This window comes from Cellulophaga sp. RHA_52, from assembly GCF_007827205.1.
GTDB lineage: Bacteria > Bacteroidota > Bacteroidia > Flavobacteriales > Flavobacteriaceae > Cellulophaga > Cellulophaga lytica.
On record NZ_VIRZ01000001.1, the window covers coordinates 1,800,515 to 1,858,185 of the forward strand.

Annotated in this window: 60 protein-coding genes and 1 tRNA gene (2 of these 61 running past the window's edge); 36 read left to right on the top strand and 25 right to left on the bottom strand. The window is 31.2% G+C overall.

Annotation, left to right across the window (positions count from 1 at the left end; translation table 11 throughout):
- From JM80_RS07900 to JM80_RS07925, 6 genes are all read left to right on the top strand, one after another.
- On the top strand, positions 1–1,094 hold the 3' portion of the coding sequence (locus JM80_RS07900) for a gliding motility-associated C-terminal domain-containing protein (RefSeq protein ID WP_144709639.1). It extends 925 nt beyond the left edge of the window; only the last 1,094 of its 2,019 coding nucleotides appear in the window; its start codon lies off the left edge, out of view; its stop codon occupies positions 1,092–1,094.
- 10 nt (positions 1,095–1,104) lie between these two features.
- On the top strand, positions 1,105–2,058 hold the full coding sequence (locus JM80_RS07905) for a type IX secretion system membrane protein PorP/SprF (RefSeq protein WP_013620097.1): 954 nt from the start codon (positions 1,105–1,107) through the stop codon (positions 2,056–2,058).
- A gap of 109 nt (positions 2,059–2,167) precedes the next feature.
- The gene (gene idi / locus JM80_RS07910) at positions 2,168–2,695 is read left to right on the top strand and encodes an isopentenyl-diphosphate Delta-isomerase (RefSeq protein WP_013620096.1); all 528 of its coding nucleotides are present in this window, start codon (positions 2,168–2,170) and stop codon (positions 2,693–2,695) included.
- Position 2,696: 1 nt separating this feature from the next.
- Positions 2,697–3,104: a 6-carboxytetrahydropterin synthase gene (locus JM80_RS07915; protein ID WP_013620095.1), complete on the top strand. Its 408-nt coding sequence runs from the start codon at positions 2,697–2,699 to the stop codon at positions 3,102–3,104.
- A 30-nt stretch (positions 3,105–3,134) separates the two neighbouring features.
- Positions 3,135–4,097 (top strand): type I phosphomannose isomerase catalytic subunit, encoded by a 963-nt coding sequence (locus JM80_RS07920; protein ID WP_144709640.1) that lies wholly within the window; start codon positions 3,135–3,137, stop codon positions 4,095–4,097.
- An 86-nt stretch (positions 4,098–4,183) separates the two neighbouring features.
- Positions 4,184–4,453: a hypothetical protein gene (locus JM80_RS07925; protein ID WP_013620093.1), complete on the top strand. Its 270-nt coding sequence runs from the start codon at positions 4,184–4,186 to the stop codon at positions 4,451–4,453.
- A 57-nt stretch (positions 4,454–4,510) separates the two neighbouring features.
- Here the strand turns inward: JM80_RS07925 and JM80_RS07930 are convergent, their stop codons facing one another.
- The 6 genes from JM80_RS07930 to JM80_RS07955 all read right to left on the bottom strand — a co-directional run bounded on the left by JM80_RS07930 (position 4,511) and on the right by JM80_RS07955 (position 10,887).
- Positions 4,511–5,221 carry a DUF4369 domain-containing protein gene (locus tag JM80_RS07930; protein ID WP_013620092.1) on the bottom strand — a complete coding sequence of 237 codons (711 nt, stop codon included), beginning with the start codon at positions 5,219–5,221 and terminating at the stop codon, positions 4,511–4,513.
- Between the two features lie 84 nt (positions 5,222–5,305).
- Positions 5,306–6,619 (bottom strand): DUF819 domain-containing protein, encoded by a 1,314-nt coding sequence (locus tag JM80_RS07935; RefSeq protein ID WP_144709641.1) that lies wholly within the window; start codon positions 6,617–6,619, stop codon positions 5,306–5,308.
- A gap of 40 nt (positions 6,620–6,659) precedes the next feature.
- A complete protein-coding gene (locus tag JM80_RS07940; protein ID WP_144709642.1) occupies positions 6,660–7,460 on the bottom strand; it encodes a Cof-type HAD-IIB family hydrolase in 801 nt (266 codons plus the stop codon).
- Between the two features lie 23 nt (positions 7,461–7,483).
- The gene (locus tag JM80_RS07945; RefSeq protein WP_089119562.1) at positions 7,484–8,422 is read right to left on the bottom strand and encodes an alpha/beta hydrolase; all 939 of its coding nucleotides are present in this window, start codon (positions 8,420–8,422) and stop codon (positions 7,484–7,486) included.
- 2 nt (positions 8,423–8,424) lie between these two features.
- A complete protein-coding gene (locus JM80_RS07950) occupies positions 8,425–8,595 on the bottom strand; it encodes a DUF4177 domain-containing protein (RefSeq protein ID WP_083653473.1) in 171 nt (56 codons plus the stop codon).
- A 45-nt stretch (positions 8,596–8,640) separates the two neighbouring features.
- Positions 8,641–10,887, bottom strand: a complete 2,247-nt coding sequence (locus JM80_RS07955; protein ID WP_144709643.1) for a transglycosylase domain-containing protein — start codon at positions 10,885–10,887, stop codon at positions 8,641–8,643.
- A gap of 105 nt (positions 10,888–10,992) precedes the next feature.
- Here JM80_RS07955 and JM80_RS07960 point away from each other — a divergent pair, with 105 nt between their 5' ends.
- Positions 10,993–11,766: a S1/P1 nuclease gene (locus JM80_RS07960; RefSeq protein WP_013620086.1), complete on the top strand. Its 774-nt coding sequence runs from the start codon at positions 10,993–10,995 to the stop codon at positions 11,764–11,766.
- 231 nt (positions 11,767–11,997) lie between these two features.
- Here JM80_RS07960 and JM80_RS07965 read toward each other — a convergent pair whose 3' ends face one another.
- Positions 11,998–12,870 carry an AraC family transcriptional regulator gene (locus JM80_RS07965; RefSeq protein WP_013620085.1) on the bottom strand — a complete coding sequence of 291 codons (873 nt, stop codon included), beginning with the start codon at positions 12,868–12,870 and terminating at the stop codon, positions 11,998–12,000.
- A gap of 240 nt (positions 12,871–13,110) precedes the next feature.
- On the opposite strand from JM80_RS07965, the gene JM80_RS07970 reads away from it, so the two are divergent.
- Positions 13,111–13,701 carry a hypothetical protein gene (locus tag JM80_RS07970; RefSeq protein WP_013620084.1) on the top strand — a complete coding sequence of 197 codons (591 nt, stop codon included), beginning with the start codon at positions 13,111–13,113 and terminating at the stop codon, positions 13,699–13,701.
- 58 nt (positions 13,702–13,759) lie between these two features.
- Here the strand turns inward: JM80_RS07970 and JM80_RS07975 are convergent, their stop codons facing one another.
- The 3 genes from JM80_RS07975 to JM80_RS07985 form a co-directional block, all read right to left on the bottom strand.
- A complete protein-coding gene (locus tag JM80_RS07975) occupies positions 13,760–14,119 on the bottom strand; it encodes a hypothetical protein (RefSeq protein ID WP_013620083.1) in 360 nt (119 codons plus the stop codon).
- 4 nt (positions 14,120–14,123) lie between these two features.
- The gene (locus JM80_RS07980; protein ID WP_186439762.1) at positions 14,124–14,756 is read right to left on the bottom strand and encodes an MOSC domain-containing protein; all 633 of its coding nucleotides are present in this window, start codon (positions 14,754–14,756) and stop codon (positions 14,124–14,126) included.
- 75 nt (positions 14,757–14,831) lie between these two features.
- Positions 14,832–15,176 carry a DUF6249 domain-containing protein gene (locus JM80_RS07985; protein ID WP_144709645.1) on the bottom strand — a complete coding sequence of 115 codons (345 nt, stop codon included), beginning with the start codon at positions 15,174–15,176 and terminating at the stop codon, positions 14,832–14,834.
- A gap of 64 nt (positions 15,177–15,240) precedes the next feature.
- Here JM80_RS07985 and JM80_RS07990 point away from each other — a divergent pair, with 64 nt between their 5' ends.
- The 5 genes from JM80_RS07990 to JM80_RS08010 all read left to right on the top strand — a co-directional run bounded on the left by JM80_RS07990 (position 15,241) and on the right by JM80_RS08010 (position 18,530).
- Positions 15,241–15,897: an RNA polymerase sigma factor gene (locus JM80_RS07990; RefSeq protein WP_255436718.1), complete on the top strand. Its 657-nt coding sequence runs from the start codon at positions 15,241–15,243 to the stop codon at positions 15,895–15,897.
- Positions 15,890–16,285, top strand: coding sequence for a hypothetical protein (locus tag JM80_RS07995; protein ID WP_144709646.1), 396 nt, complete (start codon positions 15,890–15,892; stop codon positions 16,283–16,285). The genes JM80_RS07990 and JM80_RS07995 overlap by 8 nt, the downstream gene beginning before the upstream one ends.
- 118 nt (positions 16,286–16,403) lie before the next feature.
- Entirely contained in the window at positions 16,404–16,970 is a 567-nt protein-coding gene (locus JM80_RS08000) for an RNA polymerase sigma factor (protein ID WP_255436719.1), read from the top strand.
- A 5-nt stretch (positions 16,971–16,975) separates the two neighbouring features.
- On the top strand, positions 16,976–17,503 hold the full coding sequence (locus JM80_RS08005; protein ID WP_144709647.1) for a hypothetical protein: 528 nt from the start codon (positions 16,976–16,978) through the stop codon (positions 17,501–17,503).
- Complete coding sequence (locus JM80_RS08010; protein WP_144709648.1) at positions 17,487–18,530, top strand: hypothetical protein; 1,044 nt, start codon at positions 17,487–17,489, stop codon at positions 18,528–18,530. The genes JM80_RS08005 and JM80_RS08010 overlap by 17 nt, the downstream gene beginning before the upstream one ends.
- A 78-nt stretch (positions 18,531–18,608) precedes the next feature.
- Here JM80_RS08010 and htpG read toward each other — a convergent pair whose 3' ends face one another.
- Positions 18,609–20,498 carry a molecular chaperone HtpG gene (gene htpG / locus JM80_RS08015; RefSeq protein ID WP_075694351.1) on the bottom strand — a complete coding sequence of 630 codons (1,890 nt, stop codon included), beginning with the start codon at positions 20,496–20,498 and terminating at the stop codon, positions 18,609–18,611.
- Positions 20,499–20,739: 241 nt separating this feature from the next.
- On the opposite strand from htpG, the gene JM80_RS08020 reads away from it, so the two are divergent.
- Positions 20,740–21,750 carry a 3-oxoacyl-ACP synthase III family protein gene (locus JM80_RS08020; protein WP_013620074.1) on the top strand — a complete coding sequence of 337 codons (1,011 nt, stop codon included), beginning with the start codon at positions 20,740–20,742 and terminating at the stop codon, positions 21,748–21,750.
- Between the two features lie 224 nt (positions 21,751–21,974).
- A complete protein-coding gene (locus tag JM80_RS08025; RefSeq protein ID WP_034645061.1) occupies positions 21,975–22,334 on the top strand; it encodes a CoA-binding protein in 360 nt (119 codons plus the stop codon).
- Positions 22,335–22,417: 83 nt separating this feature from the next.
- On the opposite strand, the gene JM80_RS08030 is transcribed toward JM80_RS08025, so the two are convergent.
- Entirely contained in the window at positions 22,418–23,881 is a 1,464-nt protein-coding gene (locus tag JM80_RS08030; protein ID WP_144709649.1) for a sodium:solute symporter, read from the bottom strand.
- Positions 23,882–23,990: 109 nt separating this feature from the next.
- On the opposite strand from JM80_RS08030, the gene recR reads away from it, so the two are divergent.
- The 12 genes from recR to JM80_RS08090 all read left to right on the top strand — a co-directional run bounded on the left by recR (position 23,991) and on the right by JM80_RS08090 (position 33,603).
- The gene (recR, locus tag JM80_RS08035) at positions 23,991–24,611 is read left to right on the top strand and encodes a recombination mediator RecR (protein ID WP_144709650.1); all 621 of its coding nucleotides are present in this window, start codon (positions 23,991–23,993) and stop codon (positions 24,609–24,611) included.
- 95 nt (positions 24,612–24,706) lie between these two features.
- Entirely contained in the window at positions 24,707–26,050 is a 1,344-nt protein-coding gene (locus JM80_RS08040; protein WP_075694349.1) for a dihydrolipoamide acetyltransferase family protein, read from the top strand.
- 118 nt (positions 26,051–26,168) lie between these two features.
- A complete protein-coding gene (locus JM80_RS08045; protein ID WP_144709651.1) occupies positions 26,169–26,945 on the top strand; it encodes a 3'-5' exonuclease in 777 nt (258 codons plus the stop codon).
- A gap of 3 nt (positions 26,946–26,948) precedes the next feature.
- The gene (locus JM80_RS08050; protein WP_013620068.1) at positions 26,949–27,863 is read left to right on the top strand and encodes a carboxypeptidase-like regulatory domain-containing protein; all 915 of its coding nucleotides are present in this window, start codon (positions 26,949–26,951) and stop codon (positions 27,861–27,863) included.
- 16 nt (positions 27,864–27,879) lie between these two features.
- Positions 27,880–28,491, top strand: a complete 612-nt coding sequence (locus JM80_RS08055) for a fumarylacetoacetate hydrolase family protein (protein ID WP_144709652.1) — start codon at positions 27,880–27,882, stop codon at positions 28,489–28,491.
- Entirely contained in the window at positions 28,492–28,830 is a 339-nt protein-coding gene (locus JM80_RS08060; RefSeq protein ID WP_013620066.1) for an Hpt domain-containing protein, read from the top strand.
- Positions 28,830–30,077 (top strand): competence/damage-inducible protein A, encoded by a 1,248-nt coding sequence (locus tag JM80_RS08065; protein ID WP_144709653.1) that lies wholly within the window; start codon positions 28,830–28,832, stop codon positions 30,075–30,077. The genes JM80_RS08060 and JM80_RS08065 overlap by 1 nt, the downstream gene beginning before the upstream one ends.
- Before the next feature lie 118 nt (positions 30,078–30,195).
- Complete coding sequence (rpmB, locus tag JM80_RS08070; RefSeq protein ID WP_013620064.1) at positions 30,196–30,432, top strand: 50S ribosomal protein L28; 237 nt, start codon at positions 30,196–30,198, stop codon at positions 30,430–30,432.
- Between the two features lie 21 nt (positions 30,433–30,453).
- Entirely contained in the window at positions 30,454–30,636 is a 183-nt protein-coding gene (gene rpmG, locus JM80_RS08075) for a 50S ribosomal protein L33 (protein WP_013620063.1), read from the top strand.
- Between the two features lie 42 nt (positions 30,637–30,678).
- On the top strand, positions 30,679–30,831 hold the full coding sequence (locus tag JM80_RS08080) for a DUF4295 domain-containing protein (protein WP_013620062.1): 153 nt from the start codon (positions 30,679–30,681) through the stop codon (positions 30,829–30,831).
- Positions 30,832–30,921: 90 nt separating this feature from the next.
- Positions 30,922–31,884: a signal recognition particle-docking protein FtsY gene (gene ftsY / locus JM80_RS08085; RefSeq protein ID WP_013620061.1), complete on the top strand. Its 963-nt coding sequence runs from the start codon at positions 30,922–30,924 to the stop codon at positions 31,882–31,884.
- Between the two features lie 48 nt (positions 31,885–31,932).
- Complete coding sequence (locus JM80_RS08090; RefSeq protein WP_144709654.1) at positions 31,933–33,603, top strand: amidase family protein; 1,671 nt, start codon at positions 31,933–31,935, stop codon at positions 33,601–33,603.
- On the opposite strand, the gene JM80_RS08095 is transcribed toward JM80_RS08090, so the two are convergent.
- Positions 33,600–34,688 carry a serine hydrolase gene (locus tag JM80_RS08095; RefSeq protein WP_144709655.1) on the bottom strand — a complete coding sequence of 363 codons (1,089 nt, stop codon included), beginning with the start codon at positions 34,686–34,688 and terminating at the stop codon, positions 33,600–33,602. The two genes, JM80_RS08090 and JM80_RS08095, sit on opposite strands and share 4 nt — an antisense overlap.
- Positions 34,689–34,813: 125 nt before the next feature.
- Here JM80_RS08095 and rimO point away from each other — a divergent pair, with 125 nt between their 5' ends.
- Positions 34,814–36,115 (top strand): 30S ribosomal protein S12 methylthiotransferase RimO, encoded by a 1,302-nt coding sequence (gene rimO / locus JM80_RS08100; RefSeq protein WP_013620058.1) that lies wholly within the window; start codon positions 34,814–34,816, stop codon positions 36,113–36,115.
- Positions 36,116–36,173: 58 nt separating this feature from the next.
- On the opposite strand, the gene aqpZ is transcribed toward rimO, so the two are convergent.
- From aqpZ to JM80_RS08125, 5 genes are all read right to left on the bottom strand, one after another.
- Positions 36,174–36,869: an aquaporin Z gene (gene aqpZ, locus JM80_RS08105; protein WP_144709656.1), complete on the bottom strand. Its 696-nt coding sequence runs from the start codon at positions 36,867–36,869 to the stop codon at positions 36,174–36,176.
- Between the two features lie 117 nt (positions 36,870–36,986).
- A complete protein-coding gene (locus JM80_RS08110) occupies positions 36,987–38,225 on the bottom strand; it encodes a DUF3999 family protein (RefSeq protein ID WP_144709657.1) in 1,239 nt (412 codons plus the stop codon).
- A complete protein-coding gene (locus JM80_RS08115) occupies positions 38,206–40,563 on the bottom strand; it encodes a DUF2339 domain-containing protein (RefSeq protein ID WP_144709658.1) in 2,358 nt (785 codons plus the stop codon). The genes JM80_RS08110 and JM80_RS08115 overlap by 20 nt, the downstream gene beginning before the upstream one ends.
- 159 nt (positions 40,564–40,722) lie before the next feature.
- The gene (locus JM80_RS08120; RefSeq protein ID WP_144709659.1) at positions 40,723–41,868 is read right to left on the bottom strand and encodes a serine hydrolase; all 1,146 of its coding nucleotides are present in this window, start codon (positions 41,866–41,868) and stop codon (positions 40,723–40,725) included.
- Entirely contained in the window at positions 41,865–42,107 is a 243-nt protein-coding gene (locus JM80_RS08125) for a hypothetical protein (RefSeq protein ID WP_013620053.1), read from the bottom strand. Before JM80_RS08125 ends, JM80_RS08120 begins: the two co-directional genes overlap by 4 nt.
- A gap of 220 nt (positions 42,108–42,327) precedes the next feature.
- Here JM80_RS08125 and JM80_RS08130 point away from each other — a divergent pair, with 220 nt between their 5' ends.
- The 6 genes from JM80_RS08130 (at position 42,328) to JM80_RS08155 (ending at position 49,270) form a co-directional block, all read left to right on the top strand.
- Entirely contained in the window at positions 42,328–43,209 is an 882-nt protein-coding gene (locus JM80_RS08130; protein ID WP_255436720.1) for a peptidyl-prolyl cis-trans isomerase, read from the top strand.
- Positions 43,193–44,620: a peptidylprolyl isomerase gene (locus JM80_RS08135; RefSeq protein ID WP_144709660.1), complete on the top strand. Its 1,428-nt coding sequence runs from the start codon at positions 43,193–43,195 to the stop codon at positions 44,618–44,620. Before JM80_RS08130 ends, JM80_RS08135 begins: the two co-directional genes overlap by 17 nt.
- A 9-nt stretch (positions 44,621–44,629) precedes the next feature.
- The gene (locus JM80_RS08140; protein WP_144709661.1) at positions 44,630–45,583 is read left to right on the top strand and encodes a MoxR family ATPase; all 954 of its coding nucleotides are present in this window, start codon (positions 44,630–44,632) and stop codon (positions 45,581–45,583) included.
- A gap of 199 nt (positions 45,584–45,782) precedes the next feature.
- The gene (locus JM80_RS08145) at positions 45,783–48,050 is read left to right on the top strand and encodes an aconitate hydratase (protein ID WP_013620049.1); all 2,268 of its coding nucleotides are present in this window, start codon (positions 45,783–45,785) and stop codon (positions 48,048–48,050) included.
- 102 nt (positions 48,051–48,152) lie between these two features.
- Positions 48,153–48,707: a TlpA disulfide reductase family protein gene (locus tag JM80_RS08150; protein WP_255436722.1), complete on the top strand. Its 555-nt coding sequence runs from the start codon at positions 48,153–48,155 to the stop codon at positions 48,705–48,707.
- A 2-nt stretch (positions 48,708–48,709) separates the two neighbouring features.
- Entirely contained in the window at positions 48,710–49,270 is a 561-nt protein-coding gene (locus JM80_RS08155) for a TlpA disulfide reductase family protein (protein ID WP_034645090.1), read from the top strand.
- A 47-nt stretch (positions 49,271–49,317) separates the two neighbouring features.
- On the opposite strand, the gene JM80_RS08160 is transcribed toward JM80_RS08155, so the two are convergent.
- A tRNA-Leu gene (locus tag JM80_RS08160) sits at positions 49,318–49,401 on the bottom strand.
- Between the two features lie 161 nt (positions 49,402–49,562).
- Between JM80_RS08160 and JM80_RS08165 the strand changes: the two genes are divergently transcribed.
- On the top strand, positions 49,563–50,852 hold the full coding sequence (locus JM80_RS08165; RefSeq protein ID WP_144709662.1) for a deoxyribodipyrimidine photo-lyase: 1,290 nt from the start codon (positions 49,563–49,565) through the stop codon (positions 50,850–50,852).
- On the opposite strand, the gene JM80_RS08170 is transcribed toward JM80_RS08165, so the two are convergent.
- From JM80_RS08170 to JM80_RS08195, 6 genes are all read right to left on the bottom strand, one after another.
- Positions 50,853–51,536: a lycopene cyclase domain-containing protein gene (locus tag JM80_RS08170; RefSeq protein WP_144709663.1), complete on the bottom strand. Its 684-nt coding sequence runs from the start codon at positions 51,534–51,536 to the stop codon at positions 50,853–50,855.
- Positions 51,536–51,994, bottom strand: coding sequence for a sterol desaturase family protein (locus tag JM80_RS08175; protein ID WP_013620044.1), 459 nt, complete (start codon positions 51,992–51,994; stop codon positions 51,536–51,538). The genes JM80_RS08170 and JM80_RS08175 overlap by 1 nt, the downstream gene beginning before the upstream one ends.
- A complete protein-coding gene (locus JM80_RS08180) occupies positions 51,994–52,452 on the bottom strand; it encodes a hypothetical protein (protein ID WP_144709664.1) in 459 nt (152 codons plus the stop codon). The genes JM80_RS08175 and JM80_RS08180 overlap by 1 nt, the downstream gene beginning before the upstream one ends.
- Before the next feature lie 53 nt (positions 52,453–52,505).
- Positions 52,506–53,342, bottom strand: a complete 837-nt coding sequence (locus JM80_RS08185) for a squalene/phytoene synthase family protein (protein WP_034645097.1) — start codon at positions 53,340–53,342, stop codon at positions 52,506–52,508.
- A complete protein-coding gene (locus JM80_RS08190) occupies positions 53,342–54,802 on the bottom strand; it encodes an NAD(P)/FAD-dependent oxidoreductase (protein ID WP_013620041.1) in 1,461 nt (486 codons plus the stop codon). Before JM80_RS08190 ends, JM80_RS08185 begins: the two co-directional genes overlap by 1 nt.
- 126 nt (positions 54,803–54,928) lie before the next feature.
- On the bottom strand, positions 54,929–56,890 hold the full coding sequence (locus JM80_RS08195; RefSeq protein ID WP_144709665.1) for a fasciclin domain-containing protein: 1,962 nt from the start codon (positions 56,888–56,890) through the stop codon (positions 54,929–54,931).
- Positions 56,891–57,032: 142 nt separating this feature from the next.
- Here JM80_RS08195 and JM80_RS08200 point away from each other — a divergent pair, with 142 nt between their 5' ends.
- Positions 57,033–57,671, top strand: the 5' portion of a protein-coding gene (locus tag JM80_RS08200) for a MerR family transcriptional regulator (protein ID WP_013620039.1). 234 nt of this gene lie beyond the right edge of the window; 639 of the gene's 873 nt are visible here — the first part of the coding sequence; its start codon is at positions 57,033–57,035; the stop codon falls past the right edge of the window.

Genomic DNA, 57,671 nt, shown 5'->3' on the forward strand with positions numbered 1-57,671 from the left:
CTGATGATGTTATAACATACACGCCAAACCCAGGATATATTGGTAGAGATACTTTTACTTATACCATTTGTGATACTCTAGGTAATTGTAGTACATCTACTATTACTGTTATTGTGAATGAGGCAGAAATGACAGATTTAGATGCAGATAATGATGGTATATTAGATAGTTTTGAAGATCTGAACTTAGACGGAGATAATAACCCGGCTACAGATCCTACAGATACGGATGGTGATGGTATTCCAGATTATTTAGATATAGATGCAGATGATGATGGTATTCCAGATAACGTTGAAGCGCAAACTACAGCAGATTATGTACCTCCTAGTGGTTTAGATGAAAACGGTAATGGTTTAGATGACGCTTATGAAACTGATGGTAATTTAGGAATATTTCCGGTAGATACAGATGGAGATAGTTTGCCAGATTACTTAGATGAAGACAGTGATAACGATGGTGTGCCAGATGTAATAGAAGCTAATGATACAGACAGTAATGGTATTCCAGATGATACATTTGTAGGGTCTGATAAGGATAACGATGGTCTAGATGATGGTTTTGAAGGAGAAACATCTATTGATGATGATAAAAATGATGAAATAGATGACCCTTTAAATGATTTACCTAACTCAGATGGTGATAACGAATCTGATTATAGAGATGCAGATGATGATGGAGATGGCATACCAACTATTGATGAAGACATTAATAAAGATGGAGATTATGCAAATGATGATGCAGACGGAGACGGAATTCCAGATTATTTAGACTTTCCAGAGACTGAAGAAGATGGTATAGAAATATTTAATGTAGTTACACCTAACGGAGATGGTATACATGATGTACTTAAAATAACAGGACTAGAGAGGTTCCCTAACAATACTATTAGAATATACAATAGATGGGGAGTACAAGTGTTTGTTACAAAGTCTTATGACACTCAAAACAATAATTTTGACGGTACATCTCACGGTAGAGTTACAGTTAATAAAGATAAAAAATTACCAGTTGGAACATATTTTTATGTGTTAGATTATACAACACCAGCAGGTAAAACTAAACAGCTTAGCGGCTACATATATTTAAACAAATAGCATTAAGTTTATGAGCGCAATAATAAAATACTATAAACTATTAATAGCAATTACATTGCTGTTAACCTTAGGTACTGTATCTGGTTGGGCACAGCAAGATGCGCAATACACACAGTATATGTACAATACCATTAGTATAAATCCGGCTTATGCAGGTTCTCGTGGTCATATGAGTGTTGGTTTACTGCACAGGTCTCAATGGGTAGGTCTAGAGGGGGCGCCAAAAACGCAAACCTTTAATTTTCATACACCAGTTGGGTATAGAGGTGTGGGAGTTGGTTTTTCTGTGGTTAACGATGTAATTGGTCCAACTTCAGAAACCTATTTTGATGGCGATTTTTCCTATACAATATATACATCTTTAGAGGGTAGATTGTCATTTGGTTTAAAGGCTAGTGCACACTTATTAGATGTTCGTTTTTCAGAACTAAACCAAGATAATAGCAATGGTGTAGATCCAACTTTACAGCAAGATATTGATAATAGATTTTCACCAAATGTTGGTGCTGGAGTTTATTATCATACAGAAAAATTTTATGCAGGTTTATCTGTTCCAAGAATATTAGAAACAAAACATTTTGCAGAGGGTTCTAACCCAACAGTAGCAAATGAGCAAATGCATATTTATTTAATGACAGGATATGTTTTTGATTTAAATGAATCTGTAAAGTTTAAACCAACAATTTTAACCAAAGGTGTAAAAGGTGCTCCATTACAAGTAGATTTGTCTGCTAATTTTATGTTTAACGATAAATTTATTTTAGGGGGAGCATACCGTTGGAGTGCGGCATTTAGTGGAATGTTTGGTTTTCAAGTGTCAGAAGATTTTATGATAGGTTTAGCTTACGATAAAGAAACAACAGAACTAGGTAGTACTTCATTTAATGATGGCTCTTTTGAGGTAATGTTGCGTTATGACTTTATAAAAACTAAGAAAAATTTAAAATCGCCTAGATTCTTTTAATTTAATAATTTAGCGATAAAAATAGATGAAAAACACTTTTACTTGTAAAGGTGTTTTTTCTTTTTTATGTTGCTCATAAATAACATAAAGGTCTTATTTTTGTAATATTATGATTGAAGAACAAGTAATATTAGTTAACGAACAAGACCAGCAAATAGGAACAATGGGTAAAATGGAGGCTCATGAAAAAGCACTCCTCCATAGAGCATTTTCTGTATTTGTAATGAATGATAAAGGAGAAACAATGTTGCAGCAACGTGCATCAGAGAAATACCACTCTCCTTTGTTATGGACCAACACCTGTTGCAGTCACCAAAGAGTAGGTGAGACTAACTTAGAAGCAGGTAAAAGAAGGTTACAAGAAGAAATGGGATTTGTAACAGAACTAAAAGAACTTTTTTCATTTATATACAAAGCTCCTTTTGATAATGGTTTAACAGAGCATGAATTAGACCATGTAATGATTGGGAAGTTTAATGATGAGCCCAATATAAACAAAGCAGAAGTAGAAGATTGGAAATGGATGGCTTTAGATGATATAAAAATAGATATCAATAAAAATCCTCAAAACTATACAGAATGGTTTAAAATAATTTTTGACCGTTTTCACAAGTACACACTTCAAAACCAATATTAATATGAAGGTTAAAGTAAGTAGAAAAGCACATTTTAATTCGGCTCACAGACTGCATAATAAAGATTGGGATGCAGAAAAAAATAAAGCAGTTTTTGGTTTGTGTAGCAATCCTAATTATCATGGTCACAATTATGAACTTATTGTTAGCGTTGCAGGAGAAATAGACCCTACAACAGGCTTTGTAATGGATATGAAAGTTTTAAAAGATCTTATTAAAGAAAAAATAGAGAAAGCTTTAGATCATAAAAATTTAAATATAGAGGTTCCAGAGTTTAAAGAATTAAACCCAACAGCAGAAAACATAGCTGTGGTTATTTGGAACAAGCTTAGACCAGAGATAGATGCTACAAAAGACTTGGAGGTTGTATTGTATGAGACCCCACGAAACTATGTAACCTATTCTGGATAAAAAAATGTCAAATTTATAAACAACACATATATGTATCCGTTAAAATTTAACCCTATTTTAAAAGAAAGACTTTGGGGAGGCACCAAGTTAAGAGATGTTTTAAATAAGCCCATAGAAAATGATATAACAGGAGAAAGCTGGGAGTTGTCTACCGTTAAAGGAGATGTTTCTGTGGTTTCTAACGGAGATTTAACAGGTATATCATTGCAAGAGTTAATTAATACACAAACAAATGATCTTTTAGGCGTAAGTGTAGCAGAACGTTTTGGCAAAGAGTTTCCTATATTGATAAAATTTATAGATGCCAAGCAAGATTTATCTATACAGTTACACCCAAATGATGAGTTGGCTAAAAAAAGACATAACTCTTTTGGTAAAACAGAAATGTGGTATGTAATGGATGCAGACCAAGATGCTGAGCTTATTGTAGGCTTTAATAAAGATGTAGCTAAAGATGAGTATGCCAACAGTATTAAAAATGATACGTTACTAGATTTACTAAACTATGAAAAGGTAAAAGAAGGTGATACTTTTTTTATTAATACAGGAAAAATACACGCAATTGGTGCAGGTGTTTTATTAGCAGAAATTCAGCAAACTTCTGACGTTACTTATCGAGTTTTTGATTTTAACCGTAAGGATAAAAACGGAAACCTAAGAGAGTTGCATACAGAGCAAGCTTTAGATGCTATAGATTACACTAAAAAGGACGATTTTAAAGTTGCATATAGTACAGAGAAGAATGAGGTAAACACAATGGTAGATTGCCCTTACTTTAAAACTAATTTTATAGAATTAACGGAAAATATTAAACAAGATGTAACTAGTAGAGACTCTTTTACTATTTATATGTGTGTAGGTGGTTCTGCAACTGTGAAAAACGAATTTGGTGAAGCTAATTTGGTAAAAGGAGAAACTATTTTAGTGCCAGCACTTTCTAAATCTATAGAAATAATTTCTAGCGGAGCTAAATTATTAGAAGTAACAATTTAACCTATTTAAGACTTAAGCTAATATATTAAGGGTTAGAAACTCTTTGTATAAGTTAAATATGTATTTTTGCATAAAAATAAATACAAATGGCAAGCATAAGAGATTTAAAAAAAGACATCAATTTTGTTTTAGGAGATATTATTGAAGCAGTTTACTTTTGGGAAGCAACTTCAAACTCTAAAGATTCTAAAGAAGGTTCTAAAATTATAGATTCTGCAATTGCTACTTTTGATGAGTTAATCGCTAAAGTAAACAATAAAGATGTAGATAATAGAAGTAAGCATTTAAGTGCTGTACGTACAGAGCTAGAAACTAAAGCTACAGAATTAATAGCAGAGGTTAACAAATTAGGTTAATTTTTACTGTTTATACAAAATAAAAACATCCGCCATTGGCGGATGTTTTTTTTATGCTTATTTGTTAGCAGCTTTTACTTTGCTAATATGTTCTTTTAACTTTTTACCATATTTAGAAACCGATATACTATCTGGCAATGAGTTGTAGATAGAGTCTAGGTATTTAACATTAACATCTGGTACTTCTGTTAAAGCTAAATAAGGAGCCACGTAAGACTCTTTGTGGTTTAATGAGTAGTTTAAAGCATACAAATATCCACGTAAGTTATTTTTAGATAACATTTTATTTAAAGAATCTATAGCTTGGTCATTACCTTGTATGCCTGGCAACTGTGCCGTTTGTGCAAGGCGTAATGCTTCTGCATTAAACTTAGAAGCATTTTTTCTAAACTCTTCTAGTTTTTTTTGAGAATCAGATCCTTCAATTTTTGCATTTAAAGCAAATGTGTTCCAAGCTGTATTAATAGTAATGTTACCAGGTTCTCCAAAAAAAGTAATTCTATCATTAAATTCAGAGTTATCAGACTTGTCTAAATACAAATAAAATATTTCAGGACTTTCTAATTCAGTAGATAATGTATAATTACCATCTCCTTTAATTTGTAAAGAATCAACTGTAATTAAAACAGTATCATTCACTTTTTGTAAATACAATGTTCCTTTTTTTAGGCCTTTTACATTACCAGAAACAGTCATAGTGTTTTTAGTTGTAGAATTACAAGCAATAATGCTAATACCTAGAAGAAACAGAAGAAAAAATCTATTCATTTTATAATTTTTTAAGTGCAGCAAATATCAATAATTTTTCTTAAAAAATCGTTAATGCTTTTTGTTTTGTGTATAACTTTTTAATTAAAGAGCAGAGGCAACTTCCATAAGGTATGCACAAAGTAGTGCACCGCCTGTACCTACTACATAGCCAAAAACAGCAAGTAGCACTCCTACAGATGTTAATGATGGGTGAAACTCTGCAGCTACTATAGGCGCAGAAGCTGCACCACCAACATTGGCTTGGCTACCAACAGCTAAAAAGAAATAAGGAGCCTTAATAAGTTTAGCAACTAATATTAGTAAACCAGCGTGTATGGTAATCCAAATTAAGCCAATGGCAATTAATCCTGGGTTTTCTAATACCTTACCTAAATCCATTTTCATACCAATAGTAGCAACTAAAATGTATATAAACACACCGCCTATTTTACTAGCACCAACACCTTCTAAGTTTTTAGCTTTTGTAAAAGATAATGCTATACCAGCAATAGTAGCTAAAACAACCATCCAGAAAAAGCTAGAACCTAAAAAAGATAAAAAACTTTTTTTATCTGCTACAGCAGCAACATTATCTCCTAAATAAGAGCTAACGTTTTCACCTAAAAAATGTGCTAAGCCAACTGCCGTAAACGCAAAGAAAAGCAACATCATATAATCTTGTGTAGTTGGTATTCTTGTAATTTTTTCTGTAAAAGCAGTTACTTTCACCTTTAATTTTTCTATGGCAGATGCATCTGCTTTTAACCACTTGTCAATTTTAGTAGTTTTACCAACACCTAATAAAATAATGGCCATCCAAATATTAGCTACAACAACATCTATAAGTACCATACCACCATATTTTTCTGGATTATACTGAAAAATTTCTAACATAGCAGCTTGGTTTGCTCCACCACCAATCCAACTACCAGCAATGGTAGAAAGTCCTCTCCATATAGCATCAAAATCATTACCACCAACAGTATCAGGAGAAAAAATAGAAACAATTAATATAGCTAATGGCCCACCAATAATTATACCTACAGAACCTGTTAAAAACATAATTAGAGCTTTAGAGCCTAAATTGGTTATTGCTTTTAAGTCTATACTTAAGGTCATTAAAACCAAAGCGGCAGGTAATAAATACCTACTTGCCATATGGTATAAGTCAGACTCGTGTTCTGTTATTATACCTGCATCATCTACTGTTTTCCAAGTTTCTGCAATAATTCCTGTAGAGGTTAAAATTGCAGGTAATAAGTAACAAAGTAAAATACCAGGAACAATGGTGTAAAATTTACCCCAAAAACCAGTTTTTTTTGCTGAGGTGTAAAAAACAAAGCCTAAGCAAAGTGTTAGTAATCCAAAAACAACTTTATCATCTGTAATAAGTGGTTCAATAAAATTTTCGGTCATACGTATAGTTGTTCTAAAAAGTGAGTTTTCTCAAATATACTTAAATTATGATGTTTTGCTTAATAAAATGCGCAACTCCGTTTTCTGTATTTTTAAGAGTTATGTGGTTTGCAATTGCCTTAACTTCTGTTCTTCCGTTCTCTACAGCTACACCACAACCAACATGGGTTAGCATTTCCATATCATTATAGTTGTCTCCAAATGCAATAACTTCATCTAAAGTTTCATTTTGCAGTAGTAATTCTATAGCAGATAATTTAGATATGGTTTTAGGGGCAACTTCTATTAAAGTATCATTAGATCTGTAAAAATGAAGAAGTTCACTTAATGCTGATGTTAAGGCTGTAAAAATAGCATCTGTAGTTTCTTTAGTTCCCATTAGCATAATTTTATGGGCACCAACACCTCTCTTTTCCCAATTTACTAATGTTACTTTAGTGTCTTCAAAAATTGGCTCTGCTTTTGTATGGTGAATTTCTTTTTGAACGCGCTCAGAGTCTTGTGGTACATACCATTCATCATTAAAATACAGTCCCATTTTTACGTTGTATTTTTCTGCAATAGTGTATATGGTTTGCAATTCTTTAATGCCTATGAAAGTAGAAAATAGCTCTTTGTTATTATCTAAGACTAAAGCACCATTATAGCAAATAATAGGTAAATTTTGTATGCCTAGTCTTTCTTGCAAGTAGCGCATAGACTTTGGCATTCTGGCAGAAACTAAAATTATTTTAAGGTGGTTTTTTATTCTGTTTATTTCTGATATGGTTACTTCAGAAACATCATTTTTTGTGGTGAGTAAGGTTCCGTCTAAATCAGAACACAAAATTTTATAAGTCATTATTATAGGTTCACAAGTTTTTTTTAGTTAGATACAAATTTATCTATAGTATTAATAAGCTCTTTAGATATTTTATAGTCTTTTGATGTATAAGCTTCTTGGTTTTCAACTATAGAATTCACAACTTTTAAAACATGATTCATTTTTGGAATTATTTTTAAAGTAGCTTTTGGCTGGGCGTTTTTTAATAATTTAGCATCGTCTGTACTAACTTGAAGATCTGCATCACCATTTAAAATTAAAACAGGAATCTTCATTTTTTTAATTTCAGAAGCAGGATTTTCTGTAGCCCATTCTTTCATAAATTTTTGATAAACTGGTTGAAAAACACTCATTAAAAGCGGATTAACCTCTTTAATAGTATCTGTCTGTACTAATTCTTCAAATTGTTCTTTTGCGGCTTGGCCTAAACTTGGGTTTTGCGCTGTTAATTGTTCTACAATTGTTTTGTCAAAAGTTTTTCCTGGTCCGGCTAAAGAAATATAAGAAGTAACAGCTTTATCATTACGAGCATTAATGGCCAACATACCAACCAAAGAACCTTGGCTATGCCCAATTATAGTAATGCCACTAAAGCGTTTGTCGTTTTTAAAATAATCTATAGCTACGTTGGCATCTGCAACAAAACCTTTAAAGCTAATATCTTTTACACTTTTTAAATTGTTAAGATTTGCAGATCTTTTATCATAGCTATAAAATGAAATTCCTTTAGCATTTAAACTATCTCTAAGGGTTTTTATATAACCAATTTGCATTAGTGTACCGGCTTGGTTACCATTACGGTCACCATTACCAGAACCTTGAATAAAAATTACAAGTGGTGTTTTATTTTTAGATTGGGCCACTGTTAAGGTACCAGGTAAACTAATGTCTCCGTTTTTTAAATCTAGTTCTTCTTTTTTTACTTCTTGAGCAAAAATTAGAATTGGGAATACGAGACATAGTATTAGTAGTTTTTTCATAATTACCTGTTTTTATCGCGCTCTAAAATTACCTTAAATAAACTTGAGCTATTCATAACAATAGAAGATTTTACTATCCAACCTTGTTTAGCTAATGCATTTAATTCATTTTCAAATTCGCTATCTGTATTACGGAATTTAGTTCTTTGTCTAACAATCTTATATTCTTTCATATTAGTTTTAATCCTTATAGTTTTTATAAATATATTAATAAGAGACTAACTACGCTTAAACTCTTTACGTTTTTTCTTATTAGGATTTTTAAATAAACGTTTTAAAAAGCCATCTTTTTTTATGGGTTCACAGTCTAAATCTTGCAAAATTGCATCTGTAGGTTTTTTAAATTTGGCTTTTGTAATGTAATTAAAATCGGCTTCTTTATTCATTTTCTGAAGAAACAAAGCAAAAGCAGGTAATGCTGCATTTGCACCCTGACCTAAACTTGTGCTTTTAAATCCAATTTCATGATTGTCTAAACCAACCCAAGTAACGCTTACTAATTTAGGAGTTACGCCTACAAACCAAGCATCTTTATTGTTTTGGGTAGTACCTGTTTTGCCTGCAATGTCATTAGTTAATTTGTAGCTGTTACGTATTCTTGAGGCTGTGCCAGTATTAATAGTAGCTTTCATTAACTCTAACATAATCATATTAGTTTCATTAGAAAAAGCGGCTTCTTTACTAATTTGTGGTTCAAAAGTTTCAATTATAGAGTCTTTACTGGTTGCAATTTGCTTAATTAAAAACGGAGTGCTGTGCTTGCCATTATTAGCAAAAGTTGTGTATGCTTTTGCTAGTTCGTTAATTTTTACCTCTGCAGTACCTAAAGCCAAAGAAGGCTCATTAGGTAAGTCTGTAGAAATTCCCATTTTTTTAGCTTGTTCAATAGTATTTTTTATTCCTGCTTTCTCTAATACTTTAACAGCAACAGTGTTTACAGATTTACTAAGTGCTTCTTGCATTGTGTAATTAAGGTAAGCTTCATCTTTAGAGCCAGAGTTAGACGGGCTCCATTTTTTTAAATTTTTATATTCTACCTCTTGTGCAGAGAAATATGTACACGGACCAATGCCTTGCTCTAAGGCAGTGGTGTATACAATTGGTTTAAAAGTAGAGCCAACTTGCCTTTTACTTTGCGATATATGGTCGTACTTAAAGTGTTTAAAATTAACACCACCAATCCAAACTTTTACTTCTCCGCTCTTTGGATCTACAGCCAAAGAGCCAATATTTAAAAACTTACTGTAATGCTTAATACTATCTATTGTACTGGCTTGTATTGTAATGTCTTTATCCCAAGTAGCTAAAGTCATTCTCTTTTTTTTGTTTAAAGAATCTAGTATTTGCTTTTCTGGTAGGTTTAGTGCTTTTAGCTTTTTATAGGGTAATGATTGTTTTACCGCTTTGTTAATAATACTTTTATTGGTTAGCCACGGTGCATTTTTACCATAACTTTTTTCAAAATCTGATTGTAATTTTTTCATATGCTCTTGCATAGCTTCTTCTGCTAACAATTGCATTTTGTAATTTAAAGTGGTGTATATTTTTAATCCGGAGGTATAAATATTTAAATCTTCACCTTTTGCATTTTTTTCTTTAGTCCATTTTAAAAGTTGCTTTCTAACCTCTTCTCTAAAATAGGGAGCAATACCATCATTATAATTAAAGTCTCTATAGTTTAATTGTAAAGGAGTTTGAGGTAGAGTGTCTTTTTGTTTTTCATTTATATACCCGTTTTTGTACATCGCTTGCATTACTAAATTTCTGCGATTGGTACTTTTTTTAGGAAAAACTCTAGGGTTATAGCCGTATGTAGCTTTTAGCATACCTACTAATGTGGCAGCTTCGGGGATAGTTAATTGTTTAGCGTGTTTATTAAAAAACTTTAAAGAAGCACTTTCTATGCCGTGTGTATTATCACCAAAAGATACCTGATTTAAATAATGATATAGTATTTCTTCTTTACTATAAATACTTTCTAGCCTACTGGCAACAAACATTTCTTTAAGTTTAGCAATAGCTAAATTAAACTTTCCACGTTTTGTTCTTGGATATAAGTTTTTTGCTAATTGTTGGCTAATAGTGCTACCACCACCAGAAGATTTGTCTTGCAATAAAATACTTTTAAATGCAACCCTAAGCATACTTTTATAATCTACGCCACTATGACTGTAAAAACGCTCATCTTCAATAGCCACTAATGCATCTATTAAATGTTTAGGGAAATTTGCATAAGGTATGGGTTGCCTATCTTGTAAATAATATTTACCAATTAAAACACTATCTGCAGAATAAACCTCTGATGCTTGTTGGTACTTTAATGTTGTTAGTTCTTTTTTGCTAGGTATTTTTCCCCATACACCTACATAAACACTTAAAATAAATAATGAGATTATAAGTGTAAAAGCAAGTAATAGTATAGTGGTGTACCTTAAATATGGATTCTTTATTTTCTTTAAAATCAAAATAGAATGTTTTTGTGTATAAGGATAAGTTAAAAAATTAAAACCAACTAAAAAATAACATTACTTTAAGCTACATTATCTATTTTAGCCAAAAATATTATTAGAATGAAAAAGATAAGTATTTTACTTTTTTTAGCAGTACAAGTTTCCTTTGCTAACAACATTTTTTGGGGTAAAACAGGGCACAGAACTGTTGGGGAGGTAGCACAGAAAGAACTTAGTAGAAAAGCAAAAAAGGCAATAAAGAAAATATTAGAAGGGCAAGATTTAGCATTTGTATCTAATTATGCAGATGAAATAAAATCTGATCGTGATTTTAGAGCTTATTTTCCTTGGCATTATGTAAATTTTCCTGCTGATAAAAAGTACACAGAAATTACGCCTCCAAAAGAAGGAGATTTAATGATAGGTATAGAAAAATGTGTATCTGTATTAAAAGATGAAAAAAGCTCTAAAAAAGATAAATCTTTTCATTTAAAAATGTTAGTACATTTAGTAGGAGATATGCACCAACCTTTACACGCAGGACACGCAGAAGACAAAGGAGGTAATGATATACAAGTACGCTGGTTTAATGGAGGGTCTAACTTACACCGTGTTTGGGATTCTGACATGATAGAGTCTTACGGGATGAGTTATACAGAACTAGCCAACGCTTTACCTAAATTAGACAAAAAAGAAAAAGCTAAAATAAAAGAAGGTACTATTTATGATTGGATAGAGGAATCTCAAGATTTAGCAGAAGAAGTGTATAAGTCTGCAGAAATAGGAGAAAAACTAGGTTACAGATACAGTTACCTACATATGGGTACATTACGCAAGCAATTATTAAAAGGAGGTTTACGCTTAGCTAAGGTGTTAAACCAAATTTATAAATAGTTTTAACGATTATTTAGTAAATACAACTGTGTTTTTTTAAATTTTGGCATAACTGTTGCATTTTGTATAATGTAGTTGTTTATGAGGACATTAGTAAGGCCATCCAAACTTAGTAAAGACAGTATGTAACTTGCATTAATAAGGATAACAAATAAAAAAAATCGGTTTTAAATATATTTAAAACCGATTTTTTTTGTGCCCTATATAATAAGGTACAAACAACTAACTAATTTAAGCAACAATAGTTTTTAGTTCGTTTCTGTATTCTGATGGGTTTTGTCCGGTAAATTTTTTAAACGATTTATTAAAGTGGGAAAAATTATTAAAACCACATTCAAAACAAACCTCTGTAATACTCATTTTTTGTTCTGCTAGTAATTTAGAAGCGTGTACTAATCTATACTCATTGGTAAACTGTATAAATGTTTTATTGGTAATTTTTTTAAAATACCTACAAAATGATGGTACCGTCATATTAACCAAAGACGCTATACTGTCTAATGTAATTTCTTCTCTAAAGTTTGCTTTAACGTAATTAAAAATAACATTAATACGGTCGTTATCTTTAACTTCTGTTTTCATAGCAAAACCTTCTGCGTTTAATAAAGTATACTCTTTAGATTTACCCAACTCATTTAATATGTTTAGTATAGATATTAATCTTTGAAAATCTGTTTGGTATTCTAATACTTCAATTTTATCTCCAATTTTAAGTTTAGTATTGCCATGAAAAGCAATACCACCTTTACAAGTATCTAATAAAGATTTAATGTTTCTAAGCTCGGGTAAGTTAAAAAAGTTATCGCCTAAAAAGTTGGGTAACATTTGTACTACGGTTTCACTTTTGTTTTTTGTGAGCACATCTGTAAGTCCACAATGTGGTAAATTACCATCAATTAAAATTAAATCTCCATCTGTGTAATAAGATATGTGACTTCCAATTTGTCTTTTGCCAGAACCACCATTTACATAAACCAATTCTATTTCAGGATGATAATGCCAAGTATTGTTTTTATTATTAGTGGCTTCATCAAACTTTTGGTAGGTAAATGAATGTCCAAAATCTGGAGCTATAGATTCAAAAATAGGTTTTTGATTTGTCATCTTTAAATAGTTAGAATACAAAAATATAATATCTATACATTATAAAACACCTTTTTTTAAATATTTAGGCCTTTTTGTATGTTAAATTAACGTCAATAGAGTGTTTGTTTACTATTACGGTTAATATAGCATAGATATTGGAAAAAATAGAGGTAAAATAAACAGAATATGCCACATATATTTGCAGTGTAATTAATTACCAATTCATAACAAAAAGAATAACCCTAAAAAAGTAAACCTATGAAAACAATTTTTAAAATTTCCGCGTTAGTTCTGTTTCTATTTGTATCAACTGCTGGTTTTGCAATGGAAGAATCATCATTAGAATTGGTGACAAAAAAGAATTCAAAAGATTTAATCTTCAAGTTTGAAGCTAGAAATCTACAAACAGTTGTAAAATTTGTAGATCAGAATTCTTCAGTATTTTATTCTGAAGAAATTCAAAATAGATCGGTTTACACTAAAAAGTTTAATGTAGAGAGTTTAGAAGACGGAAACTACTACTTAAACGTAGAAAATATGTTAAAAAAAGTTTCTTACGCTATACACATTAACAATGGAGAAGTTATAGTAGATGAGAAAAAAGAAGTTACTAAGCCAATTTTTCAGAAAAGAGGTGATTTAGTAGTAATGAGCTTTTTAAATAAAAAGAAAGGTAAAGTTGTAGTTTCTGTATATGATTTAGAAGGAAACGAAGTTTACACAGAGAATTTTGATAATAAATTAAGAGTTGAAAAAGCTTTTAGATTTACTAATTTTGCTGAAGAAGAATTTAGATTTGTAGTAGAAGTAAACAAAGATAGATACAGCAAATTAGTTAGCTTAAACTAATTATATTAAGTATTGTTGTGAGAGTTTTAGGAGGCTATTTAGCCTCCTTTTTTTATGCTTAAAATTGTAAGTAATAATAGGCCCAATACATTAAAGCAAACTGTAAAGGTATACGCAGTAATAAAATATACCGTGGTATACCTGCGGCTGCTTTTTTACTAGAAAGCATATAAAAATGTACCAGTAAAAAAACTATAAGCATTGCTATTAATGTATAAATAGCTAAGTTTTTAGTAGGTGTGTAAAGTAAGCCTACACCAACAACAACCTCTACTATACCACTAATATGTACCAATAATAAATGTTTAGGTAAATACCTGGGCATAATACGTGTGTATATTTTTGGTTTTATAAAATGCATAATACCTGCAATTACATACAGCAGTGCCATAAGATATAGGTGCCAAGGATATATCATAATTTTAAAGGTATTTAGCTAAGCGTGTTCTCTTTTTTTCTGGTAATGCAGTATTATTAACTGCTAGTTTTACTAGGTAGGTATCTTTTTCTTTAGCAAAAAGTAACTTGTAAAAATCTTGTACAGTAAGTTCATTTTTAGACTGTTCTACCAATGTAAAAATATCTCCTGTTTTAACTGTTCCTTCTTGTAAAATACGAACATAAGTGCCAGGACGGTTATGGTCTATAAATTGTTTTAGTATTTGTTGGTTTCCAAATCGTATACCTAGCTTATAACAAGGTTCTCTTGGTTGTGATACTTGCACAATAGCGGTTCCTATTTTGTAAATATCACCAATTCTAATTGTAGCTTCATTTAACCCTTGTACAGTAAGGTTTTCTCCAAACATTCCCCAGTTCCACTCCAAAGTAGGGTAAAGGTCTTTCCAATATGCATACACATCTGCAGAAAATAAGTAACAAGCCTTGCTTGTACCACCGTGATGTTTGCGGTCTATTACAGTGTCGTTAACAACATCTGTACTCATTAATAGTAAAGGTGCAGTAGTTGGGTATTTGTAAATTCCGGTTACTTCTTCCTTGCCATTCCACTGTATTTTGGTTGGTTTTCCAAGGTTGGTTGCTATTACTTTCATCCTATAAAGATAAAAAACCATTGCATATAAATACAATGGTTTTATTTGGCAGTAATAATTGGTGTATAATAAAGTCTATTCCTTATCCATTTTTTTTACCATAAAAAAGCCAATTAATAAAGCCGTACCTGCAGTAATAAAAGTTGTACCAACAGCAACAGCTTCATCTAAGCCCATATTAATAAAAATATTACCAAGTAAAATTCCTAAGCCAATACCTATTATTAGCAAAGAAAAATTTAACGTAAGTATTTTCCAAATAGGAGCGGCTTTATCTTGCTTTCCTTTAACAAAAATACCAGCATCTACACCTTTTTCTATTAATGCTAAGCGCTCTTTATTACGTGTAGAAAAGAATAAATAAAATACGCCAAAGATAGATGCAAATATTAATGCTACAATTAGTACTTCTGGTCCCATAGTTATGTAATTTAAATTGATTAATTTTAATTTGTTCTTATGGTAAGACGATAGTTTTTAAAATATGGTTACAAGTTTATTAAAAAAATATTTTTTAGCTACTTTGGTAACCAAACCAATTAACAGGTCGTCTAACCTACAAATGACTAATATAAACGACCAACATTACATAGCTAAAGTGCTAAACGGTGATCCGCAAGCTTACACATTTCTTGTAAATAAGTACAAGGATATGGTTTTTACTTTGGCTGTAAGAATGTTGCGTAATAATGAAGAGGCAGAGGAGGTTGCACAGGATGCATTTGTAAAAGCATATGCAAAATTAAATAAGTTTAAGGGCGACTCTAAATTTTCTACTTGGCTATATAAAGTGGTTTACAATACAAGTTTAGATAAACTTAAAAAATTAAAAAAAAATGCTTTGGTTGTGCCTATAGAAAATGTAACCGAAAGAAGTTTACATACAATAGACAATGCTTTAGAGCAAATGCAAAATAAAGAGCGTACAGTTGCAATACAGCAATGCATAGCATTACTATCTGCAGATGAAAGAGCTTTACTAACCTTGTTTTATTTTGATGAAATGTCATTAAAAGAAATAGCAGAAGTAACAGCAACATCTGTAAATAATTTAAAAGTTAAATTGTTTAGGAGTAGAAAAAAATTAGCAGCAATAATAGAAACTAGGATCTCTCCAGAAATAATAAATATATATGGATAAGGAACAAAAAAATATAGACGATTTTATAGGCAAAGCAATGCAGTCTTTACCCGTACAGAAAACATCTGCAGATTTTACAGATTTAATAATGTCTAAAGTAGTAGTAGAAAAAACGTCTACAGCCACTACTTATAAAACTTTAATATCTAAACCAGTTTGGGCACTTATTTTTGTAATAGTAGGTGGTTTATGCGTGTATTTATCATTTTTTGAAACTGCAGAAAATTCAAGTTGGTTGCCAAATAAAAATTATAATTTTCTAACATCACTATTTAAAAATATACATTTAAATAATAGTTTAATATATGGTATAGTGGCTCTGGCGTTAATGACATTAATACAGGTGCCTATTTATAAAAATTATTACAAAAATAAATTTCAGGTATAAATACCTTAAAACTTACTTATTTTTAAACCATCACTAAAATTTAGTGATGGTTTTTTTGTTAAAAATGAAACCCTTTAAAAAAGCAATCGTTTTTAAGATAGAATACTTACAAAGATTTATGCAACAAACCACAAACCAATTAATTGCTGGCTGTAAAAAAGGAGATAAAAAATCTCAGCTACAGTTGTATACAAATTATTGTGACGCAATGTTTACCATTGCTTGTAGGTATTTAAGAAACGAAGAAGATGCAAAAGATGCAATGCAGGAGAGCTTTATAAAAGCTTTTGGTAAAATTAATAATTACGAGTCAACATACACAATAGGAGCTTGGTTAAAACGAATTGTAATTAACCAATGCTTAGATGTGTTAAAAAAACAAAAGTTAATTTTTGAGGATTTAGATGATGTTGAATATGAGTTTGAAGAAGAATCTGATTGGTATTTTAATGATGCAATAACAAAAAAAGACGTGCTTAAAGCAATAGAGTCATTAACAGTTAAATACAAGTTAGTGGTGCAATTGTACCTAATAGAGGGTTATGATCACGAAGAAATATCACAAATTTTACAGTTGCCAATAAAAACATCTAGAACACATTTGCGTAGAGGAAGATTGCAGTTGCAAGAATTGTTAAATGAGACCAAAGTAAAAACGAATAAAGAAATTATTCAACAAAAATAAAGGAGATGAAAAATTTAAGAAACAGTTTTACTGAAGATGATTTTCCTAAAAAAGAATTACCAGTAACACATAAAGACGAGTTTTTAGAGAAGTTAGGTAATATACCATCTGCAAAAAAATATAATTATAGGTTTATGAAGATTGCGGCAGTATTTGTTTTACTTGTAGGATTGGCATTTGTGTTTGTGCAGCAAAATGCTACAGATGATGAAGAAGAGGTAAATGCAGTACAAATTACAAAAGAACTTAAAAAAGTAGAAACAGAGTATTTAGCTAATATAGATACAGAATGGAAGAATTTTTTAGCTGTGGCCACAGATGAAAAACTAATACGCAGGTATAAACAAAAGCTAACACAGTTAGATGCGGATTACAAGCAAATTTCTAAAGAATTTAAAGCCGATAAAAACAATCTTTTTGTGGTAGAAGATTTAATTAGAAATCTGCAAACGCGTCTAAGTTTGCTTAAAGATATACAAGAACATATAAAAATATTAAACGCAAAAAAAGATCAAAATGAAACAACCATATAAAATTTTACTATTATTAATTTTAATTACAACAGGAGTAGTTAGTGCGCAAGAGGTAGTTGTGTATAAAAAGGATTTTGAAGTAAATAAAGAGGGTAATGTAACTGTTAATTTGTTTACTGATGATGTTTTAATAGAGAACTCTATTGATGATAAAGTACACGTAAATTACTCAGTTTCTTTTACTAAATACTCAAAAAGGCAAATACAAAATTATATAGAAACTATTAAAGTAACAACAGAGAAGGAAGGTGGTAACCTGATAATAACAAGTAGAGGGAAAAATTTAAAATATCGTTTTTTTGAATTTGTAACAATGACTAATAGAGCCTTGAATTTAAGAAGTAAGGATACTATTAATAGAAGAAAAACAAAAGATTCTATTGTTAATGAAATACATGCTGGTTATAAGCCATATTTAAGGTCTATTAAAACTAAGCCTAATAAAGCTAAGTATAAATATGAAAAATCTAAGGGGGCAAAGCCTAAGTTTCTAATTAAAGTTCCTGAGGGTGTTATTTTAAAAGTAAATGGTTCTGGTAGTCAAATTAATTTTTCTAAAATAGAAAACCAGACTGAACTAAAAATAAAAAGAGGCGGTGTAATTTTAGATAGAATAACAAATAGCAAAAGTAGATTTCATATAAAGGATGGTTATTTTTATGCAGAAGAAATTGAAGGAGCTCAATTTTATTTTAATGATGTTTATAAAGCTTTAATTGGGAGCATTAAAAACGCAACTATAGAAAATGACTTTTCAAAAGTGGAAATTGCAGAACTAAAAGAGAATGTAAAAATTAATGATTATAATGGTGTCTTTTGGTTTTACAATTTAAATAATAATGCGAGCTTTAATTTAGATTCAGATTACTCCAAATTAAACATATACGGTAAAAATGAGAATAATAATCTTATAAATGCTTTTAAATCTAAGGTTAAGGACGATTCAAATCCTGCAGCAAACTTTACGTTAGAGGACCCGAATATAAATTTAAAAGTAGCTAATGGTTTAATTTATTACCATAATTAAGAAAGAGCTTAGTTGGTATAAAAAATCCGCATTAAGTAATTAATGCGGATTTTTTATTTTTAAGCCTATTGGTACTTATTACTTTACCATTTCGTAACTTCTTTTAATAAAGTTTGTAAGCTCTTCACCTTTTAATAAGCCTTTAGATAAGCGTGCTAAATCTAAAGATTGATTTATTAAACGCGTTTTTGTTTCTGGTGCGTCTGCAGTTAAAATTTCAGAAACCAAAGCGTGATTTGTGTTTACAATAAGGTTGTACATTTCTGGCATATTACCCATACCAAACATACCACCACCGCCACCGGTTTGTTGCATTTCTTTCATTCTACGCATAAACTCTGGCTCTGTAATTGTAAAAGGAGCAGCAGAACTATCCATAGCTTCTAACTGTACAGTAAAGCTTTTGTTAGTAATAGTTTCTTCTAACTCTTTTTTAAGCGTTTCTTTTTCTTCTTCAGAAAGTTTAGATATTTGCTCTTCATCTTTCTTAATAAGATTATCTATATGATCTGCATCTACTCTTGCAAAAGAAATATTCTCTTTAGAAGTTTCTAATTTTTGCATTAAGTGACTAATAATAGGAGAGTCTAGTAATAAAACCTCGTAACCTTTAGCTTTTGCAGCTTCAATATAACTGTGCTGTGCTTCTTTATCAGAGGCGTATAAAAGAACAAGTTTATTGTCTTTATCAGTTTGTGTAGCTTTTATTTTCTCTTGTAACTCTTCAAACGTGTAAAAAGCGCCATCTACTGTTGGGTACAATGCAAATTTGTCAGCCTTGTCAAAGAATTTATCATCAGAAAGCATTCCGTATTCAATAACAATTTTAATGTCATTCCATTTCGCTTCAAAATCTTCTCTATTATTTTTAAATAAAGATGATAGTTTGTCTGCTACTTTTCTAGAAATGTATGATGATATTTTTTTAACAGCACCATCAGCCTGTAAATAAGATCTAGAAACATTTAACGGTATGTCTGGTGAGTCTATAACACCACGTAACATAGTTAAAAATTCTGGTACTATACCTTCTACGTTGTCTGTAACAAAAACTTGGTTTTGGTATAGTTGTATACGGTCTTTTTGTATGTTTAGGTCGTTAGTTAATTTAGGGAAATATAAAATACCTGTTAAGTTAAACGGGTAATCTACATTAAGGTGTATATGAAACAAAGGCTCCTCAAACTGCATTGGGTAAAGCTCTCTGTAAAACCCTTTATAGTCCTCTTCTTGTAAATCTGCCGGAGCTTTTGTCCAAGCTGGGTTAGGGTTGTTTATAATATTGTCTACCTCCTGTGTTGGTGCAGGGTCTTCTTCCTTAGCGTCTTCTGGCTTAGGTAACGTTTCTGTACGCATACCAAACTTAATTGGTACAGGCATAAACTTGTTGTACTTTGTTAAAAGCTCATTTATTTTACTGTCTTCTAAAAACTCTGTAGAGTCATCTGCAACGTGTAAAATAATTTCTGTGCCACGTTCAGTTTTGTCTGCCTCTTCTAATGTAAAATTAGGAGAACCATCACAAGTCCAATGTGCAGCTGGCTCATCTTTAAAGCTTTTAGTAATAATTTCTACTTTATCTGCAACCATAAAAGCAGAGTAAAATCCAAGTCCAAAATGACCAATAATACCAGAGTCCTTAGCAGAGTCTTTGTATTTGTCTAAAAATTCTTCGGCTCCAGAAAAAGCAACTTGGTTAATGTATTTTTCAACCTCGTCTGCTGTCATACCAAGACCTTGGTCTATAATATGTATTTTTTTACCTTCTTTATCAACCTTAATTTCTATAACCGGATTGCCGTATTCTACCTTAGCCTCACCAATAGAAGTTAAATGTTTAAGTTTTAAAGTTGCATCTGTAGCATTAGATATTAATTCTCGTAAAAATATCTCATGATCACTGTAAAGAAACTTCTTTATAAGCGGAAAAATATTCTCAACTGATACATTAATTTTACCTGTCGCCATAATTAAATTGTATTTAGTATTCCTTTAGTTAGAAAAACTGATTATTAATTTTTTTATTCTGATATGGGTATGGCAAATAAAATACCAATTAAGCTATATATGACAAACTGACACTCTATTAAAAAAATATCAGATTTTTTGGTTATCTTCAATTATTGCAATTAAAAATTATCATTATTTATATATTGCAGCTTTTAATTGGGTTTTACCCAAACCAAACTAAGATATTAAAGTAAAAGTTATGTATAATTCAAAAATAATTGGCCTTGGCCATTATGTACCAGAAAATGTAGTTACTAATGATGATTTATCAAAAGTAATGGATACTAATGACGCTTGGATACAAGAGCGTACTGGTATAAAGGAAAGAAGACACGTAGTTAAAGGAGATGGTGATACAACTACAACAATGGGTGTAAAGGCTGCTAAAATAGCTATAGAACGTGCAGGTATAGATAAAGATGATATAGATTTTATAGTTTTTGCAACATTAAGTCCAGATTACTATTTTCCTGGGCCAGGAGTTTTAGTGCAAAGAGATTTAGGTATTAAAACCGTAGGAGCATTAGATGTAAGAAACCAGTGTTCTGGTTTTGTGTATGGTATATCTGTAGCAGACCAATATATAAAAAGTGGTATGTATAAAAATGTACTTGTTATTGGTTCTGAGTTACACTCACACGGTTTAGATATGACTACACGTGGCAGAAGTGTTTCTGTAATTTTTGGTGATGGCGCTGGTGCGGCAGTATTAAGTAGAGCAGAAGATAATGATACAGGTATATTATCTACTCATTTACATTCTGAAGGGCAACATGCAGAGGAGTTATCTTTAATAGCGCCAGGTATGGGTAAACGTTGGGTAACAGATATTATTGAAGAAGCAGACCCTAATGATGAGTCTTATTTTCCTTATATGAACGGACAATTTGTATTTAAAAATGCAGTGGTGCGTTTTAGTGAGGTTATTATGGAGGGCTTACAAGCAAACAATTTAGAAGTTTCTGATATTGATATGCTAGTGCCACACCAAGCAAACCTTAGAATATCACAGTTTATACAAAAGAAGTTTAAACTAAATGATGATCAGGTTTTTAATAACATTATGAAATATGGTAACACAACAGCAGCATCTATACCTATTGCATTAACAGAAGCTTGGGAACAAGGAAAAGTTAAAAAGGGAGATTTAGTTGTGTTGGCAGCCTTTGGTAGTGGTTTTACTTGGGGTAGTGTTATTATAAAATGGTAATATTTACGTTAAGTATATAAAAACATAAAGCCCAGAGCAGAACTCTGGGCTTCTTTGTCATCGATAGGCTATACTAAACACTAACCATTAACTATAAAAATACAGCGTTATCAATGACCTTATCTTAAAATGTCTTTATTTAAATAACTATATATAGTTATAAGACGTAAATTTTACAATAAAGTTACAATCGTTAACAATATTTAACATTAAATTTTCAAAAAATGTCTAAAACCCTTGTTTTTGGTGCTTCGTTGAATCCGAATCGGTATAGTTATCTTGCTATTAAGAAACTCTTAGAAAAGAACATAACAACTGAGGCATTCGGTAAAAATTTAGGGACTATTTTACATCTCCAAATTAAAGATAATTTAACCGAATTTCAAAATATAAATACAGTTACTTTATATTTAAATCCGTCTAGGCAGGTAGAATATTACAATGCTATAGTAAAATTACATCCAAAGCGAGTAATATTTAACCCAGGTACAGAAAACCTTGAATTTTATAAAATACTGAAAAAGAACAATATAGAGGTTGTTGTTGGGTGTACTTTAGTAATGTTGGCAACAAACCAGTATTAAAAATAAATTTTATAATTTTTTATAAAAAATATTACAAATAATATAAAAAAGTTACTTTTCCCTAGTACTGTTTTTTCAAATTCTTATTTTTTTCTAATCAACCATAGGCCAAAAATGGTAAGTAAGCCATTTATTGGAAGCATTTCATAACCAACTACATACCCTCCAAGCTGTTCTGGTGGCACGTTAGAAATTAGTAAAATTAGAATTACAGGTACAATTGCCACAAGCCAAACCCATTTGTCTTTAATTTTATGTTTTGTAAAAATACCAAAGGTAAAAAGTCCAAGTAAAGGGCCATATGTATAGGTTGCCACAGTAAGCAAACTGTCTATTACATTGCGGTCTAATATGTTTTTAAATATTATAATAACAATTATAAGTAAAATACTCATACCTATATGTGTAATTTTGCGTAGCTTTTTTTGTTGTTTTTGCGGTTTTTTATCTATGCCTAAAAAATCTACACAAAAAGAAGTTGTTAAAGAAGTTAATGCACTATCTGCACTACTGTAAGCAGCTGCAATTAAGCCTAACATAAATGTAATAGCAATTACAATTCCTAGTCCACTGTTTAAGGCTATTTCAGGAAAAAGTAAATCTGTTTTAGGAGCACCAACACCACCAAGAGAAGGAGTTACAATATTAAATTTATCTGCATAAATAAATAAAAGGGCACCTAATAGTAGAAAAATAAAGTTAACAACAACCAAAACTAAACTAAAAGAAATCATATTTTTTTGTGCATCCTTTAATGTCTTGCAACTAAGGTTTTTTTGCATCATATCTTGGTCTAAACCAGTCATACAAATAGCAATAAACATACCTCCAAAAAACGATTTTATAAAGTGACTTTTAGCTAGAAAACTATCTGTGTAAAATATTTTATTGTATTGTTTTAGTTCTTCAGAGGCTAGTAAGTTACCTAAACTCATATCTAATTTATCTGTTATAAAATAAATAGACAAACCAACAGATAGTAACATAAAAAGGGTTTGTAGCGTATCTGTCCAAACAATAGTTTTAATTCCGCCTCTAAAAGTATAAATCCATATAAGCAGTATAGATAGTATTACAGTAATTTCAAACGGAATATTTAAATCATCAAAAACAAACTGTTGCAATACTAATGCAACTAAAAATAACCTAAAAGAAGCGCCCAATACCCTAGATATGAAAAAGAAAAAAGCACCGGTTTTGTAACTAACCATACCAAACCGTTCTTTTAAATACTCATATATAGAGGTAACATTAAGTTTGTAATAAATAGGCATTAAAACATATGCAATTACAAAGTAACCAACTAGGTAGCCAAACACTACTTGCATATAGCTAAATTGTGAGCCTTGTACCCAACCAGGAACAGATATAAAAGTTACGCCAGATAATGATGCGCCAACCATACCAAAGGCAACTACATACCAAGGAGATTGTTTGCCTGCTTTAAAAAAATCTTCGTTAGTGTCGTTTTTTCCGGTTAAGTAAGATATTAATAGTAAAACTAAAAAGTAACAACCTATTAGTATTAATATATGGGTAGATGTCATAAGTAGTAATTTGTGGTTGCAAAGTACAAAAAGAAAAAATATCATCATAGTACTAATAGATCTTCAAAAAACAAGAATAAATTGTAAATTTGTGTAGAAAAATGATAGTATGGATTTCTCTTCTAAATTGTTAGAAAATGCAGTGTACGAAATATCTCAGTTGCCAGGAATTGGTAAGCGTACAGCTCTGCGTTTGGCATTACATTTATTAAAACAACCAAAAGACCAAACTAGTGCATTATCTAATAGTTTATTAAAGTTAAGAGAAGAAATTAAATTTTGTAGCAACTGCCATAATATTTCTGATGTTGTCTTATGTGAAATTTGTGCTAACCCAAAAAGAGATGAGTCTATAGTTTGTGTTGTAGAAGACATTAGAGATGTAATGGCTATAGAGAATACAGGGCAATACAGAGGACTGTATCACGTTTTAGGAGGTAGAATTTCTCCTATGGAAGGCGTTGGTCCGCAAAATTTAACAATAGATTCTTTGGTAAATAAATCTAAAGAAGGTATAATTAAAGAGCTAATTTTTGCTTTAAGTTCTACTATGGAAGGTGATACTACCAACTTTTATATTTACAAACAAATAGAAGGTATGGGTTTAAAAACGTCTACTATAGCACGTGGTATTGCCGTTGGTGATGAACTAGAGTATGCAGATGAGGTAACCCTTGGTAGAAGTATATTAAATAGGGTTCCTTTTGAGAATTCTTTAAAATTAGAATAGTTTAAATTAAAATAAATGCACTAAATTTAATTAAATGACGTTTTAATTAGTATTTTTGCAAAATTAAGTATATAAATTGCTTTTAAAATAGTAATATGTCAAAATTTGAATTAAAATTACCTCAGATGGGAGAAAGTGTTGCAGAGGCAACATTAACTACTTGGTTAAAAGAAGTAGGGGATACCATTGAGATGGATGAGGCTGTTTTTGAAATTGCCACTGATAAGGTAGATTCTGAAGTTCCTTCTGAAGTAGAAGGTGTCTTAGTTGAAAAACTTTTTAACGTTGATGATATAGTACAAGTTGGACAAACTGTTGCTATTATTGAAATTTCTGGCGATGTAGAAGTTTCTGCTACAACAGAAGATAGTGCACCAGCGGCTGAAGAAAAAGTTGAAGAAACACCAGAAGTTGCGGCTATAGAAGGTTCTATTGCTGTAGCTAAAGAAACAGTAGCAACATCACAAGATTTTAGTGATTCAGATAAATTTTACTCTCCATTAGTTAAAAATATAGCTAAAGAAGAGGGTATTACTATTGCAGAATTAGACGCTATAAGCGGTACAGGTAAAGAGGGCAGAGTTACTAAAACAGACATATTAAATTATGTAGAAAACAGAACATCGCCTAGTAGTAATGGTAGTACGGCAGCACCAAAAAGCGCACCTGTACCATCAGCACAGCCAACAAAAGCACCAGCAACTAAGGCAGCACCAGTTGTTGCTTCAGACGGAGATGAGGTTATACCACTGTCTCGTATGGGTAAATTAATTGCACAGCATATGACAGCTAGTGTGTCTACATCTGCACACGTACAAAGTTTTATAGAGGTAGATGTTACTAACCTTGTAAACTGGAGAAATAAAAATAAAAATGCATTTTTAAAGAGAGAAGGAGAAAAACTTACATTTACTCCAATATTTATGGAGGCGGTAGCATTTGCTATTAAAAAGTTTCCGCTAATAAATATTTCTTTTGATGGAGATTCTGTAATTAAAAAGAAAAATATAAACATAGGTATGGCAGCAGCTTTACCAGACGGAAACTTAATTGTACCTGTAATTAAAAATGCAGATCAGTTAAATTTAGTTGGTATGGCTAAAGTTGTAAACGACCTGGCCAACAGAGCAAGAAACAATGCTTTAAAACCAGACGATATTCAAGGAGGTACATATACCGTAACCAATGTAGGTACATTTGGTAGTGTATTTGGCACACCAATTATTAACCAGCCGCAAGTAGCAATTTTAGCATTAGGAGCAATACGTAAAGTGCCATCTGTTATAGAAACTCCAGAAGGTGATTTTATAGGTATACGTTCTAAAATGTTCTTATCTCATAGTTATGATCACCGCGTTGTAAATGGTGCCTTAGGTGGTATGTTTATAAAAGCAGTAGCGGAATACTTAGAAGCTTGGGATGTAAACAGAGAAATTTAATACATCACTAATATAAATACTATAAAATGCCCTGTTTTTTAACAGGGCATTTTTTTATACCTATTTTATTTTCTCTAAAAGTTGCTATTCATTTATCTTTGTCTTAAAACACAGTAAAATGGATTTAAAATTAACACGCCCAATTTGTTTTTTTGACTTAGAAACAACAGGTATAAACGTGGCTAAAGATAGAGTGGTAGAGATTTCCATTTTAAAAGTATACCCTAACGGAAATAAAGAAAGTAAAACTTGGCTAGTAAACCCAGAAATGCATATACCAGATGAGGTTGTTGCAGTGCATGGTATTAGCAATGAGAAAGTTGCAAATGAACCTACTTTTGCACAATTATCTAAAGAAATTTACGCAATGATTAAGGATTGTGACCTAGGAGGTTACAATTCAGATAGGTTTGATATTCCACTTTTAGCTGAGGAAATGTTACGTGCAGGAGTAGATTTTGATATGAAAAATACAGTATCTGTAGATGTGCAAACTATCTTTTTTAAGATGGAGAAAAGAACTTTAGAGGCTGCTTATAAATTTTATTGCAATAAAGAGCTTACAAATGCTCACAGTGCTGCCGCAGATACAAATGCAACTTTTGAGGTCTTAAAATCACAATTAGACCGTTATCCAGAATTGGAAAACGACATTAAAAAACTATCAGAATTTACCACTCGTAAAAAGTTTGCAGATTTTGCTGGCTTTATTATAATAGATCAAGATGGTGACCCAGCTTTTTCTTTTGGTAAACACAAAGGTAAAAAGGTAGATGATGTACTAGAAAAAGAACCAGGCTATTTTGGGTGGATTTTAAATGCAGATTTTCCGTTGTATACTAAAAAAGTACTTACTCAAATTAAACTTAGTAAGTTAAACAATAAGTTAAGTTAAATAATGAAATTTTTCTTTTTGCTTTTTTTTAGTGTTGTTAGTGTGTCTGCACAAGAAATTTTAATAGATGGCACCATTTACAATGCAAAAACACAAGAGCCAATTCCGTATGTTAATGTTAGTTTTTTAAACACATTAAAAGGAGCTTCTACAGATGAAAAAGGTTATTTTTTTGTAGATGTTCCAACATCTTTCTTAGAAAAAAAAGTACACTTGTCTTCTTTAGGTTTTAAAGATACTATTGTAGATGTGAAAAAAATTGTAGCGGACAAAAAGTTTGGTATGGTAGAAGAGTCTTTTGAGTTAGATGAGGTTGTTGTGGCTAAATCTCTTGGAGACTCATACGTGCTAAACCCTATAGGTAGTTATGATCTTAAAAGTGGTTTTTCATCTTCATCTACACCGTGGGTATTGGCAACGTACTACCCAAACATAGGAGCATCAAAAAAATATGTAAATAAAGTTACCGTTTTTTTTCAAAAAAATGAAGGGTTTAAAAGAAGAGCATCTAAATTTAGAATACGTGTTTATGATGTAGACCCAGTAACAAAAAAACCAACAAAAGATTTATTACATAAAAGTATAATTTTAGAAACCTTTGCAGAGAATGACTTTGTGTCTATAGACTTGTCTGCCTTTAATATAAAAATGCCTAAACAAGGCTTATATATTGGTTTAGAGTGGTTATTTGTACCCTATAATTGGTACGCAATTAAAGGTAAAGACCCCTTAACTAGTAAATTAACTATAGAAGATAGGTTTGCACCAACATTTGGTGGCGTTTACAATAAAAACCAAAATTTTAAAGTTATGGTATATGGTATGGGAGAATGGACAGATTTTAAGGTAAAGTCTAAAGATAATACCAAGCATTTAGTACCAGCGGTAAGTTTAAAATTGTCTAAAGAAAAGCAATAACCTAATAAAGTTTATTATGAAGATAATTTGTATAGGTCGTAACTACACAGATCATATTAAAGAATTGGCCAATGAAAAGCCTACAGATCCTGTTGTTTTTATTAAGCCAGATTCTGCTGTGATACCAAAAGAACAAGATTTTTACATACCAGAATTCTCTAATAACATACATTATGAAGTAGAGGTTTTAGTTAAAATTAAAAAAGTAGGAAAACATATAGAACAAAAATTTGCTGCCAATTATTATGATGAAATTGGTCTAGGAATAGACTTTACAGCACGTGATCTTCAATCTAAGTTAAAAGAAAAAGGATTACCTTGGGAAAAAGCAAAAGGTTTTGATGGTGCGGCAGTAATAGGTAAATGGTTGCCAAAAAGTAAATTTTCTTCTGTAGATAATATAAATTTTTCATTGTTAAAAAATGAAGAAATAGTACAAAAGGGAAATACAAATTTAATGTTGTGGAAAATAGACGAGCTTATATCGTATGTTTCTCAATACTTTATGTTAAAAAAAGGAGATGTCATATTTACAGGTACACCAGCAGGTGTAGGACGGGTAGATGCTAATGATTATCTTTGTGGCACCTTAGAAGGTGAAGAAATGTTTACATTAAATATAAAATAAATGATTTATAGTCTTGATAAATTAAATGAAATGGCAGATGGTGATAATGATTTTATCAATTCTGTAGTATCTGTATTTTTAGAAGAAGTACCTGAAGATTTAGGACTTTTAGAAAAAGCTATTGAAAGTAGGGATTATGAGCCTACCTACCAATTAGCTCATAAAATTAAACCTAATGTAGATTTGTTGGGTATGGAGCAAACCAGAGCTGCTGCTTATGAAATTGAATCTTTAGGAAAGCAACAAGGAGATTTTAATGAAATTGATAAAATTTTTAAAACATTAAAGGTTGATGTAGAACAAGTTGTAGTAGAGTTAAAAAACGACTTTAATTTGTAATGCTTGCCGAGATAATAACCATAGGAGATGAGTTACTTATTGGTCAGGTTATAGATACCAACTCAGCTTTTATAGGTAAAGAATTAAATAAGATAGGAGTAGCTGTATATCAGATTACATCTGTACAAGACAATAAACAGCAAATTTTATCTGCTTTAAACGATGCATCAAAAAGAGTAGATATTGTTTTAATTACTGGCGGCTTGGGTCCTACAAAGGATGACATAACTAAGCATACTTTATGCGAGTTTTTTAATGATACCTTGGTTCAAAACAACAAAGTGTTAGCTCACGTAGAGGAGTTGTTTAAAAAGTTTTCAGACAAACCAATATTAGATGTTAATAAGCAACAAGCTAAAGTGTTGTCTAAAGCTACCGTTTTGCACAATATAAAGGGCACAGCGCCAGGAATGTGGATAAAAAAAAAGGATACTGTTTTTGTGTCTATGCCAGGTGTTCCTTTTGAAATGCGCTACCTTATAACGGAAGAAGTAATACCGCGTATAATAAAAGAGTTTAAAAGACCACACATAATACATAAAACATTTATTACTTATGGCGTTGGAGAAAGTACTTTAGCGGCACAAATAAGTGATTGGGAAGATAATTTACCAAAGTTTATAAAACTTGCATATTTGCCAAGCTTAGGATCTGTACGTTTGCGCTTATCTGGTACAAGTTTAAATAAAAGCAGTTTAGAAAAAAGTATAGAAGAAGAAAGTCTAAAATTAAAAAGTCTAATAGGAGATATAATTTATGGCGATGAGGGTGAAGATGAGTTAGAGGTTGTAGTAGCTAAATTGTTTACAGAAAAAAGAAAAACACTTGCAACAGCAGAAAGTTTTACAGGAGGTAAAATAGCAGAAATAATTACATCTATGCCTGGAGCATCTGCCTATTTTAAAGGAAGTGTTGTAAGTTATGCAACCGAAGTTAAAACAACTGTTTTGGGAGTGCCAGAAGACTTAATTAAAACGTATTCTGTGGTAAGTGAGCAAGTAGCAGTAGCAATGGCTAAAAATGTACAAAAAATGCTTAAGACAGACTTTGCAATTGCAACTACAGGTAATGCAGGGCCTACCAAAGGAGATTCTAACGCAGAAGTAGGTACAGTTTATATTGGTATTGCAACACCAACTAAAACATTTGCTGTGCATCAACAATTAGGAGGACAAAGAGAACGGGTAGTAAACAAAGCAATTAATAAGGCTTTAGAGCTATTGTATAAAGAAATATTAGGTTGTTAAATAGTGCCATTTTAGAAGTAGAAAAAATAATTTTAAAAATTTGATGAAAAGAATTTTGTCTACCCAAAAAAAAGCTATAAATTTGCAGCCTGTTTAAAATAACACAAAATCTAGCATAATGTCAAAAGTTTGTGAAATCACTGGAAAGAAAGCAATGTTTGGAAATAACGTGTCTTTCTCTATTAATAAGACAAGAAGAAGGTTTGATGTAAATCTTTCCAAAAAACGTTTTTACATTCCAGAGGAAGATCGTTGGATAACTTTAAAAGTATCTACAAGAGCTCTTAAGAGTATCAATAAAAAAGGAATCTCTGAAGTATTAAAAGAGGCTAAAGCACAGGGGATTATTAAATAATCTCTTTAAAAAATAATAAAGATGGCAAAGAAAGGTAACAGAATACAAGTTATTTTAGAGTGTACAGAGCATAAAGAGTCTGGGCAACCAGGTACTTCTAGGTACATTACCACTAAAAACAAAAAGAACACTCCAGATAGAATTGAGTTAAAGAAATTTAACCCAATCCTTAAGAGAATGACTGTTCATAAAGAAATAAAATAATTTAAATTTCCTTTATCAAGGAAATTGTTAAACTATAAAGTTATGGCAAAGAAAACAGTAGCAAGTTTACAGACCAGCTCAAAGAGATTAACTAAAGCCATTAAAATGGTAAAATCTCCTAAAACAGGTGCTTACACGTTTGTGGAATCAGTAATGGCTCCAGAATTTGTAAACGAGTGGTTAGCAAAAAAATAATATCAATATACCATATTGATAATAAAGCTACTTTCATTAGAAAGTGGCTTTTTTTATTTTTATATCTTTGGTGAAATTACAGGATAAAAAATGAGTCTATTTAAAAATATATTTTCTTCAAAAAAGAAGGAGAGCCTTGATAAAGGTTTAGAGAAAAGTAAAAGCAGCTTTTTTTCTAAGTTAAGTAAAGCTGTTGCTGGTAAAACTAAGGTAGATGATGATGTATTAGACAACTTAGAAGAGATTTTAGTAACTTCTGATGTTGGTGTAGATACTACTTTAAAAATTATAGATCGTATAGAAGCACGTGTATCTAAAGATAAATATTTAGGTACAGATGAGCTTAATGTAATTTTACGTGAAGAGATAGCGGCACTTTTATCTGAAACAAATACAGGTAATGAAACCGAATTTGTAGTTCCTAAAGGTGTAAAACCTTATGTAATTATGGTTGTTGGTGTTAATGGTGTTGGTAAAACTACTACCATTGGTAAAATGGCTTATCAATTTAAAAAACAAGGCTTAAAGGTTGTTTTAGGTGCTGCAGATACTTTTAGAGCTGCTGCAATAGATCAGCTACAAGTTTGGGCAGATCGTGTAGATATTCCAATTGTAAAACAAAAAATGGGTAGTGACCCTGCTTCTGTTGCTTTTGATACGTTAAGTTCTGCTGTAACTCAAAATGCAGATGTAGTAATTATAGATACTGCTGGCCGTTTGCATAATAAAGTAAATTTAATGAATGAGCTTACTAAAGTAAAAAGAGTAATGCATAAGGTTGTAGATAATACGCCGCATGATGTAATGCTTGTTTTAGACGGTTCTACTGGTCAAAACGCTTTTGAACAAGCTAAGCAATTTACAAAAGCTACAGAGGTAACTTCATTAGCGGTTACTAAATTAGACGGTACTGCAAAAGGTGGTGTTGTAATAGGAATCTCAGATCAGTTTCAAATTCCGGTAAAATATATTGGAGTGGGAGAAGGTATTGAAGACTTGCAGGTTTTTAATAAATATGAGTTTGTAGACTCTTTCTTTAATCTGAAAAAATAATTTTAAAACCTCCATATGGAGGTTTTTTTGGTTTTAAGCTATTTGGTTATGAAAAAAATATTTTTACTTACATTGGTTTTGCTTGCTTTTGCTTGTAAAAACAAAAAAGAAACATCTAAAGAAGAAGTTGTATTATGGATGCCTTATAATGACTCTTTAGAGGTAGAAAAGAATAAAACGCATAAAAACTCTAGAATGCGTTACAAACTTTTACAATCTAAAGTAATAGATAAAAATGAAATTTTTCTTCCATTATATCCAGAGGTTCAAAAATTATCAGAAAAAGAATATACAGCATTAAAGCCTCTTATTTTAGAAAAAGATATTTATACATTGCGTAAGCAATTAGAAGAAGGAGTATTAACTTATGAAAAACTGGTTCTTTTTTATTTGTACAGAATTTATAAGTATGAATTAGATAATACCACAACCTTAAATACAGTAATAGCTTTAAATAAAGATGTGGTTAAGCAAGCTCGTAAATTAGATGAGCTTAAAAATGCGAATAATGAGCCAGCTAGTAAGCACCCAATATATGGTATGCCTATATTGTTAAAAGACAATATTAATACTAAAAATATGGTAACCACTGCTGGTGCAATAGCATTAAAAAATAACAGTACAGATGATGCTTTTATAGTTAAGCAACTAAAGGAAAATGGCGCCTTAATTTTGGGTAAAGTTAATTTAAGTGAATGGGCTTATTTTTTATGTACTGGTTGCCCTGTTGGTTATAGTGCAGTGGGCGGACAAACATTAAACCCTTATGGTAGAACCGTTTTTGAAACAGGAGGCTCTAGTGCTGGTAGTGGTACGGCTGTTGCAGCAAATTATGCGGTAGCTGCTGTGGGTACAGAAACATCGGGCTCTATATTATCTCCATCTAGTCAAAACTCGGTAGTTGGCTTAAAACCAACAATTGGTTTGTTAAGTAGAACTGGTATTGTACCAATTTCTAGTACATTAGATACTCCTGGTCCAATGGCTAAAAACGTAGGTGATGCTGCTATTTTATTAGATGCAATGAAAGGTAAAGATGCCGCAGATAGTAAATCTGTAGAAAAACATTTAGGTGTACTTTCTGCGCCTTTAATAGATAATAGCTTAAAAGGGAAACGTTTTGGAGTGATAAAAAACTTGTTAGAGTCAGATTCTATTTATAAAATAACAATAGATAAATTAAGAGAACAAGGGAGTGTTATTGTAGAAATTACACCTACAGAAGTTTCAATGAGTGGTTTTTTAAGTATTTTAAATATTGATATGAAGCACGATTTGCCAACCTACATAAAAAATCAAACTAAAAATAAACTACCAATAAAAGATATAAAATCTGCTGTAGCATTTAATGCTAAAGATTCTGTTGTAAGAATACCTTATGGGCAAGCCTTATTTAGAGGAATTTTAGCAGATACCACTACAGTTGAAGAATTAGCTGTTATTGTTAGTAATTTAGAGCAAAATGGAAGGCGTTATTTTAATGAAGCTATGGATGCTCATAATTTAAATGCAATTTTATCTATTAATAATTACCATGCTGGTTATGCAGCAGTAGCTAAATATCCTGCAATTACAGTGCCAATGGGATATAAAAAAACAGGGGAGCCAATTAGTTTAACTTTTATAGCAAAACAATTTAAAGAGGCAGAATTGCTGCGTTATGCAGCAGGTTTTGAATCTGTTTTTAAAGCAAGGCAAATACCAAAAAAATACAACTAGTTAATTAAGTTATTTATTTTCTCCCAAAGTAGATTATCAAAACTAGACGGACCAAGTAGTTCATCATTAGCAGCATCACCTAAACGTACAACAACTAGGTTTTTGCTAGGTGAAATGTATAGTTTTTGGTCATCCTTGCCTAAGGCGGCTATTAAATCGTTGGGTGCATTAGGTATTAGTTTTCCAGTGTAATTAAGTTCAGAAGCAGGTAGTTTATATGATGCTTTTCCGTTTAGCCACCAAAAATAACCATATGCATCATTTAAGTTCTGAGACGTGCTTGTCATTTCGTTAAAATATGTTTCTGATTCTAACACCGGAATTCCATCCCAATTTCCTTTATTTAGATTTAAAATTCCGTACCTGGCCATACTTCTGGCGTTACTGTAATACAATTTAAAGTAACCAAAAGGTACCCAAGAGCCTTGCATACCAATTACATTTTTTAGTTTATCATTAAAATAAGTATTAAAATTTTGCTGTGTGGCTCCTTCTATAATATTGTGTGTAATAGTGTATGCTCCATTATGATAGTACCAAAATGTGCCTGGTAAATTTTTAAAAGTGAAACACTCTGGGTCTGTGCAGTTGTTGTTAGTTACAGTATAATCTAAACCAGTAGTCATTGTTAAATGGTTTTTAACTGTAATGTTTTGTTCTTGAGCAGTGGTTAAAGAAGACCAGCCTGTACCCAAGTAATTGCTAGATGGTAAATTGATATCTAATAAACCTTCTTCAATAGCAATTCCGGCAGTAAAAGATACTAATGTTTTTGCAGCAGAATTCCAAGCTAAATTAGAGGTTGCATCAGCATTATTACCATACCATTCAACTACAATTTTTCCGTTTTCAAGTATTAAAAAAGCTTTTGTTTTGTTGGCTTCAACAAAACTTAAAAGTGGTTGTAAAGCATTTTCATTCCAGCCTAAATCTTCAACTGTATTAGTTTTCCACTCGTCAGAGTTAATAGGTGGAAAATACATTTCATTAGAATCTGTATCGTCTATGTTATTTTCTTTATCTGTAGAACAGCTGCAAATTATACAAAGTACTAATGTTAAAAAAGAGTATGTGTAACTTTTCATCTTGTATATTTTTAAGTTTAGATAACATTATAGGCTAATGGTTTAACGTAAAAATCATAAAATTAGTTCTATATAGGTGTCATTCCTTAAGCAAGTTGTATTTTTGCAGCCAATTTTAATAGATTATGCGCACAAAATCACTAAAAACAAACAAAATTAATGTAGTTACTTTAGGTTGCTCTAAAAATGTGTACGATTCTGAAGTACTTATGGGGCAATTAAAAGCTAATGGAAAAGAAGTTGCACATGAAGAAGATGGTAATATTGTTGTAATTAATACGTGTGGCTTTATTGATAATGCAAAAGAAGAAAGTGTAAATACTATTTTAGATTTTGTACAAAAAAAAGAAGCTGGTGAGGTAGATAAGGTTTTTGTAACAGGATGTTTAAGTGAGCGTTATAAACCAGATTTGATAAAGGAGATTCCTAATGTAGACGAGTATTTTGGTACTAGTCAACTGCCTAGTTTATTAAAAGCTTTAGAGGCAGATTATAAGCATGAGTTAATAGGAGAGCGTATTACTACAACGCCAAAAAACTATGCTTATTTAAAAATAGCAGAAGGTTGTGATAGGCCATGTTCTTTTTGTGCAATACCATTAATGCGTGGCAAACATAAAAGTACACCAATTGAAGATTTGGTTACTGAAGCTGAAAAATTAGCAGCAAAAGGAGTAAAGGAGTTAATACTTATAGCACAAGATTTAACGTACTACGGTTTAGATTTATATAAGAAAAGAAATTTAGCAGAGCTTTTAGAGGCTTTAGTTAAGGTTGAAGGTATAGAATGGATACGTTTGCACTATGCTTTTCCTACTGGGTTTCCTATGGATGTACTAGACCTTATGAATAAAGAGCCTAAAATTTGTAATTACTTAGATATTCCGTTACAGCACATATCAGATTCAATTTTAAAAAGTATGCGCCGTGGTACCACACAGGCAAAAACTACTAAGTTGTTGCAAGATTTTAGAGCTACGGTGCCAAATATGACCATTAGAACTACGCTAATTGTTGGTTACCCTGGGGAAACTGAAGAAGATTTTGAAACCTTAAAACAATGGGTTACAGATATGCGTTTTGAGCGTTTAGGTTGTTTTACATATAGTCATGAAGAAAATACACACGCGTATAATTTAGAAGACAATGTGCCAGAAGAGGTGAAGCAAGATAGAGCTAACCAAATTATGGAGATACAATCTCAGATTTCATGGGAGTTAAACCAAGAAAAAATAGGAGAGACTTTTAAATGTATTATAGATAGAAAAGAAGGTAATTATTTTGTTGGAAGAACAGAGTTTGATTCTCCGGATGTAGATAATGAGGTTTTAATTGATGCTACCAAGCATTACCTAAAACAAGGAGAATATGCTAGTATAAAAATTACAGAAGCTGCAGATTTTGATTTGTATGGAGAGCCAGTGTAATTACAATTCTACAATAAAAAAAGCCCTAGAAATTAACTTTCTAGGGCTTTTGCTTTTTTTAATCTATTTTATCATCAGGAGATACTAATTTGTAAACCAGACCTGCTAAAATAGCACCTATTATAGGAGCTACCCAAAATAGCCATAATTGTGGCAAAGCACCATCTGTTTGTGCAAATAAAGCCTGACTAGTACTACGTGCAGGGTTTACAGATGTGTTTGTAACAGGAATACTAATTAGGTGTATTAGTGTAAGTCCAAGGCCTATTGCTAAACCAGCCATACCTTTTGGAGCTTTAGAGTGTGTTGCGCCAAGTATAATTATTAAAAACATAAACGTCATTACAATTTCTGTAATCAATGCCGATGTCATATTGTATCCTCCAGGAGAAAACTCTCCAAAGCCATTGGCAGCAAAGCCACCAATACTAAAGCATTCTTTACCGCTAACAATAGCGTATAAAATTGCTGCTCCTGCAATACCGCCCATTACTTGAGCAATTATGTACGGCAAAAGTTTTTTTTTGTTAAATCTGCCTCCAACGCATAATCCAATAGAAACAGCGGGATTTAAGTGGCAACCAGATATATGGCCAATTGCATAGGCCATAGTTACTACTGTTAATCCAAAGGCAAGTGCAACACCTGCAAATCCAATTCCTAATTCAGGGTAGGCGGCTGCTAATACGGCGCTACCACATCCGCCTAGGACAAGCCAAAGCGTACCAATAAATTCTGCTACTAATTTTTTCATTTTTGTTTGTTAATGGTTAATAAGTGTTTAATACCATAACAAAACGTAAGAAAGTAAGTTGTAAAGTGTTGGGGGATTTACAAGTTACAAAAAATAAAGTTACCCGTATATTAAAATTTATTCTGGTTTTGTGCTTAACATTTTATAAGAAAACCAACCAATAATAGCCATTATTAGCCCCATAATAACCCATAACCATAATTTATTTTTAAAAAGAGGTTCTTGTATTTGTGTTTCTTTTTTGGTAATATAAACAGGATTGCCCAAAGAGAGGTTTTTTATATCCTTAGGCATTTTTATATTTAACTGTGCAATATCATAACTAGGGCCGTATGCATCTTTATTACCATATGTTAAATAATATGTAGCTGGTTCTGTAAACCTTGCGGTTAGTAAGTACTTATAACCTTTAGCAGTTATATTTTTTATTTTTAAAGGCTGATTGTCAAAATTTAAAATAGTAATGCGTATTTTTTTAGAGAAGGTATTGTCAAAAGTAAATGTATTATTTTCTATAGAGGATAATGTGCCAACGCTTAATGTATTGTAGTCATACAAATACCCTTTTTGTGTTTTTACACTGTCTAAAAGTTCTTCAATTTTTATAGGTCTGTAATAATCAAAATCATTATTAATATTTATAGTTACTTGGTGTGTAGGGGCTTTTTTAGTTAAACTGATATTGATAATTGTTTTTTTGCTTTTTTTATCTTCAACAACAGTATAAGATTTTAATTTTCTGTTGGTAATATTTTCTGTAGCTTTTTGTTGAAGTTCTAATGTTGCTCTATTTAAAATAGGTTCTTCATCACTCTTAATGCCTACTCTAAAATATGTGTATTCTGCTGCACTAAAATTAATGTCTGTAAAACTGTAACTGGTTTGTTTGTTTTTAATGGCAACAATTCTATAATCATTATATATGGTAAACCAGTTTTTTTGGTCGTGACTTCCTTGTACCAATGTTTTCCAATCAAAATTAGTGTTTTCAAAATCTAATTTTATATGATTAATAGGATCCTTAGAAGGTACTTTTAGTGTAAAGTAGTAAGTACCATCTTTAGTACTAGCGTTTAATAATTTGTAGTCTACCGTTTTAGTTTTTAATTCTGGAGGTGTGTAATTAAAAATATAAGGAGCCTCAATAGTATCTTTTTTAGGAGTTATACCGTATATGCGAATATCACTTAAATGATCTTGAGTATTAGCAAAAACAGTGTCTGGTAATACAATATTATGCCAAGTATCAGTAATATTTTTAAGTTCTATTTTTGCATCATAGTTTTGCATTTGTGCGTAAAATGCAGTGGTAACTAGTAAAAAAAGTAAAATGGTTTTATTCTGTTTTTGTCTCATCAAAAATTTTGTTTTTGTACTTGTTGTATAAAAATGAAACTCCTAAAATTAATAGCCCTAATATAACTAAAACAAGAGTTTTTGATATGGTATTTAAAGAGGCTAAATCCATAAAGAAAAGCTTAATAATGGTAATTCCAAATAAAATAATGCCTCCAATACGTATATATTTTATTTTTTTCCAGATGCCTTTAGCTACTAAAAAGAAAGAATACACTCCCCATAAAATGCTTAGTTCTAATCCGTATGTTTGCTCTGCGCCAGACAAGTCTATCCAGTTAATTAGCTCGCTACTTAAAATCCAAAGTACTGAAATATTAAGTAGTATAGAAAACGCAATTTTAAAGTTTATGCGCATAAAGCTTTGCTTAGTGTAACTATATGTGCAGTATACTATAAGTGCTATAAAAGTATAAAGTATATATCTTACTGCAAGGTGCATACTTCCAGAGTTGTAATATTCAGACGGATTTAAGTAACTGTCTCTAAGCTCACTTAAAATAAGTAAGCCTACAGTTAATGAAATAAATAAAACAATACTATTAATGCTAATATTTACAATACCTAACGTTCTGTTTTTTATCTTTTTAATATTTATAATACTTAGTATAGAAAAGAATAGTAAGGTGTAGCATACAAGTGTTAGTATGCTAAAGCTATTAATGTCATAATTAATAGGGTTGCTATAAATGTCTGTTTTATCTATTATAATTTTAGACTCATCCAGTGCTAAATTAAAGTAGTGTACTATTTCTACAAAGAAACTACTAAATGTTACTAATACTAATAGTATTGGAGCAATGTAAGATAAAACATTGTTTTTGGTGTTGTATTTTTTATTGGTTGTGTAAATGAAATACAATGAAACAATACTAAGTAAAGAGCCAAGTAAATTTACGTTTAATAGAGAAGTAATATTACCTGCGTAATCACTATAATAGCTATGGTCTAGATAGTAAGTTCCCCAGTCTTGAAACAAACTTAGTAATGATAATATTACCAGTGGATAAGAGATTTGCTTTAAAATAGGGTCGCCTTTTGATGAGCCAATCCAGAAAAGCAAAGCGGCAATAGTAATCCATAAAATAGTAACGTAATTACCATCTAATTGTACGGGTACAGCAATAGTTATAAAAACAAACACCGTACCTAATATAAAATATAAAAGCTTGCTATCTGCTAATTTTTGTTTGTACAAAATAGTACCAGCAATAAAATGCAGCAACGCATTTGCAACCGTAAATAAGCCTAAATAGCTATCATAATCTTGGTTAGAACTTAGTAGATAAAAACCATAACCAAAAAAGATAAATGAGTTTACTAATAGTATTAAAATAGAACTAGGGTTAAAAGCATGGTTCTTTTTTATTTTGTTAACTATAAATGTTGTGTAAAATATTAGGAAAAATATAAATAAGAATAAAAAGGCTTTTGTAAAGTGGTCATAATTATAACTAAATAAAAACCAAGAACCGTATATAAACCACGTAAATATAAAAGCAGAGTAGAATAAGCCTTTCCAATCTTTTTTAAATGATAATGTTAAAATGCCTATGTTAATAATAGACATATATGTAAATAATATACCAACTTGTCCAGATCCACTACTAAGTAAAAAAGGAACAGCATAGGCACCTACTAAACCAATATGTGCAATGGCCTGTTTGTTGTAGTTAATGGCGGCAATAACTGTAAATATGGTGAGTAATACCATTATTGCAAAAGCCGGTATTTGTGGTAGAATATCATAAAAGCTATATGCAGCAAACGTTATAAAATAGAGTATGGCAATAGAGCCACTTACTAATACCGCACTGTAACTAGTATATTTTTCTTTTAATTTAATCCCAAGACCAAGTAAACCTAGACCTGTTAAGTATCCTAAAATTATTCTTGTTAACGGACTAATTAAGTTGTTTTCTATAGAGTATTTTGCGCCAATTGCAACACCAATTATTAGAATAAGAATACCTATTTTACTTAGTAAATTTTCGCCTATAAATTTTTCAATATTAGATTTTTGTTTAGGCTTAGAGATTCTTTTTTCTATAGGTTGTATATTTCTCTCAGGCTGTATAGCTTTAGCTTGTGTGGTATTAATAGTCTCTTTAGTAAATTCTTTTGTGGGTTCTTTTATAGGTTCTTTAGTAGGTGTTATTACTGGTGAAGCAATAGGAGTAGTTTTGTTATTGCTTATTTGCTTTGGAATACCCTCTTTTTTAAGTCGCTCTATTTCTTTATGTAAAACCATAAGCTCCTTAGCAAAATGCTCTTGCTTGCTTAAAAGAATTTCAAACTGTTTGGTTAGGTTATTTAAATATTCTTGGTCGTTTGCCATAAGCTAGTTCCTAAAAATTATATTTTTTATAGTAGCACGCAATGTACAGCTAACTATAGGTTGGTTAATACCCTATAAACCGTGAAATATAGCAGTTTACATTTGTAAAGGGGTATGTATAATAACAAGTTTATACCTTAAATAGTATAAATTGGGGGTTTAGTTCTGTTTTTTTTGCAAGTTGTAATTGTAATACTCTCTGCCTAATTCTGCTAAAAAGGGAATTCCTACGGACTGATACTCATAGGTGTTGTCATTATAAACACCATTGCTATTCACTAAAATAGTAGCTGTTAACATAAATCTAATATCATTTTTTGTGTCTTCAATAAAAGCGCAATCGGTTAAAGTTCCGTACGCGTAGCCAACCTTATTGTATATTTTAATATTACCTGGTATAGGCTTTTTTGTGTCGCCATACATAAAGAATTTTACATAGCTATCATAATAAGTGCTATCTGTATAACCGGCATCTTTAGGTGTATTACTCATTGCTTTTTTTAAGAAAGATAAATCATCTAAATATAAATTAAATTGCTGTTCACTAGAAAATGATTCAGGATAAATTATACGCTGTAAAACCTGTTGTTGGGCATCAATACTATAGTAATTTTTGAAACTAAAATCAAAAGGTTGGTTTTGCAATACTTCATCTTCATTAATATAACCAATACCCTTTTTAATTTTATCAAGTTGTAATGGAGCAATAGGGCTGTTAATTATAGCGTTGGTATTTATAGTTGTGCTATCATTTGTATAAATAACCAGTGGTTTTGTAGTAACATTATCAGCATTATCCGTAGAAAGTCTGTGAGCTATTCTAACATTATTTATGCCTTTGTCTTTAAGTTTTTTGTTAATATAATCTTGGCCTAAAAACTCAAATAATCTATTGTAAGCATCATTGTCGCTCACAGCAAATAGTTTAGTAATTTCTTTAGCAAATGTTGTTTTTAAAGTGTCACCTTCAATAAAAAACTCGGTATCCTTAGTGTAGCCTTCGCTTTCAAATATTTTTTCTAATGTTAAAACAGCAATAGGTAATTTTACAGAGCTAGCTGGATAAAAGTAATTGTTTGAATTGGTGTTAAAATCAAAATTATTAAACACATAAACACCATTAGTCTTTTTTATTTCAGTATATCTAAATTGTACCTCATGATTAGTAATGCTGTTTAAAACCCTTTTTATATTATCACTTTTAGATGCAATAATATAATTAATAGGATGGTTTATTTTTTGTTGTTTTTCTTTACAAGAAAAAAGAAAAATAAAAGAAAGTAAGGCTAGTGTAAAAGGCTTCATTTTGCGTTGTATAATTCTCCTCTGTGTGGTTTTAATGCGTCTCTAACGGCAATCATTTCCTGTTCATTAACAACTAAAAATGCTATACTATGCATATCTGTTACAGCTGTAAATCCGGTAATATTAAGATCTAGTTTTTCTGCTTCAATAAATTCTTTTAAGTGTATTTCATGATGTTCTGCCGTTTTTTCGGCAGCCGGACCCCTAAAGTCCCATATCAGTTTTATTTTTTTAGACATATTATAAGTTGGTGTAAATATATTTAGGTAAAACTACTATTTCTTTATTAAAATTAAAGGAAGTAGATAATAATAAAAATAGTTCTCTTAAGCTAAATACTTATTTTTTAGTATTAAAATTTACTATTTTTTAGTATTTAATGCTAAAAAGTGTTAATCATTTTACAATAAATCTTGTATCGCAACATCTAATTGTTATTTTTGCGTGATGCACCAATTTATGCAACATATAAATAAGTTAGTTTTCTTGTTAGGAATACTTTATGGCACATTAACACTTAGCTCATGTCAAGGTGTTTTTGTTAGTGATAAAGATAAGGTTGCTATAGCAAGGGTAGGAGAAAATTTTTTGTATAAAGAAGATATACAAGATTTAATTCCTAAAAATACAACTAAAGAAGATAGCACCACTTTAGTAACCAATTATATAAATAATTGGGCATCTAAGCAGTTGTTAATGTCAAAGTCTAAAGTAAACTTGTCTGAAGAACAGTTGGCAGAGTTTGATAGACTTGTAGCAAATTATAAAACAGATTTGTATACAGGAGCTTACAAGGAAGCTTTAGTGCAAAAAGAGCAAGATACTGTTATTACTAATGAAGAGTTAAACGCTTTTTACCAAAAAGAAAAAGAGAACTTTAAACTTAACGAGAGAATTGTTCGAGTACGTTATGTAGAGCTGCCTCCTCAATTTTTAAATAAATCTGCAGTAATAGAAAAACTAAAAGGGTTTACAGAAAAAGACCGTATGTATTTAGATTCTATTAGTGTACAATTTAGAAAAGTTAATTTTAACGATTCTGTTTGGGTAGAAGCCTCTAGGTTAAAGAGTGAAATACCACCATTAACATCAGATAATGAACAGCAATACTTAAAAAAAGCACAATTTTTTGAGATGCAAGATTCATTAGGGGTATATTTGACCAAGGTTGTGGATATGATTGATAAAAACCAGCCTGCACCCTTACAGTACATTACACCAACAATTAAACGTGTTTTACTAAACCGAAGAAGATTAGAGTACCTAAGGAAATTAGAGGTAGATATTATAGATGAAGCTATTAAAAATAAGGAATTTGAGACATATGAAAAACAAGAATAACAACATTACTTTTTTACTAGCAATGTTATTAACTGTAACCTTTACAGTTAATGCAATGCAAGAACAAGAGCAAATAGAAGATGTTGTGCAAATAGCACAAGACACTATAAAATCTAACTTTAAAAGAATAAAATTAGATGGTGTTTCTGCCGTTGTGGGGGATTATGTTATACTAGATTCTGATATAGAAAAAACATTGATAGATTTACGTAGTCAAGGTGTTTCTGAAGATGATATAACTAAATGTGGTCTTTTAGGTAAATTAATGGAAGACCGTTTGTACGCGCACCAAGCTGTACAAGATAGTTTACTGGTTTCTGATGATGAAGTTAACGCAACTAGTGAGAGACAAATACAAAGCTTAGTAGGGCAAATAGGTTCTATGGATAAGTTACTTAAGTATTACAAAAAAGATTCTCAAGAAGCATTAAGAGAAGATCTTTTTAAAATTAATAAGCTAAGAATGTTGTCTGAAAAAATGCAACAAAAAATTATTGAAGAAATAGAAATTACTCCGGAAGAAGTAAGGCAGTTTTATAAAAAAATACCAAAAGAGGAAAGACCAGTTTTTGGTGCACAGTTAGAGATTGCACAAATTGTAAAGCAACCAGAAGCTAGTGAGGAAGAAAAACAAAAAGTAATAGATAAACTTAATAAAATAAGAGAAGATGTTTTAGTAGGTGGTTCTAGTTTTAAAATTAAAGCAATTATTTCATCTGAGGATGAAGGATCTAGGTCTAATGGAGGTTTTTATAAAATTAAAAAGGAAACTAACTTTGTAAAAGAATTTAAAGATGTTGCTTTTAGTTTAAAAGAGGGTGAAGTTTCTGAACCTTTTGAAACACAGTTTGGGTTTCATATTATTTACTTAGAAAAAATTAAAGGTCAGGAAAGAGATGTAAGGCATATTCTTATGGCGCCTAAAATATCTGATGAAAGACTTGAAGAAGCTAGGTTAGAATTAGAGAAAATAAGACAGAGAATTTTAGATGGTGAGCTTACATTTGCAGAAGCTGCTTTAAATTTTTCTGATCAGAAAGAAACAAAATACGAAGGTGGGCAATTAAGAAACCCACAAGATTTTAGTACCAAGTTTGAGCTTACTAAAATGCAACCAGAGTTGTATAACCAAGTTAGGGATATTAAAGATAATGAAATCTCTATGCCTATTTTAGAGGTAGAGCAACAGGGTGGTGCAAAAAAGTATAAGATAATGAAGATTACCAATAGGTATGATGAGCACGTAGCAGATTTTGCACAAGATTATACTAAGATTCAGGAGTTAGCATTAACGCAAAAAAGAGTAGATGCTATACAGGAATGGATGGTTGAGCATATTAATGATACTTATGTAAGTATTAATAAAGACAATAAAGATTGCGAGTTTAAAAACAACTGGTTTAAAAAATAGTAGAACTTTATGTCAGACGTAACTGCTGTTAAAAATTTAGTTGAAAAACACCACGCACTAAAGCAAGAAATTGCTAAAGTAATTGTGGGCCAGGATGTAGTAATAGATCAAATATTACTATCTATTTATACAGGCGGTCACTCTTTGTTAGTAGGTGTGCCCGGTTTGGCAAAAACCCTAATGGTAAACACAATAGCCCAAACCTTAGGGTTAGATTTTAAACGCATACAGTTTACGCCAGATTTAATGCCTAGTGATATTTTAGGTAGTGAAATATTAGACGAAAAAAGAAACTTTAAGTTTATAAAAGGTCCTATTTTTTCTAATATTATTTTGGCAGATGAAATCAACAGAACACCGCCTAAAACGCAAGCGGCTCTTTTAGAAGCAATGCAAGAAAGGGCAGTAACAATAGCTGGTAACCATTACAAATTAGATCTTCCTTATTTTGTACTGGCTACACAAAACCCTATAGAGCAAGAAGGTACATATCCTTTACCAGAAGCACAGTTAGATAGGTTTATGTTTGCTATAGAATTGCAATACCCATCTGTAGCAGAAGAAATAGAGGTTGTTAAACGAACAACATCAGACAATAAACCTACAATTAACGCCTTATTTAGTGCAGAAGAAATAGTAGCAGTACAGCTTTTGGTACGTAGAATTCCTGTGCCATATAATGTTGTAGAATATGCTGTTAAGTTGGTAAATAGCACTAGACCAAATCTAGACACAGCCAATGATTATGTAAAGCAATATTTAGATTGGGGAGCGGGGCCAAGAGCTTCTCAAAATTTAATATTAGCAGCAAAAGCACATGCAGCTGTAAACGGAAAATTTTCTCCAGATATAGAAGACGTACAGGCTGTTGCTACAGGTATATTAAGGCATAGAATAATTAAAAACTACAAGGCAGAAGCAGAAAATATTTCTGAAGAACAAATAATTGCCAAATTGCTCTAATTAAAGAAAAATCAATTTCAAACGTTTTCGTAGATAATTTGATAATATTTTAAGTAAAAAATGATGCATTCATTTTTACAAGTGCATTTTTTTGTTTTTTTAGCAAAATAATACTAATCGTTGCCCAATTCTTTCGTTTACCCTTTAGATTTTATTAATTTTGTGGAATTGCAATAAATTAAACTCAAAACTAAAAGGAATGGCATTTGACATTGATATGATAAAAGGGGTTTATGCCCGTATGGCTGAACGAGTAGATATGGCTCGTGAAATAGTAGGAAAGCCACTTACACTTTCAGAAAAAATATTGTATTCTCACTTATGGGATGGTAATCCAAATACTAAATTTACAAGAGGTAAAGACTATGTAGATTTTGCACCAGACCGTATTGCTTGTCAAGATGCCACCGCACAAATGGCATTATTACAGTTTATGCAAGCTGGTAAGCCAAAAGTTGCAGTTCCTACAACAGTACACTGTGATCACTTAATACAAGCTAAAAGTGGTGCTGCACCAGATTTAAAAGTAGCAAATTCTACAAGTGCAGAGGTGTTTAACTTTTTAGAGTCTGTTTCTAACAAGTATGGTATTGGTTTCTGGAAACCAGGAGCAGGTATTATTCACCAAGTAGTTTTAGAAAATTATGCATTTCCTGGCGGAATGATGATTGGTACAGATTCTCATACAGTTAATGCTGGTGGTTTAGGTATGGTTGCTATTGGTGTTGGTGGTGCAGATGCTGTAGATGTTATGGCAGGTATGGCTTGGGAACTTAAATTTCCAAAATTAATAGGTGTTAAATTAACTGGAAATATTTCTGGTTGGACATCAGCAAAAGACGTTATATTAAAAGTTGCAGGTATTTTAACTGTTAAAGGTGGTACTGGTGCAATTGTAGAATATTTTGGAGAAGGTGCTAAAAACCTTTCTTGTACAGGTAAAGGTACAATTTGTAATATGGGTGCAGAAGTAGGAGCAACTACATCTACATTTGGTTATGATGAGTCTATGGAGCGTTACTTACGTGCAACAGACCGTAATGATGTTGCAGATGCAGCAAATGAAGTTAAAGAGCACTTAACTGCAGATCCAGAAGTTTACGCTAATCCAGAGCAATATTTTGATGAAATTATAGAAATTAATTTAGATGAATTAAGACCTCATTTAAACGGACCTTTTACTCCAGATTTAGCTACACCAGTAGGCCAGTTAGGAGAAAAAGCTAAAGAAAATGATTGGCCTTTAAAAGTAGATTGGGGATTAATTGGTTCTTGTACCAACTCTTCTTACGAAGATTTAACAAGAGCAGCTTCTATAGCTAAACAAGCTGTAGATAAAAAAATTAAGCCAAAATCAGATTTTGGTATCAACCCAGGTTCAGAGCAAATTCGTTTTACCGCAGAAAGAGACGGTATATTAGATATTTTTGAAAACTTAGGAGCTACAGTATTTACTAATGCTTGTGGACCTTGTATAGGTCAGTGGGACAGAAGTGATGCTAAAGGTGATGAGAAAAACACAATTGTACACTCATTTAACCGTAACTTCTCTAAAAGAGCAGATGGTAACCCAAATACACACGCATTTGTAGGTTCTCCAGAAATGGTTGCTGCAATAGCAATATCTGGTCGTTTAGATTTTGATCCTATGAACGATACATTAATTAATGAAGATGGTGAAGAGGTAAAATTAGATATGCCATTAGGTATAGAGTTGCCTCCACAAGGTTTTGATGTAGAAGATGCTGGTTACTTAGCTCCAGATGAAGATGGTTCTGGTGTAGAGGTTAAAGTTTCTCCAGATTCTGAAAGATTACAATTATTAGAGCCATTTACGCCTATTAAAGACGAAAGTTTAATGGGAGCTAAATTGCTTATTAAAGCTTTTGGTAAATGTACAACAGACCACATTTCTATGGCTGGTCCTTGGTTACGTTTCCGTGGGCATTTAGATAATATTTCTAACAACTGTTTAATTGGAGCTGTTAACGCTTTTGGCAAAAAAACAAACTTTGTTAAAAACCAATTAACAGGTGAGTTCGGTGGAGTTCCAGATACTGCACGTGCATATAAAGCTGCAGGTGTTAGATCTGTAGTTGTGGGAGACCATAACTATGGAGAAGGATCTTCTCGTGAGCACGCAGCTATGGAGCCAAGACATTTAGGTGTTGCGGCTGTAATAGTAAAATCTTTTGCACGTATTCATGAAACAAACCTTAAAAAGCAAGGTATGTTAGGTTTAACATTTGCAAATGAGGCAGATTATGACTTAATACAGGAAGATGATACATTTAACTTTATTGACATAGCAGAATTTGCTCCAGACAAACAATTAACTTTAGAGTTAGTTCATGCAGATGGTAGCAAAGATGTTATTAAGCTTAACCACACTTATAACCAACCTCAAATAGATTGGTACAGAGAAGGTTCTGCGTTAAATGTAATTAAAAAAGAAAACGCGGCATAAGCCAAGTTTGTTTTAATAAAAGAAAACTCCCGAAGTAATTCGGGAGTTTTTATTTTTATATGAATTTATCTTCATATTTTAGGGGTAATTATACAATATAAAATGAAAAAGAAAACAGTTTTTACTCTTCTAATAATGCTTCTTATAGCAGCATTTTTTTGGACTCCCTTAGGGCATATGGGGAAAATATTTTTAAACAATATGGTAGCAACTGCTCCTTCTGTTATTACTAAAGAAAATCAGAAAAAAATAACAGATTATGACTGGGTTTTAAAAGATGAAGATCACAACTTGTTTAACTTTAAAAAGTCTAAAGGGAATGTAATTTTTATAAACAATTGGGCATCATGGAAAGTTCATTGTGAAGCCGAACTACAATCCATACAAAAGTTTTATAATGATTATAAAGGTAAAATAGACTTTTATATAATTACTAATGAAGAAAAAGATGTAGTAGAAGAATTTATGCAGCTTAAAAAATTTAATTTTCCTGTTACATATTTAATTATTGATGCTAAACACGCTGTAAATACAGAAAAAGTGCCTTCTAGTTATTTAATAGATAAACAAGGCAATATTGTGATTTATGAAGAAGGTATATCTAATTGGGATAATAATACTGTATACCAAACTGTAGAAAACCTTTTAAAAGAGTAAAAATGGCTTTTACTAAAAAAAGAATATTTAATATTGCTTTTTATGTACTTATAGTTGCCATAATATTTACTCCGTTAGGGTTTAAAGTAAAGGTTTTTACAAATCAAATTTTTTCAGGCAACCCAAATACCCTAAAGCAAGAAGAGCAAATTGTGTTGCAAAATTATAACTGGAAATTTGTAGATGCTAAAGAAAACAGTTTTAATTTTAATGACTACCAAGGTAAAGTAGTTTTTATCAATTTTTGGGCAACATGGTGTCCGCCTTGTGTTGCAGAAATGCCAAGTTTACAAAAGTTATATACTGACTATAAAAATGATGTAGAGTTTATTTTTTTGGCAAGCGATAAAGTAAAAAATGTAAATACATACCTAAAAGAAAACAATTTTAGTTTTAATGTGTATTATTCTAATTACAAGTTACCGCAAGAGCTTAAACATACTGTAATTCCAACAACATTTGTATTAAATAAATCTGGAAAAATTATAGTTAAAGAAACCGGAGCAAAAGATTGGAATAGTGAAAAAACACGTAAATTATTAGATAAGCTGTTGAAAGAATAAAATATAGATGAAAAAATAAAAAGCGCTTATAAAAAGCGCTTTTTTTGTGACTACGACTGGAGTCGAACCAGCACGTTCTTAAGAACACTACCCCCTCAAGGTAGCGCGTCTACCAATTCCGCCACGTAGCCATTGGTTAAAATAATTTATAGCGCAAATATAACTATGTGCTATAGATATATAAACTTTTTAATTTGAAATTTTATGTGTTTTTGTTTCTGTATTAGCCTAGCATATAATAGCTTTTTTACTTAATAGGCCTTATTTTTGATACAAGCATAATTATAGTTTTATGAGTGATAAAATATCTGTTTTTTGGTTTAGGAGAGATTTAAGGATTGAAGACAATACGGCACTGTGTAATGCATTAAAATCTGGTAATCCCGTACTTCCTGTTTTTATTTTTGATGAAAATATTTTAAATGAACTAGATGCAGATGATGCAAGAGTAACGTTTATACATAAAACTATATCAGCTATAAATTTAACTTTAAAAGAATATAATAGTGGTGTACTATGCTTACATACAACACCAGAACTTGCTTGGAAAAAAATAGTAAGTACATACAATGTAGAGCGTGTTTTTTTTAATAAAGACTATGAGCCATATGCAAGAGAAAGAGATCAGAAAATAACTTCATTTTTAAACGATAAATCTATAAAGGTTAAGTCTTATAAAGACAGTGTTATTTTTGAAGAGAATGATGTTTTAAAGAATGACGGTGATCCATATACGGTTTATACGCCATATAAAAATAAATGGTTATCTAAATTTACTCCAGACCTAATTGAAGATAAGAAATGTGACTTTAAAGGTAAATTATTAGAGTTTAATGTAGATTTTCCTTCATTAGAAAATTTAGGATTTAGTGCATCAAACATAACGGTAGAACCATACAATTTAGAGCATCTAGATATTTATGCAGAAAAAAGAGATTTTCCGTTTGATGATATAACAACATATTTAGGTCCACATTTGCGTTTTGGAACCGTAAGTGTACGCAAATTAATTAGAGGTTTAGATGGTTTAGAAAGTGTGTTTTTAAGTGAATTGGTTTGGAGAGAATTTTTTACTCAAATCTTATTTCATTTTCCAAAGGTTGTTACCCAAAATTTTAGATCTAAATACGATGGAATAAAGTGGCGCAATAACAAAGAAGATTTTGAAAAATGGTGTACAGGTAATACGGGTTATCCTATGGTAGATGCCGGTATGAGACAGTTAAACAAAACAGGGTATATGCATAATAGAGTGCGTATGATTACTGCTGGCTTTTTATGTAAGCATTTATTAATAGATTGGCAGTGGGGAGAGGCCTATTTTGCTAAAAAGTTGTTAGACTATGAGTTGGCCTCTAATAACGGCAATTGGCAATGGGCAGCAGGTACTGGTTGTGATGCTGCTCCGTATTTTAGAATATTTAACCCTATAACACAATTAAAAAAGTTTGATAAATATTTTAAATACGTAAAGCATTGGATTCCTGAGTTGGATGGGTTTAATTATCCGCAGCCAATGGTAGAGCATAAAGCAGCTAGGGAAAGAGCATTAAAAGTATATAAAGAAGGTATAGAAGATTAATTATTGATTTTGTTTGTTAAAGTAACGAAACAACTCAATATTCATAAAAATAAGTACAAGTCCGTAAAAACAATCCTCTACAGGTATAGTACCTATTCTAACACCTAAATTTTCTGCATTGTTATACCAAACAATAGGAGACTCTAAAAAACTGCCAGTTAACAAACCATTACTGGCTAAAAAAAATGGTATAATTATTAAATACGTTAAATAATGATAGCTAAGTTTTGTTTTTTTATAGTACAAATAAACTAAAAAAAGGACGGCTAAAATACCAGTTGTACACGTGTATAGCTTGTCTAAATTAAATAAAGCGGTAATTAAACAAGTAGCAATTATTGTAAATGTAATGTATTTTTCAATTTTTTGTAATGGATTATTTTTTATTAAAAATAATATGGCAAAGTATGTAAAAACACATGCATATGGTATGGCTATAAAAAATAAAACTTCCTCTAAAGGTAATTCTCCAAAAAATATTCCACTAAGGTAATCTTTATTAAACCCCCAAACTCCTATAGCTGTAAACCAATAATCCCAAACAATAAAAAATAAAGCAACAGGTATGCACGCTTTAAAAAATGAACCCCATTTTTTGTAAAAAGCGTGTTTTGGGTAAAAGCTAGCAATAAAAGGTATACTAATGCAAGCAAAATTTATAAGTAGGTAATAAAAGGGCTTCATTAAGGTTTGTATTGTTTATGGTATTTTTTTGGGACATATAACATTCCAAAACACTCTCCGTGTTCTTTACCTAAGTGTTTGTGGTGTACTTTGTGTGCTTTACGCAGACCTATTAAATATTTGTTTTTTGTTTTTTTAAACCATTTAAAACGTTGATGAATTAACACATCATGAATTAAAAAATAAGCAATGCCATAAAATAAAATACCTAAACCAATAAAAAACAAAACGTTTAATTGTGGTCTAATACCAAAGAAAAATAAGGCAATGCTAGGTATCGCAAATATTACAAAAAACAAATCATTTTTTTCAAAAGGGTGTGGGTATTTTGGCTGATGATGATCTTCATGTAAAACCCATAAAAAACCATGCATTACATATTTGTGTGTTAGCCAAGTTATAACTTCCATAACAGTAAATGTAACAACTGTAACTAGTATAAAAAGTACTATTTTCATTAATTTGGGCTTATTGTATTTATATTTTTTAAAATTACTTTTTTGTAATTTTCAGGTAATTCAGATGCATCTAAATTATCTAAAATGAATTTTTTATCTGCTGCAATTCTAGTGTTGTACCCTAAAAAACTGGGGATGTTGTTTTGCACTAAGTACCTCACATACCTTGCTTCTATATCGTTTGGGTATTTTTTGATGTAATTTTCTAATGTTTTTTTACCTTCATTAAAATACGCTAATTTTTTAAAGGGCCATACTGTAAACTCAGCTTTTTTCATTGTGCATGAGGCAATGTATGGTGTAGCTTTAGAGCAATTAATTTGTTTGCTACTTTTTATAAACTTCTTTAAATCATCATTAGTTTTTATAGTATGAAATGTATTTCTAATACTTTCCAAACTTGTACAATCTGTGGTTTGGTTAAAAATTAAAACAAATAAGAGAAAAAATAATTTCATTAACTATGTTTAAAAGTCACTACTAATAAACTATAAAGTTATAAGAAATTACGTTATATAATATTAAATTTAAATCTAATATATGCTTTGGTTAAAATTAAAAACTTTAGCGGATTAGAAATACGTATTCTACTGTTCATAATACTACTAGTATCTGCCTTTTTTAGTTTGTTAAGTAATTTAGAGTAGTACTTATATGCTACAAAAACACCTAATCTGCTTTCTAAAGGAAGTTGAACAATACCTTTGTAAGCTTCAGAAAAATCGTTTTCAATATCTTTTAAAATACGGTCTTTAGCAGTATGTGTAAGTGTGTTAGTATTTAATTCGGGAAAATAAGATCTTCCTAATTCATTAATATCGTCTTTAAAATCTCTTAAAAAGTTTACTTTTTGAAAAGCAGATCCTAAGTACTGTGCAGACTCTTTTAAGTGGTTAAATCTTTCATTGTCATTATTAACAAAAACGCGTAAACACATTAAACCTACTACATCTGCAGAGCCATAAATATATTCGTTATATTCTTCCCTTGTGCTGTATTCTGTTTTGTTAAGGTCAAAACGCATGCTAGTTAAAAAGGCGTCTACATACTCTTGTAAATCATATTTTAAAACAACTTCTTGAAAAGAGTTTATAATAGGATTAAGGCTTATTTTACGGACAAGAGATTTTCTGTACTCCTCTTCAAACTCATTTAAAAGCTCTTCTTGATTATAATCATGAAAAGTGTCTACAATTTCATCTGCATACCTAACAAAACCATAAATAGCATATATGGCGGGTCTTATAGATGGTGCAAATAGTTTTATACCTATAGAAAATGACGTACTATAAGTTGTGGTTATTAATTTACTACAATTAACGCTAGAGGAATCAAACAGAGCTTTCATTATTTACTATGTTTTAAAATTAGTTCACTTACTACTTTGCCAGATATTAATGATGGTGGCACACCTGGTCCTGGAACAGTTAATTGTCCACAGAAATATAAATTGTCTACTTTTTTACTTTTTAGTTTAGGTCTTAAAATATGGGTTTGCATTAGTGTATTGGCTAATCCATATGCATTTCCTTTGTAAGAATTGTAATCGTCTTTAAAATTGTCTACACAATAAGATTCTTTAAATAATATATCTTCTTTTAATTTTTGATCTGTTAGTTTTTCTACTCTTTCTATAATCTGATTAAAGTAGTGTTCTCTTAGTTCTTTAGTGTCTTCAATATCTGGGGCAATAGGTACTAAAAATATAGCGGCTTCTTTGCCTTCTGGAGCGCTACTAATATCTGTTTTGCTAGGGAAACTGGCATAAAACAGGGGCTTGTTAGGCCATTCTTTAGTATCGTAAATTGTTTTCGCGTGCTCTTCAAAATCAGTATCAAAAAATAATGTATGATGATTTACAGCTTCAATTTTTTTATTAAAACCAACAAAAAATAATAGGGCAGAAGGAGCAAATATTTTTTTGTCCCAGTAACTTTCTGTGTATTGTCTATATTGTTCAGGTAGTAAAGTTTCTGTGTGGTGATAATCTGCACCGCTTAAAAGAACATCACACTCTAGATACCCACTTTTACTTTCTACACCTTTTACTTTACCGTTTTGTATATCAATTTTTAAAACAGGGCTATCTGTAATGGTTTTTACACCTAAACTTTGTGCTAATGTTTGCATACCTTCAACAACTTTGTACATACCTCCTTGTGGGTGCCAAGTACCAAGTTTAAGGTCTGCATAGTTCATAAAATTATAGAATGATGGTGTATTACTTGGCTTAGCGCCTAAAAATAAAACAGGAAATTCTAATACTTTACGTAGCTTATCATTTTTTACATAACCAGATACCTGATTTTTTATAGTAAGTATAAACTCGTACAATTTGGTAATTGTTTTACGGTTTATAATTTCAAAGATGTTTTCACCAGGGTTGTATACTAGTTTTTTTATAGCAATATCATAATTAATACGAGCTTTGTTAATAAAGCGTTCTAATTGTTTACCGCTACCAGGTTCTATTTTTTCAAAAGTATCTCTTGTTTCATTAAAATCTTCAGAAATTGAAATAGCATCGTTTTTGCCAAAATAAATTTGGTAAGCAGGGTTTAGTTGGTCTAGCTGGTAATAATCGCTTGTTTTTTTATTAAAGTCAGCAAAAAACTTGTCAAAAACATCTGGCATCCAATAAAATGTAGGGCCAATATCAAAAACAAAACCGTTTGTTTTTAGTTGTCTAGCTCTACCGCCAGTAGTTGTGTTTTTCTCTAACATAGTAACATCATAACCAGCTTTTGCTAAGTAGCAACTAGCAGATAATGATGAAAAACCAGAGCCTATAATAATTACTTTTTTCATAAACTATTAACAAGTATCTTCCTAAGATACTATTTGTTTTTAAATATAATATTAAAAACCGGTGATTTTTACATCACCGGTACAACAACCAAATTAACCCAACCAACAGGTTAATCTAATTTTATGTTAATGAGTGTCTGGCATTAACACTTTGTTTATGATGTGTACAACACCATTGCTAGCTTCTACATCTGCAGTAGTTACCTCTGCATTGCTACTGGTTGCATCTGTAATAAATACACCGCCAGTTAGGTTAACTGTAACATCTTGGCCTAGTGCAGTGGTTACCATTTGTCCGTCTGTTAGGTCTGATGATAATACAGCAGCACCAGAAACAACATGGTATTTAAGTATGTTAGCTAAAAGCATTTTTTCATCTTCTGTGTCAAAATCTGCTAAACTTGTATAGTCCGGGCCTAAATCATTTAACAAAGCTTCAAATGCTGCATTGGTTGGTGCAAATACAGTAAAAGGACCTTCAGTACCTAATAACTCTACCAATCCTGCATCTGCTTGTTGCAATGCAGTAACCAATAATGATAAGTTGTCTGTAGCAATTGCAAGTTCTACTATATTAGGTTGTAATGCATCAACAATTTCTTGTGGTAACAATACTTTGTCTACTATATGAATTACACCGTTTTTAGCTTCAATATCTGCAGTAGTAACAGTCGCATCAGTTTCAGTCGCATCTTGTATAAATACGCCTCCTGTTAGGTTAACTGTTACGTCTTCACCTTGTGCAGTAGTAATCATTTGCTCATTACTTAAATCTGTAGAAAAAGCAGCTGTACCAGCAACAACATGATATTTTAATATTGTAGCTAGCATTGCTTTTTCATCTTCGGTATCAAAATCTGATAACTCGTTATAATCATCTCCTAACTCATCTAATAATGCAGCAAAAGCAGCATTAGTTGGTGCAAATACAGTAAAAGGACCATCTGTACCTAATAAATCTACCAAACCAGCATCTGCTTGTTGTAAAGCACCAACCAATAATGATAAATCATCTGTAGCTATTGCTAATTCTACAATAGTAGGTTGTTGATCTGCAATAAAATCTACTGCAGCTTGTGGCAACAATACCTTGTCTATAACATGAGCAACACCATTAGATGCCATAATATCTACAGCAGAAATGTTTGCATTAATGTCTGATGCATCAGCAATAACAAAAGTACCATCATTATCAACTACTTCTATTGTATTGTCTGCTAAGGCAGTACTTACTTCACCAGCAGCTAAATCTGTAGATAAAACTTTTGCAGGTATAACGTGGTATAGTAATATGTCTTTTAATAATTGTATTTCTTCATCAGTATCAAAATCATCTAAAGAAGTATAATCATCTCCTAACATATCTAAAAGAGCAATAAAAGCAGTATCAGTTGGAGCAAAAACAGTAAATGGACCATCAGAATTTAATGTGTCTACTAAACCAGCCTTTATAACTGCAGCTTCTAAAACAGTTAATGCATCACTAGCAACAACAACTTCTACCAGTGTTCCTAAATTAATAGCATCTATTACAGATTGTGGTAATAATACTTTATTTATAACGTGTACAATACCGTTTGTAGCATCTACATCTGCTGTAACAACTTGTGCATCTACGTCTGATGCATCACTTACAAAAACACCATTATTTAAAGATATAGATACATCTTCTCCAGACAGTGTAGTTACTACTTGTCCGTCTGTTAAATCGCTAGACGTAACAGCGGCACCAGCAACAACGTGGTATTTTAAAATAGTAGCAAGTAAAGCTTTTTCTTCTTCCGTATCAAAATCATCTAAGGAAGAATAACCGTCTAGACTAGCAAATAAAGCAGTAAATGCATCATTAGTAGGGGCAAATACTGTAAATGGTCCGTTACCACTTAATGCAGAAATAAGATCTGAGTTAGGACTCTCGTCTGATTTTGATAATGCAGCAACCAAAGAGCTAAGCGCATCTGTGCTAGATGCCGTCTCTACAATGTTTAATTGTGCTTCTTTTTCTTGGGGTGTGTCATCATCATCATTACAAGATGTAAACGCAAATAAGAATAGAAGTAATGCCGAAAAATAAATTTTAATTTTCATATTGTCTAACTTTTATAGGGTTATTGTTAGACAAATGTATTAAAATATTTTAAAATGTCTAGTAAAAAGAATAAAAAATTAGACAAAATATGGTTTGAGTCTATTTTTGAGTTATTTTTGCAAACAGTAAATAAGTAAACAAATGGGTAGTTATTCAATGTCTCAGGTTGCCACACTAACTGGTATCAATGCACACACTTTACGAAAGTGGGAGAGCAGATACACCTTTGTACAGCCTAAACGTACCGATACTAATATTAGATATTATACAGATGAGTTATTGCGTAAACTGCTTAATGTAAGTATTTTACATAGAAATGGTTTTAAAATTTCTAAAATAGACAAGATGTCTAATGATGAGTTGCATGCCAATGTAACTGAAGTTTTATTAAAGCCTATAGATGGTGATGTGCTTACGGCGCTAATGTTATGTTTGTTAGAAATGAATGAGCGAGAATTTGTAAAAATTTTAGATGCTCACATCCTAAATAAAGGGCTTTTACAAACAGTTTCAGACCTAATTTACCCCTTTTTAAATCAAATAGGTGTGCTTTGGGGTATAGATAAAGTAATGCCTGCTCAAGAACATTTTGTATCTAACTTAATAAGACAAAAAGTAGTATCGGCTATTGATAATTTATCATTGCCAGAAGAAAGTGCATCTAAAATAGTATTGTTTTTACCTGAAAATGAACATCATGAAATAGGTTTGTTACTGGCACAGTACATAGCAAAAGATTTGGGGTGGAATGTTTATTACTTAGGGCAACACGTGCCGCTT

Bases quoted from the DNA above. Each gene is read 5' to 3' on its own strand.
- JM80_RS07905 (WP_013620097.1), top strand. From the start codon at position 1,105: ATGAGCGCAATAATAAAATACTATAAACTATTAATAGCAATTACATTG.
- idi (WP_013620096.1), top strand. From the start codon at position 2,168: ATGATTGAAGAACAAGTAATATTAGTTAACGAACAAGACCAGCAAATA.
- JM80_RS07915 (WP_013620095.1), top strand. From the start codon at position 2,697: ATGAAGGTTAAAGTAAGTAGAAAAGCACATTTTAATTCGGCTCACAGA.
- JM80_RS07920 (WP_144709640.1), top strand. From the start codon at position 3,135: ATGTATCCGTTAAAATTTAACCCTATTTTAAAAGAAAGACTTTGGGGA.
- JM80_RS07925 (WP_013620093.1), top strand. From the start codon at position 4,184: ATGGCAAGCATAAGAGATTTAAAAAAAGACATCAATTTTGTTTTAGGA.
- JM80_RS07930 (WP_013620092.1), bottom strand. From the start codon at position 5,221: ATGAATAGATTTTTTCTTCTGTTTCTTCTAGGTATTAGCATTATTGCT.
- JM80_RS07935 (WP_144709641.1), bottom strand. From the start codon at position 6,619: ATGACCGAAAATTTTATTGAACCACTTATTACAGATGATAAAGTTGTT.
- JM80_RS07940 (WP_144709642.1), bottom strand. From the start codon at position 7,460: ATGACTTATAAAATTTTGTGTTCTGATTTAGACGGAACCTTACTCACC.
- JM80_RS07945 (WP_089119562.1), bottom strand. From the start codon at position 8,422: ATGAAAAAACTACTAATACTATGTCTCGTATTCCCAATTCTAATTTTT.
- JM80_RS07950 (WP_083653473.1), bottom strand. From the start codon at position 8,595: ATGAAAGAATATAAGATTGTTAGACAAAGAACTAAATTCCGTAATACA.
- JM80_RS07960 (WP_013620086.1), top strand. From the start codon at position 10,993: ATGAAAAAGATAAGTATTTTACTTTTTTTAGCAGTACAAGTTTCCTTT.
- JM80_RS07965 (WP_013620085.1), bottom strand. From the start codon at position 12,870: ATGACAAATCAAAAACCTATTTTTGAATCTATAGCTCCAGATTTTGGA.
- JM80_RS07970 (WP_013620084.1), top strand. From the start codon at position 13,111: ATGAAAACAATTTTTAAAATTTCCGCGTTAGTTCTGTTTCTATTTGTA.
- JM80_RS07975 (WP_013620083.1), bottom strand. From the start codon at position 14,119: ATGATATATCCTTGGCACCTATATCTTATGGCACTGCTGTATGTAATT.
- JM80_RS07980 (WP_186439762.1), bottom strand. From the start codon at position 14,756: ATGAAAGTAATAGCAACCAACCTTGGAAAACCAACCAAAATACAGTGG.
- JM80_RS07985 (WP_144709645.1), bottom strand. From the start codon at position 15,176: ATGGGACCAGAAGTACTAATTGTAGCATTAATATTTGCATCTATCTTT.
- JM80_RS07990 (WP_255436718.1), top strand. From the start codon at position 15,241: ATGGTTACAAGTTTATTAAAAAAATATTTTTTAGCTACTTTGGTAACC.
- JM80_RS07995 (WP_144709646.1), top strand. From the start codon at position 15,890: ATGGATAAGGAACAAAAAAATATAGACGATTTTATAGGCAAAGCAATG.
- JM80_RS08000 (WP_255436719.1), top strand. From the start codon at position 16,404: ATGCAACAAACCACAAACCAATTAATTGCTGGCTGTAAAAAAGGAGAT.
- JM80_RS08005 (WP_144709647.1), top strand. From the start codon at position 16,976: ATGAAAAATTTAAGAAACAGTTTTACTGAAGATGATTTTCCTAAAAAA.
- JM80_RS08010 (WP_144709648.1), top strand. From the start codon at position 17,487: ATGAAACAACCATATAAAATTTTACTATTATTAATTTTAATTACAACA.
- htpG (WP_075694351.1), bottom strand. From the start codon at position 20,498: ATGGCGACAGGTAAAATTAATGTATCAGTTGAGAATATTTTTCCGCTT.
- JM80_RS08020 (WP_013620074.1), top strand. From the start codon at position 20,740: ATGTATAATTCAAAAATAATTGGCCTTGGCCATTATGTACCAGAAAAT.
- JM80_RS08025 (WP_034645061.1), top strand. From the start codon at position 21,975: ATGTCTAAAACCCTTGTTTTTGGTGCTTCGTTGAATCCGAATCGGTAT.
- JM80_RS08030 (WP_144709649.1), bottom strand. From the start codon at position 23,881: ATGACATCTACCCATATATTAATACTAATAGGTTGTTACTTTTTAGTT.
- recR (WP_144709650.1), top strand. From the start codon at position 23,991: ATGGATTTCTCTTCTAAATTGTTAGAAAATGCAGTGTACGAAATATCT.
- JM80_RS08040 (WP_075694349.1), top strand. From the start codon at position 24,707: ATGTCAAAATTTGAATTAAAATTACCTCAGATGGGAGAAAGTGTTGCA.
- JM80_RS08045 (WP_144709651.1), top strand. From the start codon at position 26,169: ATGGATTTAAAATTAACACGCCCAATTTGTTTTTTTGACTTAGAAACA.
- JM80_RS08050 (WP_013620068.1), top strand. From the start codon at position 26,949: ATGAAATTTTTCTTTTTGCTTTTTTTTAGTGTTGTTAGTGTGTCTGCA.
- JM80_RS08055 (WP_144709652.1), top strand. From the start codon at position 27,880: ATGAAGATAATTTGTATAGGTCGTAACTACACAGATCATATTAAAGAA.
- JM80_RS08060 (WP_013620066.1), top strand. From the start codon at position 28,492: ATGATTTATAGTCTTGATAAATTAAATGAAATGGCAGATGGTGATAAT.
- JM80_RS08065 (WP_144709653.1), top strand. From the start codon at position 28,830: ATGCTTGCCGAGATAATAACCATAGGAGATGAGTTACTTATTGGTCAG.
- rpmB (WP_013620064.1), top strand. From the start codon at position 30,196: ATGTCAAAAGTTTGTGAAATCACTGGAAAGAAAGCAATGTTTGGAAAT.
- rpmG (WP_013620063.1), top strand. From the start codon at position 30,454: ATGGCAAAGAAAGGTAACAGAATACAAGTTATTTTAGAGTGTACAGAG.
- JM80_RS08080 (WP_013620062.1), top strand. From the start codon at position 30,679: ATGGCAAAGAAAACAGTAGCAAGTTTACAGACCAGCTCAAAGAGATTA.
- ftsY (WP_013620061.1), top strand. From the start codon at position 30,922: ATGAGTCTATTTAAAAATATATTTTCTTCAAAAAAGAAGGAGAGCCTT.
- JM80_RS08090 (WP_144709654.1), top strand. From the start codon at position 31,933: ATGAAAAAAATATTTTTACTTACATTGGTTTTGCTTGCTTTTGCTTGT.
- JM80_RS08095 (WP_144709655.1), bottom strand. From the start codon at position 34,688: ATGAAAAGTTACACATACTCTTTTTTAACATTAGTACTTTGTATAATT.
- rimO (WP_013620058.1), top strand. From the start codon at position 34,814: ATGCGCACAAAATCACTAAAAACAAACAAAATTAATGTAGTTACTTTA.
- aqpZ (WP_144709656.1), bottom strand. From the start codon at position 36,869: ATGAAAAAATTAGTAGCAGAATTTATTGGTACGCTTTGGCTTGTCCTA.
- JM80_RS08110 (WP_144709657.1), bottom strand. From the start codon at position 38,225: ATGAGACAAAAACAGAATAAAACCATTTTACTTTTTTTACTAGTTACC.
- JM80_RS08115 (WP_144709658.1), bottom strand. From the start codon at position 40,563: ATGGCAAACGACCAAGAATATTTAAATAACCTAACCAAACAGTTTGAA.
- JM80_RS08120 (WP_144709659.1), bottom strand. From the start codon at position 41,868: ATGAAGCCTTTTACACTAGCCTTACTTTCTTTTATTTTTCTTTTTTCT.
- JM80_RS08125 (WP_013620053.1), bottom strand. From the start codon at position 42,107: ATGTCTAAAAAAATAAAACTGATATGGGACTTTAGGGGTCCGGCTGCC.
- JM80_RS08130 (WP_255436720.1), top strand. From the start codon at position 42,328: ATGCAACATATAAATAAGTTAGTTTTCTTGTTAGGAATACTTTATGGC.
- JM80_RS08135 (WP_144709660.1), top strand. From the start codon at position 43,193: ATGAAAAACAAGAATAACAACATTACTTTTTTACTAGCAATGTTATTA.
- JM80_RS08140 (WP_144709661.1), top strand. From the start codon at position 44,630: ATGTCAGACGTAACTGCTGTTAAAAATTTAGTTGAAAAACACCACGCA.
- JM80_RS08145 (WP_013620049.1), top strand. From the start codon at position 45,783: ATGGCATTTGACATTGATATGATAAAAGGGGTTTATGCCCGTATGGCT.
- JM80_RS08150 (WP_255436722.1), top strand. From the start codon at position 48,153: ATGAAAAAGAAAACAGTTTTTACTCTTCTAATAATGCTTCTTATAGCA.
- JM80_RS08155 (WP_034645090.1), top strand. From the start codon at position 48,710: ATGGCTTTTACTAAAAAAAGAATATTTAATATTGCTTTTTATGTACTT.
- JM80_RS08165 (WP_144709662.1), top strand. From the start codon at position 49,563: ATGAGTGATAAAATATCTGTTTTTTGGTTTAGGAGAGATTTAAGGATT.
- JM80_RS08170 (WP_144709663.1), bottom strand. From the start codon at position 51,536: ATGAAGCCCTTTTATTACCTACTTATAAATTTTGCTTGCATTAGTATA.
- JM80_RS08175 (WP_013620044.1), bottom strand. From the start codon at position 51,994: ATGAAAATAGTACTTTTTATACTAGTTACAGTTGTTACATTTACTGTT.
- JM80_RS08180 (WP_144709664.1), bottom strand. From the start codon at position 52,452: ATGAAATTATTTTTTCTCTTATTTGTTTTAATTTTTAACCAAACCACA.
- JM80_RS08185 (WP_034645097.1), bottom strand. From the start codon at position 53,342: ATGAAAGCTCTGTTTGATTCCTCTAGCGTTAATTGTAGTAAATTAATA.
- JM80_RS08190 (WP_013620041.1), bottom strand. From the start codon at position 54,802: ATGAAAAAAGTAATTATTATAGGCTCTGGTTTTTCATCATTATCTGCT.
- JM80_RS08195 (WP_144709665.1), bottom strand. From the start codon at position 56,890: ATGAAAATTAAAATTTATTTTTCGGCATTACTTCTATTCTTATTTGCG.